Raw genomic sequence first — 56277 nt, 5'->3', positions numbered from 1 at the left:
CTCGGCGCGTCGGCACGAGCCCAGCATGTCCGCGCAGGCTCAGCATGTCCGCGCGCGGACCCAGCGCCTCCGGACGGGCCCAGCGTGCCTGGAGGTGTCGAGGGCGGAGATCAGCTCGACGGCCCGGAGCGCATCTGCTCGACCTCGTCCTGGAACACGGCCTGCGTCTTGTTCATGAAGTCGGTGATCACCTCAAGCTGCTCATCGCTGTAATCACTCAACGAAGCCCGCCACGCCTTGATCAGCGGCGTGAACACCGGTGCCACGTCCACCGCCGCCCGCTCCAGCACGAGCGTCACCACGACCTTCCGCCGATCGGCGTCGTCCCGCTCCCGCCGCACATACCCCACCGATTCGAGCCGATCGATGACCCCGGTGACGGACGCGGTGGTGATCCCGGCCCGCCGCGCCAATTCGCTGGCCGTCAGGGCCCCTTCACTCAACAGGTTGAGGCAGTGGAGATCGGTGGTGTTGATGCCGATGCGCCCCGCGGCCGCCTGACTCATCGAGACCGAAAGCACGTTGGTCTTGCGCAGCGCTTCGAGCAACGCGGTCACCAAGGTCGCACGTCTTGACATCGCCCACCAAATTCTCTAGCTTTTCAAATATCTAGGAAAACTAGAGATAAGCATCTCTAGTAACTAGCCAATCGGAAGGATATCCCGATGAAGGACGTCGTCATGCGCCTGTACGACGAGGTGCTCAACCAGGGCCGGTTGGACGTAGCCGACGAGATCATCGCCAGCACCCTCTCCACCGACCCCGACGACCCACCCGGCCCGGAGCGCGTCAAGCAGATCTCCACCCACATCCGCTCAGCCCTCCCAGACATGCACTTCGACGTCCAGGACATGATCGCAGAAGACAACAAAGTCGCCACCAGATGGACCCTGAGGGGCACCCACACCGGCACCTTCTTCGGCGTACCACCAACAAACCAGCCCCTGGAGATCAGGGCCTGCGTCATCTTCGAACTCAAGGACAACCAGATCACCAACCTGTGGCCAGTCCTGGACACCAGCACCTTGCGACCCATTTGAAGGCTCCCCGCTGAGGTCGGCACCATGACAGCGGTGGGCGCAAGCGATGGCCCGCGCGCGGTGTGTGGGCCATCCTCGTGGTGAGGGCAGGACGCTTGTCTCACGCGGTGACGGGTTCGATGAGCTCGATCTCGATGGCCAGCACGCCGAGCGCTTCCTTTTCCGGGCCGTAGATCCGGCGGATGTTGGCCAGTTGCTGCTCACGGGGGCTGTCGGGGTTCACGTTGGCGGCGCCTTCGGAGTCGAGCATCTCTTCGAAGCTGGTGTAGCGGGCGACGCGTTTGACGCGGGTGAGGGCGTCGTCGCGGCCGCAGACGAAGCGGATGCGGTCTCCAGCGGCGAGGTTGCGCAAGTTGGGGTATTGCACACGGACTTCGATGGTCTTGCGCCCGGTGGCGACCAGGTCGAAGTAGCGGCGGTAGAGGTTCATCTCGCGGGCGCGCACGCCCGTGGAGCTCGCGGGGCGGGCGGTCATGATGCGATCCAGTTCCTGGGTGGTGTAGCTGCGGTAGAAGTGTTTGGGGTCGGTGAGCATCTTGCCGACCAGCCAGACCATGGCGTCGACGAAGGAATCGGTGTCGCCGGGCCAGGTGGTGATGTCCAGCATCCAGTCGCGGGCGCCGGGCGGCGGCGGTATCTTGCCGTCGCGGATCAGCGATTTGGACAGTTTGGCGCCGGTGTCGGTGAGCACCATCGGGGTGAAGATGCGCGGCGGTGGGGCCAGGCCGGGCAGCAGGGCGAAGGCTTCGTCGACAAGCTGGCAGCCATACGCCCAGTCGCCGCCCTTGACCATGACCGGCAGGGTGACCGGGTCACGCATGGCCATGCGTTCCTTGACCAGGTTCCGGTACAGGGTGGCCAGATCCAGGTAGCAGCCGCCGTCAGCGGTCACGCTGGTGGAGTAGGGGCCGTGGTCGGTGCAGACGGCGAAAGTCCAGGGCCTGGGCGCGGCTGGCCCGGTTCTCGGCGCGGGCGCGGGCTCGCACGCCGGGCAGGGCTAGCAGGGCAGGCCCGCACTGCGGGGCGCGGATCGGCATCCCAGCACGCAGCAACGCCCGCACCTCGGCGGACAAAGCGTCGTCGGTGACGAGGCCCCGAGTCGCGCTCGTAACTGTCATGGCTTCAGCATCCCGCGATGCCCATAGAAAGCCCAGCATTATGCCCAGAAAATGCCCAGCGTGCGGCCCAGACTAGTGAGAGGAGGCGAACAGAGCCGCCGAGCAGAGCGCTGAGGGCATGGGCGAGCTCGGGCGCGCTGAGTTGAGCGGCCTGAGTAAGGCCCTGAGGGCTGAACCGGCCTGGGCAGCCTCGAAGCTACGACTCTGAGGAACGGGAGCTGGCTGAACGGGCCTGGGCGGCTCTGAGGCGTGCTGGGCAGGTCCTGGGTGCGCTGAATGGCTCGGCGGGCCATGCTGCGGTCTGTTGAGCATCAGGGACTCAACCACACGGAAGCCACGGTCAACCATGCGCACGTCACGGCGCCCGACCCGCTCCACCGGAGGAGCGTGCCCCTGGACAGACCCCAGCCCGCTACGGCGTCTGGGGCTTACCGTGCCTGCCGTAAAAGAAAGCCCAAAAAAGATGATTCAGGCGTCAATATGGTCGCGGTCGACTTCGGCGGCGCTGTTGACGATGAACTCGCGGCGCGGAGCCACGTCGCTCCCCATCAGCAGGCTGAAGATCCCCTCCGCCGTCTCCGCGTCCTCGATGCGGACGCGGCGCAGGATGCGGTGGCGGGGGTCCATCGTGGTCTCCGCGAGCTGGTCGGCGTCCATCTCGCCCAGACCCTTGTAGCGCTGCACCGGGTCCTTCCAGCGCCGGCCGCGTCGCTCCAGGTCGCGCAGCACCTTCTGCAGCTCGGCGTCGGAGTAGCAGTAGATGTACTTCTCCTTGCCCCGGCCGGGGTTGGTGAGCTCGATGCGGTGCAGCGGCGGGACCGCGGCGAACACCCGGCCCGCTTCGACCATGGGCCGCATGTAGCGGTGGAAGAGGGTCAGCAGCAGGCAGCGGATGTGGGCGCCGTCGACGTCGGCGTCGGCCATCAGGATGACCTTGCCGTAGCGGGCCGCCTCGATGTCGAAGGAGCGGCCGGAGCCCGCGCCGACCACCTGGATGATCGCGGCGCACTCGGCGTTCTTGAGCATGTCGCTCACGGACGCCTTCTGCACGTTGAGGATCTTGCCGCGGATCGGCAGGAGGGCCTGGAACTCCGAGTCGCGGGCCAGCTTGGCGGTGCCCAGCGCGGAGTCGCCCTCGACGATGAACAGCTCGCTGCGGTCGATGTCGTCGCTGCGGCAGTCGACGAGCTTGGCGGGGAGCGCGGAGTTTTCCAGGGCGCTCTTGCGGCGCTGGTTGTCGCGGTGCTCGCGGGCCGCGATGCGGGCCTTGGCCGCGGCGACGATCTTCTCCAGCACGGCGCGCAGGGGCTGCTTGTAGCCGCGCGGCGGATTGGCGAACAGCTCCTTGAGCTCGCGGGAGACCACGTGGGAGACGATGCGGGTGGCCGCCGAGGTGCCCAGCACCTCCTTGGTCTGGCCCTCGAACTGCGGCTCCGGCACCCGAACCGTGACGACTCCGGTCAGGCCCTCGGAGATGTCCTCTCCCCTGACCGGGTCGTCGCCGTTCTTCAGCAGACGGGTCTCGCGCAGCAGTTCGTTGATCGTGCGGGCCAGGCCGCGTTCGAAGCCGGTGAGGTGGGTGCCGCCTTTGGGGGTGGCGATGACGTTGACGAACGAGCGGACGGTCGAGTCGTAGCCCTTGCCCCAGCGCACGGCCACGTCGACGGTGAGCTCGCGCTGCACCTCGGTGGGCGTCATGTGGCCCTGGTCGTCGAGCACCGGGACGGTCTCGTGGAAGTGGCCGACTCCCTGCAGGCGCAGCACGTCGCAGACGGCCTCGTCGCGGGCCAGGAACTCGGTGAACTCGGAGATGCCGCCGTCGAAGTGGAACTCTTCTTCGGCCCGCTCCTCGTGCCTGCTGTCGATCACGGCCAGGCTCAGGCCGGGGACCAGGAAGGCGGTCTGGCGCAGGCGGACGTGGATCTCGTCGAGCGAGACCTCGGCATCGGGCAGGAAGATCTGCTTGTCGGCCCAGAACCGCACTCTGGTGCCGGTGACCTGCTTGGGCAGCTTGCCGCCGTCGCGCATGCCGGACTTCTTCTTGAACTTGGCCTTCGGGCCGTCGCCGTCGAAGATGCCGGGAACGCCGCGGCGAAAGCTGATCTCGTGGATCTGGCCGTGCAGGTCGACCTCGACGTCGAGGCGCTCGGACAGGGCGTTGACCACGGAGGCGCCCACGCCGTGCAGGCCGCCGGACGCGCCATAGGCGCCGCCGCCGAACTTACCGCCGGCGTGGAGCTTGGTGTAGACGAGCTCGACACCGGCCAGGCCGCTCTTGGGCTCGATGTCGACGGGGATGCCGCGGCCGTTGTCACGCACCTCGATGGAGCCGTCGGGGTAGAGCTCCACCTCGATGCGGCTGCAGTGCCCGGCGAGCGCCTCGTCGACGCCGTTGTCGACGATCTCCCAGAGGCAGTGCATGAGCCCGCGGCTGTCGGTTGACCCGATATACATGCCAGGGCGCTTGCGGACCGCTTCCAGCCCCTCAAGCACCGACAGGTGGCGAGCCGTGTAACCCGCCTCCACTAGCGTCACTCCGGCTCCCTGCGTCTAAGCGTCGAACGTCTAAGTCTCGAACGTCCAAGTGTCGAACTAGGCATCGAACATGTGTGCGTAGCCTATCGTTCTTCCCCTACGCACGCGTACAAGCTTGCCATGACGGCAGGTTTGGTGTTACCAGGCGGCGGCTCTCCATCACTTCCGGCCACATTCTGCTCTCGGCGTAGCCGGGCAGTGATTGGGAACGTCCACGTCCGGTTAGATGTTGTCCAAGTGACTGACGCCAGATCCTCGCTTCGGCGAGGGTGACCCGAAAGGCGATACGTGACTGGAGCTCTCGCCCCCGTTAAGCCGCTGACGGCCCTCGACCGTTGCGACCGTTGCGGCGCCCAGGCCTACATTCGCGCGACCCTGCCTGTGGGTGGGGAGCTGCTGTTCTGCGCTCATCACGGGCGTCAGCACATAGCAGCGCTCCGCGATAAGGGCGCCGACATCCTGGACGAGTCTGCTCGGCTCAGCGAACCCGCAACAGTGGCCCCCAACGACGAGCGCTAACCGGCGCTGGTCGTGATGAGATAACAACATATTGCACGAAGCGGAACGGCGATCCCGGCAGGCCCGGGACCGCCGTTTCGTCACGCCTCAGGCCGTCTCACCTCACGCGGCCCTACTTCACTCTGTAGTGGTAGCGGGCCCGCGCCTCGAAGCCCTCGCTTCGGTACAGGGCCTGGGCCGCCTCGTTGGGCGCGGTGGTCACCAGATAGGCCGTACGCGCCCCACTACGCCGTACGAGAGCACGCAACACGCTCCTGGCCAGCCCACGGCGGCGAGCCCGGGGCAATGTGGCCATGCAGTAGATCCCGATCGTCTCCCCCTGCGGCACACCTCGGCCGACGGCGACGGCCCGACCGTCCTCCTCGACCGCGGCGTACAGGGCGGGCACCCCTCGGCAGATCCGCTCAGCCGCCTCGACGCCCTCGGCGTAGCGCCCGTCCACGGCCCACCAGGTCTCCAGCCATCCCGGCCAGGGCCGCTCCTCCACCCGAACCTGACGAACAGGATCCGGCACGCCGTCCCCCACCATGATCACGGTTGGATCGACGACCCCATATCCCCGGGCGGCCAGCTCGTCGTCGAGTCCCGGCATCGCCCCCACTCCAACGGAGAACACGCTCCGCTGCCCCTTCTCGGCGTAGAAGGCCTCGGCCGCCTCGATCGCGCCGGCGAGATCGGCGGGCCGCCCCAGGGCGAGCACGGAGTTCGCGCGTTTGGTCACGCCACCGGCGTAGCGAAGGATCCAGCCGTCGTACGTCCGCTGCTCATAGGCAGGCCAGGCTTCATGAACAAGCAGGTCAAAGTCCATTCGCGCACCTTACCCAACCAGCTGGACCTGATATGGAGGCGGCCAAGGACGCCTGCGGTCACCTCCGATGGCGTGGTGCTGCCCGGCCCCGCCTTGGCCGGCCCGATCGGCGGCAACGGCCACGTCCGCACCCTGCGGGAGCGACGCCACCGCCAACGCCGCCGGCTCCAAAAGAAGGGCACTCCGGCGGCACGGCGGGTGCTGCGCCGCCTGTCCGGGCGTGTGGATGATGACCGACCTCAACCACCAAATCTCGACGTTTGTGGTGCGTGAAGCCGAACGCACCGGCCGTGGCGTCGCCCTGGAGGATCTGCAGGGCATCCGCGGCCGGGTAAGGGCTCATCGGCTCCAGCGGCGCACCCTGCACAACTGGGCGTACGCCCAGCAGATCACCTTCACTCGCTACAAAGCCGCCCGCGCCGAAGTCGCCTTCGTGCTGGTCGACCCCGCCTACACCTCGCAGGCGTGTCCGGAGTGCGGGTGCGTGGCCAGGGCGAACAGGCCGGCGCGGGGCCGGTTCGTCTGCAAAAGGTGTGGCCTCGCTGGGCACGCCGACCACATCGCGGCCCGCAACATCGCCACAGGCGGCGCCGCAGGCTGGGCTGCCATCAACCAGCCACAGCTACGGGCCTCCCTTCAGCCAGACGGGACCGCGAGAGCAAACCACCGACAACTGGCGGTAGTTGATTATGCTGTGGCGTGCTGATTTTGTTGCCACCCTCGGAGGGGAAGGCCGGGGAGGGCAGCGGTCCTCCCTTGGGAGAGCTTTCGTTCCCCGCCCTGGACAGACCGCGCAAACGCGTACTGACCGCGCTCATGAGAGCGTCCAAACGGCGTGACGCCCTCGACGTCCTCGGCCTGTCGCCCGGCCTGGCAGGCGAACTGGCCAAAAACCTGGAGCTCCAAACCGCTCCGGCCCTCCCGGCGGCCGATCTCTACACCGGCGTCCTCTACGAGAAGCTCGGTCTCGGCACCCTGACGGACGAAGCCAGGAAGCGGGCCGAGGAGTCGGTGCTCATCTTCTCCGGCCTTTGGGGCGTGTTGCGGATCATCGACCGCATCCCCCCGTACCGGCTGTCGATGGGGGTGAGCCTGCCGGTGCTGGGCGGGCTGGCCGCCTTCTGGCGACCCACAGTGTCCAAAGAGCTGGAGCGCCTGGACGGGCTGGTGGTCGACCTGCGTTCGGCCACCTACGCGGGAGCCTGGCAGCCCGGGGAGCGGTCTGTGGCGGTACGGGTGTTCCGCGATGGCAAGGTGGTCAGCCACATGGCGAAGGCGACCCGGGGTGAGATCGCCCGCACCCTGCTGGAGACCGGGGCGGATTCCGCCACACCCGGCGAACTGGCCGCGCTCCTCACCGGCCACGGCCACGCGGTCCAGCTGATCGAGCCCACCCGCCCCAGCCGCCCCTGGACCCTCGACGTCAGCCTGTGAAGTCAGCCAGATGGTCCGCCGCCCAAGCCGCGAACGTACGGCCGGGGCGGCCGATCAAACGCTCGACGTCTGTGGTGATCTCGACCGGCACGCCGTCGTTGGACTGCCACCAGTCCAGCAACGGCTCGGCGAAGTGCTCCGGGATGTAGTCCGCCATCTCCGCCTTCCACTCCTCCCGCGTGACGTTCCTGATGGTGATGTCCCTGCCGGTCGCGTGGCCGAGGATGCCGATCTGCTCGGCGAAGGTGATCGATTCAGGCCCGGTCAGCAGGTACGGTCGGCCGCCCAGAGCCGGGTCGGTGAGCACGGCGGCGGCCACCTCGGCGATGTCGGCCTCGTGGATGGGGTCGTTGTGCGAGTTGGGGTACGGCAGGCTCACCGGCTCGCCGGCCTTGACGGGCCAGGACCAGGCCAGGGCGTTGCCGGCGAACGAACCAGGACGCAGCAGCGTGCTGCGGAAGGGCGCGGCGGTCAGGGCGCGCTCCACGTCCAGGTGGGACTTGGCCAGGGGGCTGGCCTCGGGGTCAGGGCCGAGTACGGAGGAGGACGACAGGAGCACGATGTGCTCGACTCCGGCCGTGGTCGCCTCCTTGACGAAGGCGTCGATGTGCGACGCTTCGGCGTACAGGAAGACCGAGGTGATGCCGGCCAGGGCGGCGGGGAACGTCGCGGGGTCGCTGAGGTCGCACGTGGTGATCGACGGGTCGCCGGGCTGGCGGGAGGCCGGGCGGACGGGCAGACCGCGTCGGCGCAGGATGGCGATGAGCTCACTCGCGACGGCGCCACGAGCGCCGGTAACAAGGGTAGTCATATCGGGATATGCCTTTCTGATGATGGATCTGAGCTTGCTGATGATGGATCTGAGTTTGATGAGCTTCGTGCGGGCTATTCAATGGCGGCGCGGCTGGGCCTTGCGCGGTAGGAGCCACACCAGGCCGCAGCAGGTGATCACGGCGGCGACCACGACGAGCAGGCTGCCGGTCGCGGCCTCCGCCTGGTTGCCGGTACGGAAGTAGACGGTGGTCACGGCCGCGGCGCCGATGGCGTTGGCCAGCTGCTGGACCGCGGAGAGCGATCCGCTGGCGCTGCCGGCCTCACGCGGGTCGATGTCGCCCAAGGTGACGTCATAGATGGTGCCGAAACAGGTGCCCATGCCCAGCCCGATGACCAGCGCCGCGAGGACGAGCGCCCAGGTGCCGTCCACGACCCCGGAGACGACGGCCAGCAGCCAGCTGGTGCCGATCAGCGCGACGGTCAGGCCGATCGTGATCAGCGTGCGGCCGAACCGGTCGATGAGCCGGTGGCAGGCCACCGAGGCGATGACGATGCCCACTGCCACCGGGGCCAGGCCGAGCGCCGCCTGTACGGGCGTGAAGCGCAGGCCGTACTGCATGAACAGCACGAGCACGTACAGGAGGCCAGACACCGCGGCGAAGAAGACCATGCCCAGGACCAGGCCGGCGGTGAAGCCGCGGTTGCGCAGGAGCGACGGCTCGATCAGCGGGCTTGCGGCGGTGCGCTGGCGTAGGCAGAACAGGCCGAAGAACACCAGCCCAGCGGCCAGGCACAGGATCGGGAGGAGCGTCCACCCGTGGGCCGAGCCGTCGATCAGGCCGTACAGGAGGCCCACCATGGTCACCGCCAGCAGCCCGGCACCAACACCGTCCACCCCAGATCCTCTGGAGCGATCATGATTGGCGTCGGCAGGCAGGAGCCGGGTGGCGGCGACGAGCGCGGCGCCCCCGAGCACGATGTTGATCAGGAACATCGTGCGCCACCCCAGCCCGAACAGATCGGCCTCGATCAGAAAGCCCGCCACCACCGGCCCCCCGACCGAAGAGACGCCAAGTGCGGGAGCGAACACGCTGAAGGCCTTGCCAAGCTGATCACGGGGAAAGACGACCCCCAGGATGCCGAACCCCTGGGGGATCATCAGCGCCCCGAACCCGCCCTGCACCAGCCGGGCACCGATGAGCACACCGGGGCTTGCCGCCAGCCCGCAGGCGACGGACGCGAGCGTGAAGCCGGTGATGCCGAGAAGGAAGAGGCGGCGACGGCCATACCGGTCGCCGAGCCGCCCGCCGACCACCAGCAGGACCCCGAGCGCCAGCGCGTACGCGGCGCCGAGCCACTGGATCAGGGCCGCTCCCCCGCCGAGGTCGGCCGCGATGGTGGGGGCGGCGACGTTGGTGATCGTCGCGTCGAGCAGGTCCAGGACGGCGGCGGCGATGATGACGCCCAGGACGGCCCACCGCCGGTCCGCCTGGACGGGTGAGGCGCGGATGAGTGCGGACATGCGGGTCCCCTCGATAGAATGCGTACGTGACACAAAGAGTGCGCCATGCAAAGATTGCGCGGCGCACATAAATATGAGGTACGGAGCAGCCTGGTGTCAACCCGAGCGGAAACGCTGAAGCAGATCATCGACGAGAGCCAGCGGCACTATGCGGCATATGTGCTTTTCAATCAGGCGCTGGCCGACCATCTGGGCATTCACTCGACAGACCTGCAGTGCGTGGCGCTGCTGGATCTGGAGGCCGGACCGGTGAGCACCGGGGAGATCGCCCGTCTGACGGGCCTGACGCCCGGCTCCGCCACCCGCCTGGTGGACCGGCTGGAGAAGGCCGGTCTCGTCGTACGGCACACCGATCCGGCGGACCGCAGGCGGGCGCTGGTCGCCCTCGCCCCCTCGGCCCAGGCCAGGATCGGTGCCGCCTGGGAGACGCCGGGCAAGGCGTTCGCCGAGGTGATGGAGACGTACTCGGACGCGGAGCTGGCCGTGATCGCGGATTACCTGCACCGGGCCAGCGCTGTCGGCCGCGCCCAGGCGAAACGCCTCAACAAAGAGGCATGAAAAGCACCTGGCCCCGCACAGCCGGAGCTGTGCGGGGCCAGGGGTGAAACGATCTACCGTTAGTCCAGGTAGTCGCGCAGCACCTGGGACCGGGACGGATGACGCAGCTTGGACATCGTCTTCGACTCGATCTGCCGGATGCGCTCACGCGTCACCCCGTAGACCTTGCCGATCTCGTCGAGTGTCTTCGGCTGCCCGTCCGTGAGGCCGAACCGCATCGACACGACGCCCGCTTCCCGCTCCGACAATGTGTCGAGAACGGAGTGCAGCTGCTCCTGGAGCAGCGTGAAGCTGACGGCGTCGGCCGGCACGATGGCCTCGGAGTCCTCGATGAGGTCACCGAACTCGCTGTCGCCCTCCTCACCGAGGGGGGTGTGCAGCGAGATGGGCTCGCGACCGTATTTCTGGACCTCGACCACCTTCTCGGGGGTCATGTCCAGCTCGCGGGCCAGCTCTTCCGGCGTGGGTTCCCGGCCGAGGTCCTGCAGCATCTGCCGCTGAACCCGGGCCAGCTTGTTGATCACTTCGACCATGTGGACCGGGATGCGGATGGTCCGCGCCTGGTCGGCCATGGCCCGGGTGATCGCCTGCCGGATCCACCACGTGGCGTAGGTGGAGAACTTGTAGCCCTTGGTGTAGTCGAACTTCTCGACCGCGCGGATCAGGCCGAGGTTGCCCTCCTGGATCAGGTCCAGGAACAGCATGCCGCGCCCGGTGTAGCGCTTGGCCAGCGAGACCACCAGACGGAGGTTGGCCTCCAGCAGGTGGTTCTTGGCCCGGCGGCCGTCCTCGGCGATCCACTCGAGCTCGGCCCGGACGTCGACCGGCAGACCCTCGGTCTCGCCGCCGCCCAGTTGCTCCTCGGCGAACAGTCCCGCCTCGATGCGCTTGGCCAGCTCGACCTCCTGCTCGGCGTTGAGCAGGGGGACCTTGCCGATCTGCTTGAGGTAGTCCTTGACCGGGTCGGCGGTGGCGCCGGCGGCGGCCACCTGCGCGACCGGCGCGTCATCGTCGTCGTCGGAGAGGATGAGGACTTCGTCCTCGGTCTTCTCCTTGGCGGCGACGACTGCCACGTCGGCGGTCTTGGGCTCGTCCTCGGTGTCGTCGTCGGTGTCGCCCTCGGTCTCGGAGTCGTCCGCGGCGACGATCTCCTCGTCCTCGACCTCGATGTCTTCGAGGTCCTCGAGGTCGACATCCGCCTCGAGCTCGACGTCCTCGTCGTCGTCGACGCCCTCGGGGCTCTTCGGCTTGGTCTCGGCAGGCCCAGCGCTGTCTGGCTTGGCCTTCTTGGCGGGCACGGCCGCCTTCTTCGCCGCCGGAGCGGCCTTCTTGGCAGGAGCCGCCTTCTTGGGGGCGGGCTCGGCTTCGGCGGCGCCCACGACCGCGGTCACGGTCTCAGGCTGCTGCTCTTTGGCGGCCGCTGCGGCCTTGGTCTTGACGGGGGCAGCGGTACGGCGCTTTGCTGGACCACGAGACTTTTTCGGCGCAGCCGAATCCGCGGCGGTCACCACCACGGTCACGCCCTCTTTACTGAGGTTCCGCAAAAATGCGGCGGCGTGCGACATGGGGATGTCCGCCTCCTCGAAGGCCTGACGGACATCCTCAGACTCGAGGAAACCCTGCGAGCGCCCACGCTCGAGCAGTCGCTGAATGACGGGCTCGTTCAGCTCTTGTGGCTTCGAGCGAGTCGAACTTGCAGGCGACACGAACACCTCTCGAACGAACGCGTGGCGACTATGGACCCAGATACCCGCTGGGGGGCTGTTGCCTCTCTCGGAGAACGATGCGGCCGTGCGGATCGCGACGGACCTGTCCAGCATTCTGGCACGACCACGCACTCCATACGGCCACCTCCCGGCGGTTGACCTCCACCCTAGGCCGAGCCAGACAGTAGTGCGTACGTAAGCGCGGCACTGATACCCGAAAGCAACCCTTATGACTGATTCATTCAGTCACTCTTCGTGGCGGGCGGCACATGGATAGCCAGGGCGGTAACGTCATCATCCTGTTCATATCCAGACAACATCCGGTCAACCAGGAAGTCCAGCAACATGTGCGGACTACTGACCACCTCAGGCGGCGCTTCGGTCACAACACTGCAAAGCTCTGCGAGTCCTGCGTCCAAACCGCGTTTCCGGTTCTCCACCAAGCCGTCTGAATAGAGCACGGCGGTGTGTCCCGGCGGCACCACGAACCGGAACTGCCGGCGGCTGGTCGGCCAGCCCAGCGGCGTGCCCGGCTCGACGTCGCCCAGGACCGCGGTGCCCTGCGGGGAGACCAGGACGGGCGGCGGATGGCCCGCCAGGGCCAGCGTGCCCTCGCCGGTGACGGGCTCGACCACCATGTAGGCGAGGGTCGTGACCTGCTCTTCCTCTTCGGTGGCGTCGAAGACCCGGTCGAGGCCGGTGAGCACGGCTGCGGGCGGCGGGTTGGTCAGCGCCAGGGCGCGCATGGCGTTGCGGATGCGGCCCATCCCCGCCGCGGCCTTGACGCCCTTGCCCATGACGTCGCCCACGACCGCAGCGACCCGGCCGTCCTGCAGCACGAAGGCGTCATACCAGTCGCCGCCGACCTGGACGTGGCGGCTGCCCGAACGGAACCGCTGGGCCAGCACCAGGCCCTTGATCACCGGCAGGCGGTCGGGCAACAGGCTGCGCTGGAGCGTCTCGGCGGTTTTGTGCTCGCGTTCGAACAGCGTGGCCCGCTCCACGGCGAGCGCGCACTGCCCGGCGAGCGCCTCCAGGAAGACGCCGTCCTCCTGGGAGATCTTCTGCGGCCTGGTGAAGGAGAAACGCAGCGCGCCCAGCGCCCGCCCGGCCGCCAGCAGCGGCAGCCCGACCCAGGCTCGCTCGTCACTGTGCGTGAGATAATTGGTCAGCACCTGCTCGTCGCCGCCGGCTTCGAGAAGCTGGGATTTCAGCCTGTCGGGCGACTCGGCGAAGACCGGCCGACGGCTGTTGACCGCCATGGTCATCACGCTGGAGGAGGAGAGCGGAATCTCCTCGCCGAGCGTGTCGGACGCCTCGGGGACGCCCTCGCCGTTGATCAGCTTGAGCGCGGCACGGTCGGGGTCGAGCAGCGCGACCGCGGAGCGGTCCGCGGCCAGGGCGGTGCGGCCGACGTCGATGATGACCTGCACCACCTGCTCGACGGTGAGCGCCTCGGCCAGCTGGGCGGTGGCGCCCTGCAGCCGCGCGGTGCGCAGGGCCGCGGCGCCGAGCTGGTCGGTCAGCCTGCCGCGCATCTCCTCGGCCTCGCGCTGCGGCGTCACATCGGTGTTGGCGCCGACCCACTCGACGACCCTGCCGTGCCTGATGATGGGTACGGCCCGCACCTCGAAGTGGCGGTAACCGCTGGCCCGGGTGCGCACGCGGTAGTTCCACTCGAACATGGTGCGGCCGCGCAGCGCCTCCTTCCAGGCTTCCTCGGTCTGCTGGCGCTCCTCCGGATGCACGGCCTCCAGCCAGCCCAGGGCGAGGTATTCCTCCAGCCCCTGGCCGGTGATGGCACGCCACTGCGGCGCGTCCTCCACCACCGTGCCGGTCGGCGAGGTGATCCAGACGAGCTGCGACTGCGCCTCGACCAGCGAGCGGTAGCGCTCCTCGCTGCGCCGCAGGTCCTCTTCGACCTGGCGGCTCTCGGTCACGTCGAGACCGATGAGCGCGATCGCCCGCAACTCACCCGCGTCGTCGTGCACCGGCGAGAACGACAGCGACCAGTGCCTGGTCTCCCCCTCGGACGAACGCACGCGTACGCGGCTCTCGGTGACCGGAGAGTCGCTCTCGGTGACGGCCTGGACCGCATGGGTGATGAGCTGGCTGAGGTCGGCCGTGAGCGTCTCGGCGGGCGCGCGGCCGACGAGCCGCTCGGCGGGTACGCCGACGACCTCGGTGAACACGTCGTTGACCAGTTGTACGTGGCCCGCGGCGTCGAAGAACGCGAAGGCGAACTCCGCCTCCGACAGCATGCCCTTGAAGAGGGCGGAGTCTGAGATGTCCACATCCGACTCCCGGGGACGGGGAACGGAGGTCTCGGCGCTCATGGTCGGCACCTCCGTCGCGTGCCAGGGTCTCCCACGCGGCACATCTCCATAACTGTGTATCGGCGTAGCGCAGCTCCGGGCGACCGGATTCTGCAGTACATCATCGGCGATGGGCAGGCGCGGACGGAAGCCCCGGCCGCCATACGGTCAACGCATCCTGTCAAAATCGCTCCACGTTGCGCAGCAAGATCAGGCTACTTGGCCTTGGCCGCGCGCTTGGCCTCCTGCTTGGCGGCCCGAACGCGACCCAGTGTGTCGGCGTCGACCACATCCGCTACCGAACGCAACGACCCCTCCTCGCCATAGGGTCCGGCCGCCTCGCGCCATCCTGGCGGTTGAACCCCCATTTGCTTGCCGAGCAATGCCAAAAATATCTGAGCCTTCTGCTTGCCGAAGCCGGGAAGTCCCTGGAGCCGGTTGAGCAACTCTTTGCCGTCGGCCGCGTCACTCCAGACCCGCTCGGGATTGCCGTCATAGTGCTCCACGAGGTAGGCGGCCAGCTGCTGGACCCGGTCCGCCATCGCTTTGGGGTAGCGGTGCACAGCCGGTTTGACGGCCAGCAGCGCGGCGAACTCCTCGGGGTCGCGAGCCGCGATCTCGTCCGCGGTGAGGTCGTGCCCGAGGCGTTCGGAGATGGTGTGAGGCCCCGTGAACGCCCATTCCATCGGGATCTGCTGATCGAGCAGCATGCCGACGAGCAGGGCGAGCGGACTTCGGCGGAGGAGATCGTCGGCCTCCGTCCGCTGGGCGAGCTGGATGCGCATGGGAACAGCTTCGCACGAATGCGGTTCCGAAGAAGCGAACACAAGCGTTGTGGAGGCTTGACACTCAGCCGAGAAAAGATGAAATGGGAGCGCAAGTCGCCCTGCATCCATTCCCTGGGGGTTTGCCCCGGGGCTCCAGAGGAATCTCACATCTATGCTCGCTCTGGCCACACGCTTCCTCAGGGAGCCGGTCAGTCTCAGGCTGGCCGAAGAGTTCCTGACCATACCCGTGGACACCATCGACCGCTGCGTGTCCGACGTCTGCGCCTGCGCGCAGCACCTCGGCATCTCCCCGACACCCGATGTCATCGAACGCATCGCCCGCGAACATCTGCTGGCGATCGTGAACTCCGCACCGCCGCCCCGAACTCCCCGATAACATCGGGGTCACCAGGCCGCGTTCTACGCACCGTTTCGGCCTGGAATGCGAGAGAGTGAGGGCGTGCGCCGACACCGACGAGATCCCCGGGAGAGCACCCCGCCAGACGATGTGTTCAAGGAGATGGTGCAGGCGGCTCGCGAGCTGCTGGCCGTGCGCAGCCCCCTTGACGCGGAGCTGATGGTCTCCGACATGATCGGAGCCTGGTGGGGCAGGCGCGTCAGGGGTGGTGACGTCGAGCAGGTGCTCGGCGAAGGTCTGGTCGACTACGCCGCCAAGGCCGGCACCCCGGCGTCGCTGACACTGCTCATCTGCCTGGCCTATCTCGGCACGGCCCGCCAGGGCGCCAAGGCGGAGGGCGCGGCGCTGGCGATGATGGAGTCGGGCGTGGCCCGGCCCGGCTGGGCCGAGCGGGTCGGCGCGGTCAAGCCGACCGGTTGCTACGTCTCCCGCGACGCCTATGGCGACCAGGACACCGTGATCTGCACGTTCGGCTACCGCTGGAGTGAGAGTCCCCGCGACGAGCGGGCGGGCGGCGAGGCGCGGGTGACCGTCGAGCGCGAGCAGGACCGGCACGCGCTGGTCATGGTCGTCGACCACAACATGTTCGGCATGGCGCGCGACGCCTGGGTCTCCTCCCAGGTCGACACGCTGCTGGACAAGGCACGCGTCGAGGCGGCCGGCAACCCGATGCTGCTGTTCGAGGAGATCGAGCCCCAGCAGGCCAGGGCGCTGCTGGAGTCGGCCATGAAGGCCACCAGGGAGCCGAAGACCCCGCCGCCGGTCAGCGACAGCTACAGCGCCTACCACGCCTTCGCCCGCGCCCGGCTCAAGGCCCTCCCGCCGGGCCGCAAGCGCCCCGCTCCCCTGCACATCGAGGCTCCCTACAGCCGCGAGCGGCGGGCGATGCTGGCCGCGGAGTTCCTCGCCTCCGACGCGGCCGAGCACCTGTCCGACCCGTCGGCGGCCTCGCGGTGCGCCGACCACATCATCGACTACGGCTGCGAGCAGGACTTCAACCGGCCGCTGCGGGTGAGCCCGACCAAGTGCGAGACGTTCCTGCTCGACTGGCTGCCGCGCAAGGTGATGTTAAGCGTGGCCGAGCAGGAGGCCATGCCGCACGTACTGTCGGCGTGGATCCGCTTCGCCGCCCGCCGCACCGGCCTGCCCGACACGGGGCTCAAGGACACGCTGGACGCCGTGTGGGAGGCGACCGGCAAGTTCCCGGAGGCGTACCGGGATCCGACCTCGTTCGGCCTGGACCGGCCGCTGCTGGAGCGGCTGCTGCCCGATGGCGACCTGTCGGCGCTGGCCAGGCGGGCCTTCGCGTTCCCGTTCTTGCAGGGCGTGCACGGCGGCATCGACCTGGACGCGCTCAACCCGGCCGACGAGGCCGACCGGCGCATCCTCCTGGAGATCGACCACGTCGGCGCCATCGACGAGGAGCACCTGGCCTGGCACGAGGAGATCGCCGCGCGGCTGTGGGACGGGGACCCGCCGCAGCTGTGGGAGGCGGCCCAGCGGCTGCTCGACCTCGGCCATGACCGCCACGACGTGCTGCACGTGCTCATCGAGATCGCCGAGCGCATCGGCGGCGACCCGGACGAGCTCGCCTCCGCCCTCGACGACATCGCCGACATTCCCGACGAGATCTAGCGCGATGTCGGCCTACCCCGCCATTTAGCGCTCCAGGACCGCCCGCCGCGCCATTTAGCGCCCCATGTCCGCCCGCCGCGCCATTTAGCGCCCCATGTCCGCCCGCCGCGCCATTTAGCGCCCCATGTCCGCCCGCCCCGCCATTAGCCCGACGTACGCCCCGCATAGCCAGTTAAGAGCGATGTACGCCCGCCTCAGCGTGGGCAGGCGTCCGTGACCCCGTCGTCGCGCTGTGGTGGCCGCTACCGCCATGATGGGAGCATGGTGATCGACCTCAACGCGGATCTGGGCGAGGGCTTCGGCGTCTGGCGGCTGGGCGACGACCTGGCGCTGCTCGACATCGTCACGAGCGCGAACGTCGCCTGCGGATTCCACGCCGGCGACCCGGTGACGATCAGGCGCACCTGCGCGGCGGCCGTGGACCGGGGCGTGGCGATCGGGGCGCAGGTGTCCTATCGCGACCTGGCCCACTTCGGGCGCAGGGAGATGGACGTCGAGCCGGAGGAGCTCTGCGCCGAGGTGCTCTACCAGCTCGCGGCCGTCGACGGCATCGCGCGGGCCATGGGCGGCCGGGTCTCCTATGTCAAGCCGCACGGCGCGCTCTACAACCGCATCTGCCGCGACGAGGAGCAGGCTGCCGCGGTGATCGAGGCCGTGGCCGACTACGACACCTCGCTGCCGGTGCTCACGCTGCCCGGCTCGGTCGTGCACGGGGTGGCAGCCGCCGAGGGCGTGCCGACGATCATCGAGGCGTTCGCCGACCGCGCCTACACCGCCGCCGGAACGCTGGTCTCGCGGCGCGAGCCCGAGGCGGTGATCCACGACGTCGCCGCGGTCTCCGCCCGCGCCGTGCGGATGGCCGTCGAGGGCCGGGTGACCGCCGTGGACGGCAGCCCGGTGGCGGTCTCCGCCCGGTCCATCTGCGTGCACGGCGACACACCTGACGCGGTACGACTGGCGCAGGCCGTACGCGATGGGCTGCTGGAGGCGGGAGTGGTCCTGCAGGCCTTCGCATGATCCGGCTGGCCGGGGAGCACGGGCTGCTCGTGGAGACCGGGTCGCTGGCCGTGTCGCACCGGCTCGACGCGGTGCTGCGCGCCGCGCGGCCCCCGGGAGTGGTGGAGGTCGTGCCGGGGCCCGAGACGGTGCTGGTGGTGGCGCCGGGGACGGACCAGGGCCGGTTGCGGTCGCGGCTCGACGAACTGCTCGGCGAGGCGCTCGAGCCCGGAGAGCCTGGCGAAGCGCTCCAGTCCCAGGGAGCTGGTAAGGCGGTCGCGTCTCGGGAACCCGAGGTGCTCGACCCCCCGGAGCCTGGCGAGGCTTTGTCCGGGGCCGGGGCGGAGGTCGTGGTCATTCCCGTCGTCTATGACGGAGAGGATCTCGATTCCGTGGCCGAACTGGCCGGGATGTCGGTGGACGACGTGATCGCCCGGCACACCGGGCGGGAACTGGTGGTGGGCTGGCTGGGGTTCGCGCCGGGGTTCGCGTATCTGATCGGGCTGGATCCGACGCTCCACCTGCCACGGCTGGCCACGCCGCGCACGTCGGTGCCCGCCGGTTCGGTGGCGATCGCCGGTCCGTACTCCGCGATCTACCCCACCGCCTCGCCGGGTGGATGGCGGCTGCTGGGCCGTACGGCGACGCGGATCTGGGACGTCGACGCCGAGCCGCCGTCACTGTTCCGGCCAGGGACCCGCGTACGGTTCGAGCCGGCATGATCGAAGTACTCGCGCCGGGCCCCTACGCGACCGTCCAGGACCTGGGCCGCCACGGCTACGCGCACCTGGGCGTACCCCGCTCCGGCGCGGCCGACGAGGCGAGCCTGCGGCTGGGCAACCGGCTCGTCGGCAACCCTGAGGAGGCGGCGGGGATCGAGCTGACGTACGGAGGGGCCCGGCTGGCGTTCCACGCGGGCGCCTGGGTCGCGGTCACGGGCGCACCCTGCCCACTGACCGGGCCTTCGTCCACCACCGTGGGGCCCGGCCCTTCGCCCACCACCGTGGGGCCCGGCCCTTCGCCCACCGACGCGGGATCCGGGCATTCGCCCGTTCCCGTCGAGGCTGGGCGAAGGCCCACTTTGGGGGCTGGGATGAATGTGCCGTTCTGGGTTCCGGCCGGGGGTGAGCTGCGGTTCGGGGCGCCTGTATGGGGGTTGCGGACGTATCTGGCCGTGCGGGGCGGGATCGCCGTCGAGCCGGTGCTCGGCAGCCGTTCCACGGATTCGCTGTCCGGGCTCGGCCCGGCGCCGCTGCGCCAGGGGACCGTGCTCCCGGTGGGCGGCTCGGGGGGGCTGGTGGAGATCTCGGTGGATCTGGCACCCGCCGGGGAGCCGCCGCCCGCCGTGCTGCGGATCGTGCCGGGGCCGCGCGACGACTGGTTCGCGCCGGAGGCGCTCGCCGAGCTCTGCGCCGAACCGTACGAAGTGAGCCAGGACAGCAACCGCGTGGGCGTACGCCTGCACGGCCGCGAGCCGACGCGGGCACGCGAGGGCGAGCTGCCCAGCGAGGGCATGGTGACGGGGGCGGTCCAGGTGCCGCCGAGCGGGCAGCCGATCATCTTCCTCGCCGACCATCCGCCGACCGGTGGCTACCCGGTGATCGGCGTGGTGCGGGCGGCGGACCTGCCGATCGCCGCACAGCTCCGGCCGGGTGACAGCGTACGGTTCACAGCTCGACCTGGCCGACGACACACGTGACGCTGGAGCCGCCCACCCAGACCACCGACCCCTGACCGCCCTCGGGGCTCCGGCCGGTGGTGATGTGGACGCGTCCGGCGCGGCCCAGCACGGTGCCCTGGCCGGCTACGTAGGGGGCGGTGACGCGGCCGGTGCGCAGCAGCCACTGGGCGACCGAGGCGTTCAGGCTGCCCGTCACCGGATCCTCGACCGTACTGCCGTTGACCGGGAAGAACGCCCGCAGCTCGATCGCGAGCGGCGAGCCCTGCGGGTAGGGGCCCACCACGCCCAGGTCGATGTCGATCGGCCCGGGGCGCAGCGCGAGCACCTCGTCCGCGCTTCGCAGCAGCACCGCCACCCAGCCGGGCCCGTTGTCGGCCCACTCGGCGTCGACGATCTCGTCGCGGCCGATGCCCAGCATGCCCGCGATGCGCTCGACGAGCGGCTCGTCCACCGGCCCCGACCGCAGCAGCGCGGGCGCGGCGAACGCCAGCCCGCCGTCCGTTCTGCGCAACGTCACCAGCCCGGCGCCGCACTCCTGCACGACCGTCTCCGGCTCCTTCGGCGCGCCTCCATTCTCCAGCCAGGCGTGGCAGGTGCCCAGCGTGGGGTGCCCAGCGAAGGGCAGCTCGCTCGTCGGGGTGAAGATCCGCACCCGGTAGTCGGCGCCGGGAGCGGTGGGGGGCAGGACGAAGGTGGTTTCGGACAGGTTCGTCCAGTGGGCGAACCGCTGCATCTCCTCGGTGCTCAGGCCATCGCCGTCGAGGACCACCGCGAGCGGGTTGCCCTGGTATGGCGTGGCGGTGAAGACGTCGACTTGGCGAAAGGTGCGCAACATCCCTCCAGTATCCCCAGCCTCCTTAGGGCGGCCATTCATGGCCACAGGTGCGGCGGAAACGGTCCGGGCATAATCTGATTGATGACGGCTCAGTCCTGACGGCACGGTGATCACGAAAGCCTGAGCCGCTGGAGCAGTCATGACTGAGGTGGCATCGCACGTCGGCGTGCGTCAGCACGCCTCGGACGACCAGAACACATCATGATCCAGGCAGAGCGCGGTCGTACGGTCCGGGCCCGTCCTCGCGTGGAAGGGTCCAGCTTCGTCGGGCGCCGGCACGAGCTGGCCGCGGCCAGGAGAGGGCTGTCCCAGGCCCGGTTGCTGACCTTGACCGGCACGGGCGGTGTCGGCAAGACCCGGCTGGCGCAGCGGGTCGCGGAAACCCTTCAGGGCACCTACAAGGACGGCGTCGAGGTCGTCGAGCTGGCCACCCTGGAGGCCGGCCACCTGCTGGAGCCGGTCGTCGCCGGGGCGCTGGGCCTGCGCGAGGCGGGACCCGACCCCATGACCGCGCTGGTGGACCACCTGTCGAACAAGCGGATGCTGCTGGTCCTGGACAACTGCGAGCATCTGCTCGACGACTGCGCCCGCTTCGTGACCCGGCTGCTGCGCAGCGCTCCCAGGGTGCGGATCCTGGCGACCAGCAGGCAGACGCTGAGCGTGTACGGGGAGCAGGTGCTGCAGATCTCGTCACTGTCCGTGCCGGGCTCCGGCCACCCTCTCAGCCACATCGCCCGGCACGATTCGGTGCGCCTCTTCGTGGAGCGGGCGGCGAGCGTGGCGCCTGGTTTCTCACTGGACGCGAGCAATGCGGCGACCGTGGCACGGCTGGCCCAGCGTCTGGAGGGGATCCCGCTGGCGATCGAGCTGGCCGCGGTGCAACTACGCGCTCTTCCCCTGGAACAGCTGGCGCGCGAGTTGGACGAGCGCTTCGAGGTGCTGGCGACGGGGAGCCCCGCCGCGCTGCCCCGCCATCAGACGCTGCGCGCGACCATGGACTGGAGCTTCCGCCTGTGCTCACCGGCGGAGCGGCGGCTGTGGACCCGGCTGTCGATGTTTCCCGGCGGGGTCGACCTGGACGGCGCCGAGGCGGTGTGCTCGGGGGACGGGATCTCCCCCGCCGAGGTGATCGATCTGATGACCGGGCTGGTGGACAAGTCGATCCTGGTCTGCGAGCGGTGGGCGGCCGGGCTCAGGTATCGCATGCTGGAGAGCATCCGCGCGTACGGGTGCGAGCGGTTGTCGCCCGCCGAGAAGCGCGTACTGTGCCGACGCTACATCGACCACTACCGGGATCTGGTCGATCGGCACCGGATCGACGAGATCGTCCCGGATCAGGCCGAGCGATACCTGCTCCTGCGGCAGGAACTTCCCAACGTGCGCGTCGCACTCGAGCTGTGCCTCAGTGAGCCACGCCTGGCTCGCGTGGGGCTCGAGACGGCGTCGGGGCTGGGGTCCTTCTGGCTCCTGGCCGGCGCCCTCACCGAGGGCCGCTACTGGCTGGAGCGCGCCCTGGAGCTGACGCGTACGCCGGACAGCGCGCGGGCGACGGCGCTCTGGCTGGACAGCATGCTCGCCCTGCGCCAGGGCGACCTGGCGGCGGCGGTGCCGCGACTGCGGGAATGCCATTTCCTGGCCCGGCAGCCGGGGAACGAGGATGTCCTGCCGTTCGCCATCCGGACCTCCGGTGTCGCCGCGTTCTCCACGGGTGACACCCAACGTGGCCTCGCGCTCCTGGAGGAGTCGCTCGCCCTCTTCAGGGCCGCCGGAGACGTTCACGGCGTCGTGCTCAACCTGTACTACGCGACCGCGTACGGCTCGACCGAGAACCCGGAGCGAGCCGTTCGGCTGGGCGAGGAGCTCTTGGCGCTGAGCGAGGCTCATCACATGATGGTGTCCCGCGGGTACGCCCAGCTGGCGCTCGGTATCGCCGTGTGGAACCTGGGTGACTACCCACGAGCCGACGCGCTGGTGAGGGCGGCCGCCGAGTTGACCGACGAGATCAACGACCGCTGGTGCCTCATGCAGTGCCTGGAGGTGCTGGCGTGGATCGCCGGTGCGCGTGGGGAGCATGAACGGGCCGCCCGGATGCTGGGGGCGGCGCACTCGCTGTGGCAGGCGGCGGACGCCTCACCCACTCGGCTGTGGTACCACGCGAAATGGCACGAGCGCTGCGTGGCGCAGGCCCGCGACACACTGGGGAATCGGGCGTTCGCGGCGATCTTCCGGACCGGGGCCAGACTCGGCGTGGAAGGCGTGTTCACCTGTGATGTGCCGACTTGTGCGGCGAAGGACTGAACCCGTCAGATTTCGCGGAGCAGTCCACGGAGAGTTCGAACCAGACGCTCTTGCCCCTGAGCGTGGATTCGCTGCCCCAGCAGCAGGCCAGCAGGTCGATCATGTCCAGTCCGCGGCCGTGCTCGTCTCCCGGTGTGGCCGGTTGGAGATGGAGCGGCGCGCTGCCCGCGTCCTCGACTTCGCCGCGCAGCAGGCCGTCACTGGCGTAGAGGGTGAGCCGGTGCGGTCCTGGCGCATGGCGCAACGCGTTGGTGACGAGCTCGCTGACCAGGAGCTCGGCGACCTCGGCCAGTTCATCGAGTCGCCATGCGGCGAGCCGGGCGCGGGTGAGACGTCGCGCCTCGGGCACCGAGGGCATGCCCGGGGGAAGCGACCAGGAGGCGACCTCCATACCGGGCAGGTGGCCGGAGCCGGTGACGATCTCTCCGAGGCGCCGGATGCCGGCCTTGAGGCGGTCCCGGAGCGGCGTGTGGTTGTTCCAGGACACGGCCGTTTCCCCCGGGTCGTTCTGCCGGAGTGTGCTCTCGTTCATGAGCGCGGATCCGGAGTGCTGGTTCATGCTGCTCTTCCGTAGTGGCAATAGTGGGCGGGAACGCTGCGCCCGTCGGGCAGGATCTCACCGTTGTCCTCGAAGACCACCACGCCGTTGCACAGCAGGCCCCATCCCTGCTCGGGGTGGAAGGCCACCAGGCGCGCGGCCTCGCGGTCGCAGGCGTATGCGGATGGGCACCGAGGCTGGTGCTGACACATGATCATTTCCTTGTTCGGTCGCCACTGTCACGACGTTCTTTGCTGACCGAACCAGCATGCGCATGCGGACCGTGGATGTAGGACGGGATAAATGCCCGGATAATTACCCGTTCCTACCTACGTAGGTACGGAGCCCGAAGGTGTGGAGCGACTATCATCGCAGGTCAGGACGTCATCAGCTGAGTGGCCGCTCACACCGGGCTCGCCGAACTCGGGTGGCCGAGATGAGTTAGCCTGAAGTTGTCATGGGGACGATGACACGGCGGCAAGCGGGGAACCTGCCAGCCGAGTTGACGAGTTTCGTTGGTCGTCGGCATGAGCTAACCGAGACCAAACGTCTGCTTTCCGCTGGCCGGATGGTGACGTTGACCGGCGTCGGCGGGGTGGGCAAGACGCGGCTGGCGTTGAGGGTCGCCGCGGAGATGTCACGGGCGTTCCCTGACGGGGCGTGGCTCATCGACCTGGCTCCGCTGACGACCGAAGAACTGCTCGCGGAGACCATCGCCGACACGATCGGCTGCCGCCAGCCGAATGTGGCCGCTCTGTCCGAGCACCTGCTCAACAAGCGATTGCTCCTGGTGCTGGACAACTGCGAGCACGTGCTGAACGAGTGCGCCATCCTGTCCGGCAAGCTGCTCTCCGCGACGACCGAGCTGCGCATTCTCGCGACCAGCCGGCAGTCGCTCCAGGTGCCGAGTGAGCACCTCCTGGAGGTGCCGCCGTTGACCGTACACGGGACGAGCGAGGCGATGGTCGCGACCGCCGACGCGCGCTACGAGGCGGTGAGACTGTTCGAACACCGTGCGGCGGCCGTCGTGCCGGGTTTCACCGTCGATGCCGCCAACAGCGCGGCGGTGACGCGGCTGTGCCAGCGGCTCGACGGGATTCCGCTGGCCATCGAGCTGGCGGCAGTGCGCATGCGGGCGTTGTCCGTCGACCAGATCCTCGAGCGGCTGAACAACCGGTTCCGGTTGCTGGCGACAGAACGCTCGGTCGTGGCACCCCGCCAGAAGACGCTGCGGGCGCTGGTGGACTGGAGTCATGACCTGTGCTCTCCCGAGGAGCAGATGCTGTGGCAACGGTTGTCGGTGTTCTCCGGCGGCTGCGATCTGGAAGCGGTCGAAGAGGTGTGCTCGGGCGACGGTATCGCCCGGGAAGACATCCCCAGCCTGCTGATCGAGCTGGTCGACAAGTCGATCCTGCTGCGCAGGGCGCAGGACTCCGGCGTGCGTTTCGAGATGCTGGAGACACTCCGCCAGTACGGATGGGAACGGCTCACCGATTCCCGGCAGGAAACGGCGCTGCGGCTGCGGCATCGCGACTGGTGTCGCGAGCTGGGCGCGCGGGCGGAGGCCGAGTGGTTCGGCGAGAATCAGATGGAATGGCTCGTCCGGATCCGTCAGGAGCAGGCCAACGTACGGGCGGCGCTGGAATTCTGCCTGACAGAGCCGGGTCAGTCCTGGGCCGCCCTCGAGATCGCCGCCGCGATGTGGAGTCACCGGCTTTCGTGGAGCTCCCCCAGCGAAGGACACCACTGGCTGGAGCGGGCGCTGGCCCAGGAGCCCGGCCCCACCGTCGCGCGGGCCAAGGCCCTGTGGGTCGATGCGTGGCTCCTGCTGTTGCAGGGCGACCTCTTGGCCGCACAACCCCTGTTGCGGGAGTGCCGTGCGCTGGCCGAGCGACTGGGCGATGAGGCTCAGCTCGCCGGCGCGCTCCACATCACCGGCTTCGCCGCGCTGCTGGCCGGAGACTTCGCCCGCTCGTTCACCCTCCTGGAAGAGGCCCTGGTCCGCCGCCGCGCCCTCGGCCACCGGGGTCATTCATGGGTCGCCCTCTTCCAGCTGAGCATGGTCGCCGTGGTCATGAACGATCCCCGCTCGACGACGCTCTGCCAGGAGGTCCTGGAGACGTCCCAGAAGGCGAACGCGGACTGGTCCGTCTCCTACGCGTTGTGGATCACGGCCCTGGACCGCTGGCGGCGCGACGATCCAGGCACCGCCGTCACCATGATGCGCGACGCGCTGAGGCTCAAGCTGCGGTGCAACGACCATTTCGGCATCGCCGAAGGCCTGGAAGGACTCGCCTGGATCATCGCCGATCAGCATCAGGACAGCCGCGCCGCCCACCTGCTGGGCGCCGCGCACACGGTCTGGCGATCGATCGGGACGTCGCTCTCCGGACTCGGACATCTTGCGGGTCTCCACCGCCGATGCGAGGCTCAGCTACGACAGAGCCTCAGGAACGAAGCGTTCACCACGGCCTTCACGCGCGGCTCGGAGCTCACGCTCGACCAGGCCGTCGCCTACGCGCTGGAGGAGAAGCCGGCGAGAGACACCGCGAGCCCTCCGCCCGAATCCGATGTCGCCTCCGCCCTGACCCGCAGAGAGCGGGAGATCGCCGAACTGGTCGCACAAGGGCTGAGCAACAAGGAGATCGCGGAGACCCTGGTGATCGCCCAGCGCACCGCCGAAGGCCATGTCGAGAACATCCTGCGCAAGCTGAGTTTCACCTCCAGGGCACAGGTCGCCAAGGCCTGGAGTTCGCGACAGCGGGCCGGTAGACCGTGACATTTCTCGCGGGTTCGGCGTCGCGGACCGCCTCCGAGCCGCTCATCCGCATCCGTGGAGTGAGCAAGCGGTTCGGCGGCATCTCCGCGCTGGAAGGGGTGGATCTCGAACTCCGCCCCGGCGGCATCCTCGCCCTGCTCGGACAGAACGGCGCCGGCAAGTCGACGCTGATCAAGATCCTGGCCGGCGTCTATCGCGCCGACGAAGGGGAGATTGTGGTGGCCGGCCATCCGCTGGGCAGCCAGGCCGCCTCCCGCGGCATGTCGTTCGTCCACCAGGACCTTGGCCTCGTCGAGTGGATGTCCGTCGCCGAGAACATCGCCCTGGGCACCGGCTATCGGCGGCGCGGCGGCCTCATCTCCTGGCGTGGGGTGCGCGAGCGCTGTGTGGCGGCCCTCCGGTCCGTCGCGATCCACCTCGACCCCGATGAGCAGATCGCCGGCCTCACCCGCGCCGAGCGGTCGCTCGTCGCCATCGCCCGCGCGCTGGCCGCCGAAACCGAGGTCATCGTCCTCGACGAGCCGACCGCGAGCCTGCCCGCGCCCGACCGCGCCCGCCTGTTCGACGCGCTCCGCGCGCTACGTGCGCGGGGTCACGGGATCGTGTACGTGAGCCACCGGCTCGACGAGGTGCGTGAGATCGCCGACAGAGTCGCGGTCCTGCGCAACGGGCGCCTCGTCAGCCAGGGCTCCCTCACCGGCGGCCAGTCCACCACCCTCGTACGTGACATCGTCGGGCGCGAACCGACGGCCCATCGGCGCCCGAATCGCGACCTGGGACGGGTGGTGCTGAGCCTCGCCGGCGTGCGCACCGGGCAGGCCGGTCCGATCAGCCTCGACCTGCGGGCCGGCGAGGCCATCGGTCTCGTCGGCCTCACCGGCGCCGGGCACGTGGATCTCGGCCGCGCTCTGGCCGGCGCGCACCCCATCCTCGCCGGCCGCGTGCTGCTCGACGGGCGGCCCTACGGTCCGCAGTCGGTGTCGGCGGCCGTCGACGCGGGTGTCGGCCTGGTGACGAGCGACCGGCAGGAGGAAGGCGCCGCCCCGGGCCTCAGCGTCCGGGAGAACTTCCTGGCGAACCCCAGGGCACACGGCCGATCACCACTGAGCTGGATCCGGCCCCGCGTGGAGCGCGCCGAGGCGGCGGCGCTCGTCGCGTGCTTCGGCGTCCACCCCGTGGATGCCGAGGCGCCGCTTGCCACCCTGTCAGGCGGAAACCAGCAGAAGGTCATGATCGGCCGTTGGCTCGGCACGAACCGCCATGTCCTGATCCTCGAGGAGCCGACGGCCAGTGTCGATGTCGGCGCCAAACCCGAGATCTACCGGCTCCTCGACGAAGCCCTTGCCGCCGGGCTGGCGGCCATCCTCGTCTCCGCCGACTTCGAAGAGGTCGTGAACGTGTGTGATCGCGCCCTCATGTTCGTCCGGGGGACGGTGACCACCGAGGTGGCCGGTGCGGCCCTCACGGTCACCGCGCTCACCAACGCCGCGTCGGCCGCACCCGGCGCCACTGGTGCGACTCCCCGATGACCACGGGATCCCCGCGCCGGCGGCGCACCGCCGGCCACTTCATCGGCCGCTATGGACTGCTCGCTTTGACGGTCGTCCTGTTCGTCGTGTTCACGCTCACCCTGCCGGACACCTTCCCCACGATGGCCAACCTGACGTCGATCCTCTCGACTCAATCGATCACCGCGATCCTGGCACTGGGCGCGATGATCCCCATCATCACGGGGAAGTTCGACCTGTCCATCGGCTATGGCATCGGGCTCGGACACGTCGTGACCTTGCAACTCATCATCGCCAACGGCTGGCCGTGGCCCCTGGCCTGTCTCGGCGTGGTCATCGGCGGCGCGCTCGTCGGCGTGATCAACGGCCTCATCGTGGAGTTCGCCCGGATCGACTCGTTCATCGCCACCCTGGGCACCGGCAGCGTGCTGTACGCCATCACGGGCTGGACGACCAAGGGCGCCAGGATCGTTCCCGGCCCGCAAGGTCTTCCGCCCGCCTTCACCGGCATATCCGACTCCAGGTTCCTGGGCCTGCCCGCCCCCGCGTTCTACGTGCTCGTCCTCGCCGTGGCGCTCTGGCTCGTGCTCGAACGCCTTCCCGTCGGCCGTTACCTCTACGTCATCGGCTCGAACCCGCGGGCCGCCGACCTGATCGGCATCCCGACCCGCCGCTACGTCGTCTACGCCTTCGTGGGCTCCGGGCTGGTCACCGGCTTCGCGGGCGTCCTGCTCGCCGCTCAGCAGCAGATCGGCAATCCGAGCGTCGGGCTGGAGTATCTGCTGCCGGCGTTCGTCGCCGCCCTGCTCGGCTCCACCGCGATCAGACCCGGACGGGCCAACCCCCTCGGTACCGTCGTCGCCGTCGCCGTCCTCGCGATCGGCCTGTCGGGCATCGGTCAGCTGGGGGCGGACTTCTGGGTGACGCCGCTGTTCAACGGGGTCACCCTGCTCATCGCGGTCGGACTCGTCGGCTACGCGGCCCGGCGCCGGCTGCACGCGGGACCGGCCGCGTCCCGCCGCCCGCCGCCGCCTCCGCCTCCGTCGGGGGCGCCATCGGTAGAGTCCGCCGCCACACAGCCCCGCGACCCATCGCCACCACGAACCGTCCCACCCCCGGGGTAAGGATACGAGCGTGAACCGCTTCTCACGCACCGCGACGGCGCTGGCGGTGGCCTGCGCGCTCGCCGGCGGCTGCTCCCGGGGCTCGTCCGGCTCGGCTCCCGACCCCGCACCGGGCCCGTCGGCGAACACGTGTCCCGGCGTCCTGTCCACGGCCGGGCAAGCCGTCGCCCGAGCCCAGGAGGTCCTCCCGTGGAACGGTCCCACGAACGGTCCGCGAGCGGTCCGCGGCAAGAACATCGTGTTCGTCGCGGCGACCATGACCAACCCCGGCGTCGCGGGCACGGCCGAGGCGGTGCGGGAAGCCGGCGGGTCCATCGGCTGGAACGTCCGGGTGATCGACGGCCAGGGCACTCCGGCCGGGGTACGGGAGGCCCTCGGCCAGGCCGTCGCCCTGCGCCCGTCGGGGATCGTCATCGGCGGGTTCGACCCGAACTCCGCCGCCGAGCAGGTCGAGCAGGCCAGTGACATGCGCATCCCGCTCGTCGGGTGGCACGCGGCGAGCCGGCCAGGACCCGGCGCGAACCGGAGCCTCTTCACCAACATCACCACCCGGGTGGAGGACGTCGCGAGAATCAGCGCGTTCTGGATCATCGCCAGGTCGAAGGGGCACGCGGGAGTCGTCATCTTCACCGACTCGTCGATCCCCTTCGCGGAGAACAAGGCACAGCTGATCAAGAAAACGCTGCTGAGCTGCTCCGGCGTCAAGCTGCTGTCGTACCAGAACATCCCGCTTCCCGATACGGGCAGCCGCACGCCTCAGGCGGTCTCCTCACTCGTGTCGCGCTTCGGCGACGGATGGACCTACTCGGTCGCCATCAACGACCTCTACTTCGCCGACGCGGCGGCGGCGCTGCGCGCCGCGGGCAAGGCCGGCGAGGGGCCCCCCTACGCGATCGGCGCGGGTGACGGCGACCCGTCGGCGTTCCAGCGCGTCCGAGACCGGCAGTTCCAGCAGGCCACCGTTCCCGAGCCGCTGAACGCGCAGGGCAGCCAGATCGTCGACGAGTTCAACCGCGCGTTCGCCGGGCGGCCCCCGAGCGGATACGTCGCGCCGGTGCATCTGATCACGCGACGCAACGTCGACGACGCCACCTCGTGGGACCCCCCGGGCTATCGCGCCGCCTACGAGCGGATCTGGAAGGGCTGACCAAGTCGAGTTCCGTGGACCGCTTTGGGTAAGGGACCCGCATGGCAACCCTCATGGATCGGGTGCGCGCGTATCTGCGCAGCCCCCAAGGCAAGCAGACGATGGAGAAGGCCAAGCGCATGGCCAACGACCCGGAGAACCAGCGCAAGGCCCGGCGGTTCCTGGACCGGCTGCGCTCGCGGCGGCACTGACCTCAGCGGGTGAAGCCGATGTCCTGGTAGCGGAGGTCGTAGAAGCCGCGGGCCCCCACGTTGGCCAGCGTCTCGCTGACCGCCACGTTCTGCGGCCTCTGGTACAACGGCAACACGTTGACCTCCTGCCAGATCAGCTTGTCCGCCGCGTTGGTGTCGGCGTGCGCCTGCCTCAGGTCGAGGTTCTGGCCGGCTTTGTTCATCGCCGCGTCGATCTCGGGCGAGCCCACGCGACCGAAGTTGGCGTTCCACGCCTGTCCGTTCGGCGAATTGGCGTAGATCCCAAAACTGCTCGAAACCGGAAAAGGCGTGCCAATGTACGCAAACGGCGTCATATCAAAGTTGCCGGGAATGACGTACTTGGTGAAGAAGTCATCGCTGGGCACGGCCTGGATGGTGAGCTTGACCCCGATCTGGGCGAGCATGCTCTGCGCGAGCTCACCCTCCGACTTGCCGGTCTGGACGCCCGATGGGACCACGAAGCGCAGGTTGAGCGGCTTGCCGTCCTTCTGGCGGACGCCACCGGCTCCCAGCGGCCAGCCCGCCGCGTCGAGCAGGCGCCTGGCCTGGGCCGGGTCGTAGACGCCCAGGGCGCCGGCGTTGTCCTGGTAGCCCTCCTGGGTGTTCATGAAGAAGTGGTTGTTCAGCAGCGCGATCGGCCAGTCGAGGCCCTGCAGGTCGGACTGGGCGATCGCCTGGCGGTTGATGCCGAGCTGGATGGCCTGCCGGACCCGCTGGTCCGTCAGCAGCTCACTGGAGCCGTTGAAGGTGATGTGGCGGAAGTCGGGGCCCGCCGCCTGACGTACGGTCGCGCCGGGGGTGGTCTTGGCGCGCGCGTAGTCGGGCGCCGACGGACCGACGTCGGTGATGTCGAGTTCGCCGTTGCTGAACGCGCCGATCAGGGAGTCCTGCTCGGAGGCGCGGTAGATGATCTGGTCGAGCTTGGCCCGGTCGCCCCACCAGGTGTCGTCGCGGACGAGTGTGATCGTCTTCGCCGTCTGGTCGAAGCCCTTGAACTTGAACGGCCCGGCCGTCACCGGGATCTTGTTCAGCCAGGCGGTGTTGTAGGCCTCGGGGCTGCTGTTGGTGGAGGCCGGCAGCAACGGGCTGAACAGCGACTTCCAGTCGCCGAAGGTCCGGGCGAACGTCACCACGACCGAGTAGTCGTCGCGCCCCCGCCGTACGTCGGAGATGTCCTGGTAACCGGTGGACGAGACGATGTGGAAGGCGGGATTGGTGCCGTTGAGCGCCTTCCACTGGGCCTGGTAGTCGGCCCAGTCGATGGGCTTGCCGTCGGACCACTTGGCCTTGGGGTTGAGCGTGTAGGTGACGACCTGGTGCGGGTCGCGGGAGGTGACCTCGGCGCTGATCAGGTAGTCGGGGTTCGCGGTGATGTCCGCCTTCTCGTCGGATCTGAACGGCGCGGGCAGCAGCGCGTTGCTGACCACGGCGGCCACCGCGAGGTTGCCGTCGACGTGGTTCCTGTTCCACTGGGTGGGGAACTCGTTGATGCCCCAGCGCAGCGTGCCGCCGTCCTTGACCTTCTCACGCGGCTGCGGGTTGATGTCGTACGCCTTGACGTTCCGCTCGTCTCCCCGCGGGCCGCCCGCGAGGCCATCGCTGCCGTAGCCGCCGGGACCCCGGCCGCAACCCACCAGGCACAGCGAGCCGGCCAGGGCGGCCACGATCAGACGTGATGCGTTCATCGAGCGAATCCTCCCGCTTAGGTGACTTCGAGCTTCTCGGCGTAGTGACAGGCCGCGCCCTGGTCCTTGTCGAGCAGGTGCACCGAAGGCTCGACGGCCACACACACCGTGCGTTCGTCATCGGTCAGCGCGGCCCTGAACTTCGGGCACCGGGTGCGGAAGCGGCAGCCCGACGGAGGGTCGGCCGGACTGGGGAGATCGCCTTCGAGCAGGATCCGCCGGCGCGAGCGCTCGCGGACCGGGTCGGGCAGCGGGATCGCGGACAGCAACGCCTGTGTGTACGGGTGCGCGGGAGCGTCATAGACGGCGTCCACCTGCCCGATCTCGGCGATCCTGCCCAGGTACATGACGGCCACCCGGTCGGCGATGTAGCGCACCACGGCCAGGTCGTGCGCGACGAACAGGTAGGACAGCCCGAGCTCGGCCTTCAGCGCGTCGAGCAGGTTGATCACACCGGCCTGGATCGACACGTCGAGCGCGGAGACCGGCTCGTCGAGCGCCAGGAACCTGGGTTCGAGCGCCAGCGCGCGGGCGATGCCGATGCGCTGCCGCTGCCCGCCGGAGAAGTCCTGCGGGTAGCGGGCCGCGTGGGAGGGGTCGAGCCCGACCAGGTCGAGCAGCTCGGCCACCCGCCCGCCCGGATCGCCCTTGCCATGGGTGCGCAGCGGCTCGGCCAGGATGTCGTAGACGGTCATGCGGGGGTCGAGGGAGGCGAGCGGGTCCTGGAAGACGACCTGCATGTCGCGCCTGATCGCCATCCGCTCGGCGCCGCCGAGCCTGGCGGTGTCGTGCCCGAGCACGACGATGCGGCCCTCCTGCGGCTCGGTCAGCTCGAGGATCTCCATCAGCGTCGTGGTCTTGCCGCAGCCCGACTCGCCGACGAGCCCGAGCGTCTCGCCCTCGCGTACGTCGAAGCTGACCCCCGCCACCGCGTGCACGGTGCCGACCCTGCGCTTGAACACCGATCCGCGCAGCAGCGGGTAGCGCTTGACCAGCCCGTCGACCTTCAGCACCGGCTGACGGTCCTGGCGCGGCCGTCCGTCGCGCAGGTCGACGGGGACCGCGTGCTTGGCCGCCACGCGGGGGCGTACGTCCTGCCAGCGGATGCACGCGGCCTGGTGTGCCGGGCCGACGTCGACCAGCGGCGGCTCGGCGGCCTCGCACGCGTCGAGCCGCATCGGGCAGCGCGGCGCGAACGGGCAGCCCGGCGGCAGCGCCGCGGGCGACGGCGGCGCGCCCTCGATGGGCACGAGCGGGTGGCGCCCGTCGGTGTCGACGCGCGGGATGGAGCTGAGCAGTCCGACGGTGTAGGGCATGCGCGGCCCGTAGTAGATGTCGTCCACGCCGCCCACCTCGACCGGCCGGCCCGCGTACATCACCAGCACCCGGTCGGCGAACCCGGCCACCACCCCGAGATCATGCGTGATCATGACGATGGCGGCGCCCGTCTCCCGCTGGGCCTTCTTCAGCACTTCGAGCACCTGCGCCTGGATGGTGACGTCGAGCGCGGTGGTCGGCTCGTCGCAGATGATCACATCGGGGTCGTTGGCGATGGCCATCGCGATCACCGCGCGCTGCCGCATCCCGCCGGAGAACTCGTGGGGGAAGGCCAGGGCCCGCTCGGCCGGGTTGGGGATGCCGACCAGGTCGAGCAGCTCGACGGCCCGGGCCGCGGCCTGTTTCCCGGTCACCTTCTGGTGGACGCGCACGGCCTCGGCGATCTGGTCGCCGACGCGGTAGACGGGGGTCAGCGCGGACAGCGGGTCCTGGAAGACCATCGACATGGTCTTGCCGCGCAAGGCGGTCAGCTCACGCTGCCGGGCGCCGATCAGCTCCTTGCCGTGCAGCCGCACCGAGCCGGTGACCGTGGCCCCCGGCGGCAGCAGGCCCATGACCGCGGCGCAGGTGACGGACTTGCCGGAGCCCGACTCGCCGACGATGCCGAGCACCTCGCCCTGGCGTACGGCGTAGCTGACGCCGCGTACGGCCGCCACCTCGCCGAAGGAGACATTGAGGTCGGTGACCTCCAGGACGGGAGTCACCGTGGCCTCCGGGAGGCGGGGTCGAACGCGTCGCGCAGCGCGTCTCCGATGAGGTTGACCGCGAGCACGGTGATCACCAGCAGCCCGGCGACGAACCAGAAGGTCCACGGCGCGTAGAGGGCGGTCCGGGAGCCGTCGGCGATGAGCGTGCCGAACGAGACGTCGGGCGGCTGGATGCCGAAGCCGAAGTAGGACAGCGAGGTCTCGGTGAGGATGGCCGCGCTGACGTTGAGGGTGGCGTCGACGATCAGCAGCGACGACAGGTTGGGGATGATGTGCCGGAAGATGATGCGCACCGGCGAGACGCCCATGAACCGGGCGGCCTGGATGAACTCCCGCTGCTTCAGCGAGATCGTCATCCCTCTGACGATCTTCGAGGTGACCATCCAGAGGAACAGCGCCAGCATGATCACGAACAGCACCCACTGCCCCGCCCCGAACAGCGGCGACATGACGGCCAGGATCAGGAACGCGGGCAGCACCAGGAGCAGGTCGGCGCCCCAGGTGAGCGTCCGGTCGGTCCAGCCGGGGAAGTAGCCGGCGAACGCCCCGACGACGGCGGCCAGCGCGGTGGACACCAGCGCCGCCAGCAGCCCGACGATCAGCGACTTGCGCATGCCGCGCAGCGTCACCGCGTAGACGTCGGCGCCGGTCTGCAGCGTGCCGAACCAGTGCTCGGCCGACGGCGGGCTGAGGAAGGCGGTGAAGTCCTTGTCGGTGTAGGACCACGGGCTGAGGCCCGGCCCGGCGAAGGCCAGCAGGAACAGCAGCACGAGTACGGCGAAGCCGATCCGCCCCTGCGTGGACTGGAAGAACCGCCAGGCGACCACCCGCAGCCGCGAAGGAGCCCTGCGAGCGACGAGCACGGTCATCCGGCCCTCACCCGCGGGTCGAGTGCGGCGTGCAGCAGATCGGCCGCCAGCGACGCGCACAGGACCGCGATCGCGGCGATGAAGGCGATGGCCGCCACGGTGTTGACGTCGTTGGTGAAGATGGAGTTGATCAGTTGTTCGCCCAGCCCGTGCCAGCCGAAGATCTTCTCGGTGAACGTCGCGCCGGTCAGCAGCGCGCCGAAGGTGAACGCGAAGTAGGTCGCGACGGGGATCAGGGCGGTGCGCAGGGCGTGGTGGATGAGCGCCTGGCTTCTGCTCAGCCCCTTGGCCATGGCGGTGCGGACGAAGTCGGCGCCGAGCACGTCGAGCATGGTGTTGCGCTGGTAGCGGCTGAAGACCGCGGCCAGCCCCAGCGACAGCGAGACCGTCGGCAGGATCAGGTGCCGCAGCCGGTCGCTCACGGTCCCCCAGAAGCCGGTGTCGAGCCCGTCGCTGTATTCGCCGCTGACCAGGAAGAGCCGGTGCCCGAAGAGCCGCTCGTTGGCCAGGGTGCCGAGCAGGATCAGCATGTTGGCCAGCACGACCACCGGCATCGCCAGCACCAGGAAGGACACCCCGGTCGACAATCGGTCGAACCACCCGTACTGCTTGACCGCGGCGGCGGCCCCGACGAGCACCCCCAGCAGGCTGCCGAAGATCAGCCCGAGCATGACCAGCCGGAAGGTGACGCCCATGCGCCGTTTGAGGTCCTCGTTGACCGGCGAACCGGTCACCGTACGGCCGAAGTCGCCCTGCACCACGCCGCCCGCCCAGGTCGCGTAGCGCTGGAGCAGGGGCGTGTGGTCGTTGAGGTTGAGCGCGGTGAGCTGGGCGTCCACGACGGCCGCGGGCGGCTTGGGGGTCCGGTCGGCGTAGTTGGAGCGCGGATCGAGGGCGCTGGCCGCGAGCATGTACGCGAGGCTGGCTGCGACGGCCACGAGCACCAGATAGTTGAGCAGCCTGCGGGCCAGGAACCCCGCCATCGCCCTCCCCTTCGGCGCGCACGATGTGTAGTCATATTGCTACACCATGCGAGCATCGGGGCGCACGGAACTACCAAACTGCAGTCTGCTTAACGTCCGGAAAGTTCGTCCACGGCCATGCGGACATCGTCGCTGGTGATAGTCGTCAGCTCCGCCGAGCTGGCCGACCCGCCACCCCCGGCCAGAGCGGCGAGCCGCACATCGCGACGCATGGCCGCGCGCTCGAACAGCGACCTGGCGAAGCGCCCGTTGCCGAGCCCGTCGATCAACCGCTCGTCACAGACCCAGGCGAAGACCTCGTCGAGGTCGCGCAGCGCCGCCTCGTCGAAGCGATCGCCCGATCTGTCGGCGAGCAGCACGGCGATCTCGGACAGCTCCCGCGCGGAGTAGCTGGGGAAGGCGACCCGCTGGTTGAACCGGCTGGCCAAACCGGGGTTGGTGGCCAGGAAGGTGTCCATCTCGCGCTGGTAGCCGGCCAGCACGATGACGAGCCGGTCGCGGTCGTCCTCGGCCCGCTTGAGCAGCGTCTGCACGGCCTCGGCGCCGAACGCGTCGCCGCCGGAGTAGCCGGGGTTGACCAGACTGTAGGCCTCGTCGACGAACAGCACGCCGCCCAGCGCCCGGTCGACCAGCTCGTTGGTCTTGATCGCGGTCGCGCCGAGATGCTGGCCGACCAGGTCGGCCCGCTGCGCCTCGATCACGTCGGGCCTGGCCAGCAGGCCGAGCGCGGCGAAGATGCGGCCGATGACCCTGGCCACCGTGGTCTTGCCGGTGCCCGGCGGGCCCGCGAACACGAAGTGGCGCGTCTGCGGCGGTGTGGGCAGCCCGCGCTCCTGCCGCATCCGGGCGACCTGGAGCTGGGCGGCGATGGCGTGCACCTGCCGCTTGACCGGCTCGAGCCCGGCCATCCGGTCGAGGTCGGCCAGCGCCTCCTCGATGGTGGGGGTGTCCTCGTAGCCGCGGAAGCGGGCGGTCAGCTCATCGAACGCCTTGGTCACGTCGGCGGTCGTGGTGGTCACCAGGTCCTCGGTGGTCGGCGTCCCGCCCGCGCCCACGACGCGTACGTCACGGGCCGTCGCCGCGGCCTCGACGAGGCTGCGGACGAACCTGGCGTTGCCCAGATCGTCGACCAGCCCGCGCCGCTGGACGTCCTCGAACAGGCCCAGCAGCGCGGCGCGCGCGTCGGGCGCCATCGTGTCGCCCCGCTGCCGCTGGAGCAGCTCGGTGATCTCCGACAGCTCACCGGGCGAGTAGCTGGGGAAGCGCACCCGGGTGGCGAACCTGCTGGCCAGGCCGGGGTTGCTGGACAGGAACGAGGTCATCTCCTGCTCGTAGCCGGCCAGGATGATGATCACCCGGTCGCGGTCGTCCTCGGCGCGTTTGAGCAGGGTCTGCACGGCCTCGGCGCCGAACCTGTCGGGCTGGCCGTCGGAGGAGTTGATCAGCCCGTAGGCCTCGTCGATGAACAGCACGCCGCCCAGCGCCCGGTCGACCAGCTCGTTGGTCTTGATCGCGGTCGCGCCGAGGAACTCCCCCACCAGGTCGGCCCGCTGCGCCTCGACCACGAAGGGCGTGTCGAGCAGGCCGAACGCGTAGAAGATCTTCGCCACCGTGCGGGCCACGCTGGTCTTGCCCGTGCCCGGCGGGCCGAGGAAGACCAGGTGCCTGGTCGGCCGGCCGGCCTTGTAGCCGGCCTCGGCCCGCAGCCGGGACGCCTCGATGGAGGCGGCGATCGAGCGGACCTGCTCCTTGACCGGGGCGAGTCCGATCATGCTCTCCAGCTCGGCCAGCGCCTCCTCGACCGAGATGTCGGGCAGCCCGCCGGCCTTCTCGGGCGGCGCCTCCGGCCTGCCGTCGCGGGCCCTGACCCGGACCTGCTCCTCGGCGCTCAGCGCGCCCCTGGCCCGGCGGGCGGCGATGAAGCGCTGGACGAGGACCGCGGTGGCGGCGCCGTAGGCGATCCAGACCGCCGCGGCGTCGGAGACGAAGGAGACGGCCGCGGCGAGCGCCCCGGCGGGGACGAGCGCCATCAGCACGGTCAGCCACGGCGTCACCCAGCGGATCAGGTGCGCGCCGGCGGCGACGGGCACGGCCAGCACCATCAACAGCGTGGGGGCCAGTGAGGGCGGCGGGAAGAGCGCGTAGAACACCGGCAGCAGCGCGCACCAGCCGGCGAGCACCAGCACGGTCGCGGCGGCGCGCGGGAAGCGCAGCGTCAGCGCGAGGAACGCGAGCACCAGCAGGGTGATGAGGAAGGTCTTGAACAGGTCCCAGCCGAGCGCGGCGGCCACACCGACGGTGGCGATGAGCACGACCACGTGCATCACCCGGCGCATGGCCGGGGGAAGATGGAAATAGCGCAGCCGCACCTGTTCAAACAGATCCCGCGCCGCGGTCCGCCCTGCGGCCTGGGCCCTGCCGGACTCACGCATCACGCCTCCCCGGTCCGCCCCTGGTTATACCGCACCAGACCGACGATTGGGCGGACCTGACACGCTAGGTGCCGGTGACGAATCGCGCGATGTGGCGGCCGAGTTCGCCGCCCGCGTCCTCCTGGAGGAAGTGGCCGGCGCCCGTGATCACCGGATGGGCGCGTCCCGCGGCGCCCGCCATCGACTTCATGAGGATCGGCGCCATACCCCCTGTTATCGGATCTCCGTCGGAGAAGGCCACCAAAAAGGGGCGATCGAGCGTGGTGAGGACCTGCCAGGCGGCGCGGTTGGCGGGTGCGGCGGGGTCGTCGGGGGTGATCGGGACGAGCCCCGGCATGGCCTTCGCGGCGGCTTTGTACGACTCGTCGGGGAAGGGGGCGTCGTAGGCGGCGCGCACGGCCGCGGGGAGTTCGGTCTTGCAGCCCGACTGGACGAATCTGGCGATGTCCAGCGCGGGAGCGTTCAGCACCGCGTCTCTGAAGCGGTGCCACAATTCGGGCATGGGACTGTCACCCGTCGGCAAGCCCGTGTTGGCCGCGACGATCCTGGCGATGCGCTCCGGATGCTCACCAGCGATCCGCAGCCCGATCAGGCCGCCCCAGTCCTGGCCGACCATGGTGACGCCGCTCAGCCCGAGCACGTCGAACAGCAGCGCGCGGGTCCACTCGACGTGCCTGGCGTAGGTGTGCTCGGCCCGTTCGGCCGGCTTGTCGGAGCGGCCGAAGCCCACCAGGTCGACGGCGATGGCCCGCAGCCCGGCCGCCGCCAGCTCGCGCATGACGTGCCGGTAGAGGAAGGACCAGGTCGGCTCGCCGTGCAGCAGCACCACCGGTGGCCCGTCGGCGCGACCCGCCTCGACGTAGGCCATGCGCAGGCCGTCGGCCACCTCGGCGTAGCGCGGCTCGTAGGGGAAGTCGGGCAGGTCGGCGAAACGCTCTTCGGGAGTACGGAGAGTCCGCATAGAACGATATTCTAGCTAGCGCCGCTGGTGCCGCCCGGGGAACTCCCCCATGAGCACCTGCTTGGGAGTGATCCGCAGCAGGTCCGAATCAGCCACGGCGATGCCGCGCACCTCCACCCAATATCTGCGCTGCAGCGGATCGGCGGCGAACACCGCCACGCGCGGATCCGCCTCGACGGCCGCGCGTGTCTGCGTCCCGGCGACCAGTCTGAGCTCTCCCGACGGGGTGACGGTCGCCGCCGTGCCCACGACGCGCGGGCCGAGGGAGTCGCCGAAGGACAGGACGACGCTCCTGGCGTACGCGAACGCCTGGCGTACCTCCGGAGTGAGCGCGACGGACGGGGCGTCGCCGGTGGGCAGGTCGCACATGATCAGTGACGCGCGCCAGGGCCCCGGCCCGCCACGCCACCAGGCCCGCGCGGCGCGCAGCGCGAACACCGCCACCGCGGCGCAGAGCGCGCCGAGTCCGGCCCGCCAGGCCCAGACCAGCCCCAGCAGGCCGCCCGCCGCGCAGGCCACGGACGCCAGCACGACCAGCCCGGTCGCGACCGGCAGCCATCTGTCCTCGTGATGGCGAATCCGCCGGTAGGAGGCCAGCAGCGGGTACGGCACCACCACCGCGAGTACGGCGGCCCGCGGCTCCACGGCCAGCGCCCCGCAGACCAGGGGCACCAGCACCGACCACGTCCTGCCGAGCATGATCCAGAGCGTGACCCCCGTGTTCCGCCTGGCCGTGCGCTCGGCGGGCACCCGGGCGAACTGGGCCAGGGCCCGCATCGGTCTGCCCCGCCATAGCTCGGCCAGCGCGCGCATGCCCGCCGTCACCGGCCAGCCGAGCACCACCACGCCCGCCAGAGCGGCCCACACCGGGTCGAAGGCGGACGGCAGGTCCGGCAGCGCGCCCATCGTCAGCCAGCCCGCGAACGCGACCACCGACGCGACGGCCGACACCAGGGCGGCGCCCAGCCAGGGGTCACGGCCGAGCATGGCGGGGACGTAGGACCACACCCCCACCCTGCGCACCTGCCTGAGCGTGATCGGGACGAGCAGGACCAGCACCAGGAGGCCGCCGAGCCGGCCCTCGCGGCCCCGGTCGAAGGCCGGGGCGGCCACGACGATGGCGATCGTCGCGAGCGCGAGCAGCAGGCGGGACTGGCGCGACCAGACCTCCAGCGCCCGCCTGGCCCGGCCGCTCTCACGCGGGTCGATCGGCCAGGCGGGGTCGCGGTGAGCCGGCAGGCGGTCCCAGCGCAGCAGCGTCAGCCCGAGATTGACGCGAGCCTGCGGATGCGCGGGATCCCGGTCGAGCGCGGTCAGATAGGCGCGCCGGGCCGGCGCGTGCTCGGCGCGGAGCAGCGCCTGGTCGCCCCGGAGCACGTGGGGGCCGGCCTCCTCGGGGGCGTACGCGCGGGCCAGCGCCGCCTGCTCGACGGCCTCGTCCCAGTGGCCGGGGACGCGGCGCAGCGCGGTGCCCAGCCGCAGCCGGGCCGGCCAGGAGCCCAGAGCGAGGCGCACCGCGTGCTCCGCGGGCGCGACCGCGTCGGCGTCACGGCCCTGGCGTTCCAGAGCGAGGCTGATCAGGCGGTAGGCCCACTCGCTGGCCGGGTCCATGTCGGCGGCCGTGCGAGCGGCCTCCAGCGCGGCTTCCGGGCGTCCCGCCTGGAGTCTGGTGACCGCCTCTGCACACCATTCGCGGGGGGATCTGTCGGTCCTGTCGGCACTTTCGGCGGTCCCCACGGACCCCATGATCGGCTGACCGGACAGAGATGGATAGGCCGGGACATATGGCTGTGTCTCTCTAGAGAGGTGCCTCAGGCCGCGGATAGACCGATACCGCTGTCCCGAGTGGATGGCATGGCCTAAGCTGCCACGCAAGTTCATGTGGGCCTTGCGTGAGATCGGATCGGCCTGCAAGGAGGCCCCATGACCGTCTCTCAGGCCGCCCCGGTCCTCCGGCGCGCGGTTCAGGAACATCGGGACAACCGCTGGTCCATCCTGGTGCTGCTCTGCCTGAGCCTGCTCCTGATCACCGTAGACGCGACCGTCCTGCACATCGCCGTGCCCGCGCTCACCGCGGCGCTGGAGCCGACGGCGGTGCAACTGCTCTGGATCATCGACGTCTACTCGCTGGTCGTGGCGCCCCTGTTGCTCCTGTTCGGCACGCTCGGCGACCGCTACGGGCGCAAACGGCTGGTGCTGGCGGGTTTCCTGCTGTTCGGCGTGGCTTCGGCCGCCGCCGCCTTCTCTCCCACACCACTGGTCCTGATCCTGGCCAGGGCACTGCTCGGAGTGGGCGGCGCGATGATCATGCCGGCCACACTCTCGCTGATCCGCCAGGTCTTCCCCGACCGGCGTGAGCGGGCCATCGCGCTGGGCGTCTGGAGCGCGGTCGCCGCGGCGGGCGCCGCCGTGGGGCCGTTGATCGGCGGGCTGCTCGTCGGCATCTGGTGGGGCGCGGTCTTCCTCATCAACGTGCCCATCCTGCTCGTGCTGCTGCCCGCCGCCGCCCGGCTGCTGCCGGAGTCGCGGCAGCGTGGCGGGCAGCCGTGGGACGGTCTCAGCGCCGCGCTGTCCGTGTTCGGCATCCTGGCGGTGGCGTTCGGGCTGAAGGAGGCGGGAGCGGGCAGCCTGCTCCCGTTCGGGGCCTCCGTCCTGGTCTTCCTCACCGGGGCAGGGCTGCTCGCCTGGTTCGTTCGGCGGCAGCTCCGGCTGTCCGCGCCGCTGCTGGAGGTCGGGCTGTTTCGGCGGCGTGAGTTCGGCACCGGTGTCGCCGGGGTGCTGCTGGGCGTGTTCGCGCTGGTGGGGCTGCAGCTGATGCTGGCGCAATACCTGCAGCTCGTGCTCGGCTACAGCCCGCTGCTCGCGGCCGTACGGATGCTGCCGCTGGTGATCTCGGCGATCTGCGGTGGGCTGGCCGCGGCGCACCTGCTGCCCCGGATCGGCCTGCGCGCCACCATGAGCGGCGGGCTCGGCCTCGTCGCGCTCGCGCTCACCCCCACGCTCACCTGGGGCGTCGAGGCGCATCCGGTGATGCTCTCGGTCTGCTTCGCGGGCGTCGGGTTCGGCGTGCAGGTGGCGCTGCTCGCCGCGTCCGACACGATCATGTCCTCGGCCCCCGAGGCCCAGGCGGGCGGGGCGGCGGCCATCGAGGAGACCGCCTACGAGCTCGGCGCCGGGCTCGGGGTCGCCGTGCTCGGCACGATCACCACGATCGCCTACGCGCCCGCGTTGCCCGCCGTTCCCGGAGTGTCCGGCGGTGGCATGGACGAGGCCAGGCAGTCTCTCGCCAGCGCCGCGCACGTCGCCGACCAGGTCGGCGGTGGCGCCGGCGGTGCGCTGCTCGACGCCGCCCGGTGGGCCTTCGTCAATGCCCTGCACACGACCGTCGTCGTGAGCGTCGTCCTGCTCAGCCTGACCGCCGTCGCCGTGGCCACGCTGCTGCGCCGTGATTGAGGTGTGTGATGTCCCGCTCAGGGCAGACAACAACCGTGAGACAGACCCTCCATGATCTCGCTTCCCTGGTCGCCCGCATCGGTGTGGGCGGCATCTGCTTCTCCAACGGCTGGACCAAGCTCGAAGACGGCCTGAACACCACGGGGGCGAAATTCCTCGCGCAGGGCGCGCCCGCGCCGCGCGCCTGGGCCACGGTCACCATGCTCACCGAGCTGATCGGCGGAGCGCTGCTGATCGCCGGGCTGATCGTGTCGGTGATGGGGCTGATCCTCTTCGCCGAGTCCCTGGCCGTCTTCCTGATCGCGCCGCCGCTCAACCCGATCACCACGAACGAGCTGATCCTGCTGGGCGTGGCCGCGCTGCTGCTGGCCGTGGTGGGGGCCGGGCGGATCTCCGTGGACCACCTGGTGGTGATCCGGCGCAGGGAATCGGCGGCGGCCAACGAGTTCGCCGCCGAGACGGAGGCCGACGAGGTCATCGCGGCGCTGCGCGACCCCGACTCTCCCGGGTTCCGCCAGCCCGCCCGCCCCAAGTCCTCAGGGTCTTCAGGGTCCTCGGCGTCCTCGGGGTCCAGTGGCTCCTCGGGTTCTGGTGGCTCCGCAAGCTCTGGTGGCTCGTCGAGCGGCAAGTCAGGAGGGCGGTCGTCGAGTTCGCGCTCCGAGAGCGAGCCGGACAGCTCCACGCCGGAGGACACGGCACCGCACTCCCGGCCGCGCCGGCCGTCGGCCGAGCCCGGAGACGAGCCCACCCCCTCGCCCGCCTCGGGCGACACGCTTGTGGCCGGGCGCAAGAAGCCCACGGCCCGCGGCCGCCGCACGACCGCCGACGAGTGATCCCCGCCGGCAGCCGGTCACCGGGTCACAGCTCAGCGGTCAGCCGGGCGATCACCCGCATCTTGTTCATCGCGTCCAGGGCGGCGACCTTGTAGGACTCGGCCAGCGTCGGATAGTTGAACACGGCGTTGACCAGGTAGTCGACCGTACCGCCGCACCCCATGACGGTCTGCCCGATGTGGACGAGCTCGGTGGCGCCCGTGCCGAACACGTGGACGCCCAGCAGCCGCCGGTCCTCGGAGGAGACCAGCAGCTTGAGCATGCCGTAGGAGTCGCCGATGATCTGCCCGCGAGCCAGCTCCCGGTAGCGCGAGATGCCGACCTCGAAGGGGATCTTGTCCCGGGTCAGGTCGTCCTCGGACTTCCCGACGAAGCTGATCTCCGGGATGGTGTAGATGCCGATCGGCGGCAGGTCGTTCATCTCCGCGACCGGCTCGCCGCAGGCGTGCTGGGCGGCCAGCCGGCCCTGCTCCATCGAGGTGGCGGCCAGCGCGGGGAAGCCGATGACGTCGCCGACGGCGTAGATGTGCGGGACGGGCGTGGCGTAGTTCTCGTCCACCTTGATCCGGCCCCGGTCGTCGGCGGTGAGCCCGGCCGCCTCCAGGCACAGCTCCTCCGTCTTTCCTTGACGGCCGGCCGAGTACATGACGCAGTCGGCGGGGATCTTCTTCCCGCTCTCCAGTACGGTCAGCGCCCCACGGGGCCGCCGCTCGACCGCGGCGACGTTCTCCCCGAACCTGAAGGTGACGGCGAGATCCCGCAGGTGGTACTTCAGCGCCTCCACGATCTCCAGATCGCAGAACTCCAGCATCCGGTCGCGCCGCTCGACCACGGTCACCTTGGTGCCCAGCGCCGCGAACATCGAGGCGTACTCGATGCCGATGACCCCCGCCCCGACGACCACAAGGGTCTCGGGCACCCGGTCGAGGTGCAGGATCGCGTCGGAGTCGATGACCGTCTTGTCGTCGAACTCCACAGTGGACGGACGGGCCGGCGAGGTGCCCGTCGCGATCACGATCTTGTCGGCCGTGACCTTCTTCTCCTCAACGTCGCCGGTGATCCCGATGGTGTGAGGGTCGAGGAACCGGCCGGTTCCCTGCAGCATCGTCACGTGGTTGCGGCCGAGCTGGCTGCGGATCACCTGGATCTCGCGACCGATCACATGCTGGGTGCGCATGCCGAGGTCGGCGACCGTGATCTCTTCCTTCACCCGGTAACTCGCCCCGTACAGCTCCCGCTGGTTGAGGCCCGTGAGATAGAGGACCGCCTCACGCAGGGTCTTGGAGGGGATCGTCCCGGTGTTGATGCACACGCCGCCGAGCATGTGCGTCTTCTCTACGACCGCGACCCGCTTGCCGAGCTTCGCCGCGGCGATCGCAGCCTTCTGCCCGCCGGGACCGGTTCCGAGTACGAGGACATCGAAGTCAAAAAGCGCCACACATCAAGTGTCCACCTATCAGGACAACCCCGCCATGACACGATCGACGATTCCCTGGTTGCCCTCCTGGCGGGCGCAGTGGGCACAGCAGTACCAGTGCTCACCCGACTGGACTCCGTGCCCGATCACCCGGGTGCCGCAGTGCTCGCAGATGGGCGCCATGGACTGGATGGCGCACTGGAAGGAGTCGAACGTGTGCACCGCCCCCTGGGCGTGCACCTCGAAGGACATGTCGTAATCGTTGCCACACGCTTCGCAGACGGCCATGGCCCGGGGATACCCGGTTCCTCCTCCTCATCGCCTCAACGGACGGCAATTTTCCGTCCTCAGGCCGAGATAGCCGGCCACCAGGGGCACGGCCAGCAGTCCCAGCGCGGCGAGCGCGCCCGGCAGGCCGAACCGGGCCGTAAGGGCGGCCACGAGCAGCGGGCTGATGACGAACCCGGTGTAAGAGATCGCGGAGACCGTGGACACCAGCACCCCGCTCGCGTCGTCGGCCGCCGCGCGGCTGAGCACGGCGGGCACCAGCGGCCCGAGCGCGAGCCCGGTCAGCGCGAACCCCGCCATCGACGCCAGGACAGAGCCGCCGAGCCCCGCCAGCGCCATGCCCGCGACGCCGCCCACCCCGCCCACCAGGTAGAACGTCCGTAGCGTGAGCCGGGGCAGCGCGTGCGCGATGATCCGTCCCAGGGTGAGCGCCGCCATGTAGACGGCTGGGGCCGCGCTCGCCACCAGGGTCGAGGCTCCCCGGTGGTCTTCGAGGAGCAGCACCGACCATTGTTCGACCGAGTTCTCGATGATCAGCACGCACGCGGCCAGCGCGCCGAGCACGATGGCTGCCCGCCATCGCCGCCTGCCGCCCGCTCCCCCGGCGGGCGGCAGTCCCCGGCCCATGCTCAGGGCGGACAGGGACAGCGACGAGGCGAGGACGATGAGCGCCGCCGTCACCAGCACCGCGCCGGTGCCCATGCCCAGCGACCGGGCCAGCCCGGTCGCGGGAGCCGCGACGATCACGGCGACCGGGAAGGCGGCGTGCACCGCCTGGAACAGCCGGCGCCCGCCCTCCCGCTCGGCCCGGCCGGTGGCCAGGTTCAGCGCGATGTCGAGCGCCCCGCTGGCCATGCCGACCAGGAGCAGCGTCAGCCCGAGCGCCACGGGCGAGCCGACGGGCGCGATGGCCGCCACGCTCAGCGCGAAGGCCACGGTGACCGCGATCAGCGCCGTACGCTCCCTGCCGCCGGCCAGCCGCCCGGCCAGCGCCATGGCCGGAATCGCCCCCACCGGCACCGCGCTCAGGGCCAGTCCGAGGTCGGCCGTGGACGCGCCGAGTTGGTCTTTGATCGCCGGTAGCAGCGCCGACCAGGAGCCCCAGAACCCGCCCCAGGCCGCGCTGACCGCGATGAGCGGTATGCCGCGTTCCCCCACCAACCCCCCTCACCGTGCATTACGGTTATGTGCCAGCAAAGATCGTCAATGTCCTAAATAACCCCAATCGAAGGAATTATCGTGCTCACGCGAACGGTCATCGCGGCCAGTCTGGCCGCCGCCGGGATCGCCGCGACCCCCGCTGCCGCCACTGCCACCCCCACCGCGCCGGTCAGCGCCGCCGCCTCCGCGAGCGCCGCCCCGTACTCGCCGGAGCGGGTGTGCGGCTCGGGTTTCCGCCGGGTCAGGGACGGTCACCGCGCGATGAAGACGCGAGAGGGGGCGGTGTTCGGACATGTGTACCTGATGTACAACAAGCGCTCCGGGAAGAACTGCGTGGCCGCTATCAAGACGGCCTACCTCGGCACCAAGACCACCACGGGCGCCAGCCTCGTGGTGCGGGGCGGCGGCCGGTCCGAGGACGTGCAGAAGTACCGCTTCTACGCCGAGACCGGTCATGTCAACGGCAGCTGGAAGTGCGTGAAGTTCTGGGGCTGGACCCGCGACCCCAGCGGCCGCGTCGAGGCGGGCGGCGGCCGCAACTCCTGGGGCAACTGCGCCGGCTGACCTCCACCGGCCCGTCCGCGACAGCCACGCGGACGGGCCCGTCGGCGGGCGTCCCGGCCCGCTGCCCAGTGAACACCTCGGGTGCCATGTAGCCGGGCGTCCCCGCCACCTCCCCGGTCTTGGTCCGCGACATGCGGTGCGTACGAGCGATGCCGAAGTTGTCACACATCGGCGCTCTGTCCTGTCTTCCCCATGTCACGACTTACCCGATGGAGGTCCCCATGTCTCAGCGGCTCAACGTCATGAAGCTCGCCCCCGAGGCCTACCAGGCGTTCTTCGCCGTGGAGAAGTATCTGCACGCGTGCGGGCTGCCGCTCGGCACGATTGAGCTGGTCAAGCTGCGGGCCAGCCAGATCAACGGCTGCGGCTACTGCGTCGACATGCACAGCCGTTCCATGAAGGAGGCCGGCGAGAGCGACGAGCGGCTCTGGTCCGTGGCCACCTGGCGTGAGGCGACCGTCTACACCCCGGCGGAGAAGGCCGCGCTCGCGCTGACCGAGGAGGCGACCAGGCTGGCCGACCGGGCGGCCGTCCCTGACGAGGTCTGGCAGGAGGCGGCCGAACACTACGACGAGCAGCAGCTCGCCTCGCTGATCGTGGCGATCGCGATGATCAATTCCTGGAACCGGATCGGCGTCACGGCCCGGCTCACGCCCGGCGCCTGAGTATTTCCGCCGGGGGGAGGCACCTCCCCCCGGTAGAAATGCATGGAACGACCGGACGTCCCCGGTTAGGTTGTGGCACATGGCGGCTGCAACTCGCTGCCAAGCCACCGTCAAGCGGTGGCGCGCACAGTGCGTGTAGAGGCTGTCGAAGGCGAGTGCGAGCGGGGGCAGATCATGAGACGCGTGCGAATCATCAAGTCGGCGAAGCGGCGACAGGACCGGAACACGGGCCTGGACCTGCGGTCCCCATCCGGCCGCCGACTACCTTACTGAATCGCTACTTACACCTATCTTACCGAGGCAGCTGTAGATAACATAGGTAACAAGAACGTCACGGGGGGCTCACGATGAAGAGACTAGTGGTGGTGCCGCCACACGTCGCCCGGCACAAGATCCGCGACATCCGGTCGGGAGAGCGCCGCAGGCCTGTCGCGCGCGATCACGATCCCAAGGTCGTCGATCTCCAAGCCTACAGCGGCCGCAACGTCATCCGGCTCCCCGACGGCCCCACCCCCGCCGCCTGATTCCCGAGGGTCAGCCGTAGAGCTTCTTGGCGTAGGTCTCGCCGTAGTAGCTCTCCAGCTGCTCGATGGTCTCCTCGACCTTCTGCACGTCCTTGACCAGGGTCGCGTGCGAGGGCAGGGCGTCGGCCTCCCAGCTGTCGGGCTTCCACAGCGCCGAGCGCAGGAACGCCTTGGCGCAGTGGAAGAAGATCTGCTCGATCTCCACCACGAGCGCCAGGTGCGGGCGGTGGCCCTTGACGATCATGTCGTCGAAGAACGGCGCCTCGCTGATCAGCCGGGCGCGACCGTTGATCCGCAGCGTCTCGTTGCGCCCGGGGATCAGGTAGATCAACCCCACGTGCGGATTTTTCAGGAGATTGCGGAAGCCGTCCGCCCGGCGGTTGCCCGGCCGGTCGGGGATGGCGATCGTGGTGTCGTCGATGACATACGTGAACCCGGCCGGGTCACCTTTGGGCGAGACGTCGCAGGTACCGTCGACGTCGGAGGTGGCGATCAGGCAGAACGGCGAGCTCGCCAGCCACTGCCTGTCACGCTCGTGCAGCTTCGGCCGGTCCTTGGTGGCCGCGCGGGGCATCACCTCGCCCAGTAGTTCGCGCAGCTCCGCTTCCGACTCGATCTCCACCCAGCTCATACCGTCTCCCTTCGGGGGTTTCGCCGATTGTCTCAGGGAATCGGGTGGAGCATCCGATGCGGGGTACGCAGGGCAACGCTGACCGGATCGTTCCTGATGCCCTTCAGGCCCGGGCCGGGGCGTACCTCCGTTTCCCCGATCGGCACCTGCACGCCGCAGGCGGCGCAGCGGGCGGCGCCGTCGATACGGGAGCCGCAGGTCAGATGGTGGAAGACGCGGCGCGGGCCGGTTCCGGACAAGTGGCGCTCGCCCCACTCGGCCAGGGCCAGGACCGGTAGCCAGAGCTCGTGGCCCACGGGAGTCAGGACGTACTCCTCGCGCGGCGGCGCGTCCTGGTAGCGGCGTTTGTCGAGGACGCCCGCCTCGACGAGCGTGGCCAGCCGCTGCGAGAGCACCGCCCGGGGGATGTCCAGGTGGGCGAGGAAGTCGCCGAAGCGCCGTACGCCGTACATCGCGTCACGCACCACCAGCAGCGTCCAGCGCTCGCCGATCACCTCCAGCGCCCTGGCCAGCGAGCAGTCCTGAGCGTCGTAGTTCTTGCCCAGTGCCATGACACCTCCCTCAGTTCGTTCATTGAACTATGGTAGCTTGCGCGGCATGAGTTCAATCACTGAACCGGTGCCGGTGATCGCTCCCGGCCGGCGAACGCTCGCCGTGGCCTCGTCGGCGCCTCTGCTTGTGCTGACGAACTTCACGGTGCCGACGGTCACGCTGCCGCTGACCGCGCGGGAGCTCGGCGCGGGCCCTACCGGACCGGTGTGGATCCTGGGCGCGATCTCGCTCGGCCTGTCGGCGCTGCTGCTGGTCTCCGGTGGTCTGGCCGACGACTACGGCCGCAAGCGGGTGCTGGTGGCGGGCACGGTCGTGCTCGCGGTCGCCAGTGTGGTGGCCGCGTTGAGCACGACCGTGGTGGTGTTCGTGGCGGCCCGGCTGGTGCAGGGCGGCGCGAGCGCGGCGATGCTGGCGGCGAGCCTCGGCATCGTGGGCCACGCCTTTCCCTCGGGGACGGAGCGGGTGCGGGCCACCGGTCGCTATGGCGCGATGATCGGGCTGGGCACCATGGTGGGGCCGCTGCTGTCCGGGGTGCTGGCCGAGGTGACCGGCTGGCGGGCGGCGTACTGGCTGATGGCGGCGTGCGCCCTGGCCCTGGCCGTGGTGTCGGCGCGCACGCTGGAGGAGTCGCGCTCCCCCACGCCCCGGCGGTTCGACGTGCCCGGTGTGGTGCTGCTCAGCCTGGGCGTCGCCGCGCTGCTCGCGGGCGTGACCGAGGGTCGCCTCGGCTGGTCGCGGCCGGTGGTGCTGGTGGCGTTCGCGGTGGCGGCCGGGCTGGTGACGGCCTTCGTGCTGGCCGAGCGGCGGCGGGCGGAGCCGCTGATCGACTTGGAACTGTTCCGGCGGCCGGTGTTCCTGGTGGCGACGGGTGGGGGGCTGGTGGTCGGCGCGGCGGTGGTCGGGCTGCTCACCTACCTGCCGACCGTGCTGCAGACGGCGCACGGCATGACGCCGCTCGGGACCGCGCTGCTGTTCGTCGTGTGGTCCGGGCTGTCGTTCGTGGCCGCCCTGCTGGCGCGGTACCTGCGGCTGCCCACCGCCGCGCGGCTGGCGCTCGGGCTGGCGCTGACGGCGCTGGGCTTCGCGGGGCTGCTGGGGCTGGGCGGGGAGTTCGTGCCCGTGCTCGTGGTCGGCGGGCTGGCGGTGAGCGGGGTCGGGGCCGGGGTGATCAACTCCTCGATCACCCACCTGGCGATCGAGAGCGTGCCTGCGCATCGGGTCGGCATGGGGTCGGGCGCCAACAACACCGCCCGGTACGTGGGCAGCTCACTGGGGGCGGCCGGGGTGGCGGGGGTCATCGGCGGGTTCGGTGCGCAGCAGGGGGTGGTGGTCGCGGTGGCGGCGTGCATCGCGCTGACGGCGGCCACGGCCGTGGGCGCACTCCTCACCCGCCACTGAGCCACCTCTCCAGGTGGACAACAGTGGCTACCAGCGCCGGGCCTGGCTCAGGGCGTCGAGCAGCACGTCGCGCTCGGCGGCGAACCCGGCCGGGTCCGCGCCTTCGCGTTCGGCGCGCAGGTGCAGCATGGTCAGCTCGGTCGCCGCCTGCTGGAAGTCGCCCATCGCCTGACCGAGCCCCACGCCCTTGGCCCACTTGCGCGCGGCCCGGCGGGCGGACAGCGTGCTCAGCATCTTGATGTCCGGCGGAGTGAGGAGCCCGGTGGGCTGGTACGCGGGCAGGTAGGTGCTCATCTTGCCGACCAGTTGCCTGCGCTCGCGTACGGTCACCAGGACGAGCCCGATGAGCGCTCCCATGATCACCAGGTAGGCCACGCCCAGCCAGCCGAGCGACTGGAGCGTGGCGGTGCCGTTCCAGAGCCCGTGCAGGAAGACCGCGCCGAAGTAGCCGAGCGGGATGGCCGCGAACCGCGCGGGGCCGCGGCGGGTGAGCGCGTACGCGACGCCGAGCCCGGTCATCGCGGTGTAGACAGGGTGGCCGAGCGGGTCGATCAGCCCCCTGATCACGAACAGCTGCATGGCCCCGCCCACACCGTTCTCGGTGAACGCGCCCAGGTAGTAGCCGACGTTCTCGACGACCGCGAAGCCCAGGCCGGCCATCGAGCCGTACACGATGCCGTCGGTGAGCCCGTCGATCTCCCGCCTTCTGACCAGGAGCAGCAGCAGCGCCGAGCCCTTGAGCGCCTCCTCGATCACCGGGGCCAGGAAGGCCGTCCCCAGCTGGTCGACGGTCTGCTCGCCGAAGCCGGCCCTGGCGAACATCGCCTGGCCGGCGAGGGTCAGCACGATGCCCAGCACGATCGCCACGCCCGCGCCCCACGCGAACGCGAAGCCCAGGTGCAGCCCTGGCTCGGGCTCCAGCCGGTCGAGCGAGAGCACCGCCGCGAGCAGCAGCGGCAGGGGCGCCAGCGCGAGCAGCATCGACAGGCCGAACCCGAGCGGGCCGCCCTTCAGCAGCATGCCGACCAGCACGATCACCGCCAGGGCGCTCGAGAGCACCAGGCAGATCAGGAGCGCCTTGCTGGGCCGCTGCGGGAGCGAGGAAGGTCGGGTCCGTAGTGTCATCGCCATACCTCTTTTCGGACGGGCTCCCACTATGGATCGGGCCCGTCGACAGACGCTTGACGATTACTTGCCGACCATGATCACCGCGTGGCTTCCCGGTAGTAGGGATCGGCGGCCCCGTCCGCGTACGAGTACACCTCGCGGCCGTCGACGAAGACCCGCAGCGCCCGGCTCATGATGTCCAGCGGGTCGCCGGACCAGATCACCACGTCGCCGTCGAGCCCGGGGCGCAGGGCGCCCACCCGGTCGTCGAGGCCCATGATGCGGGCCGGATTGACGGTGATGGACCGCAATGCCACGTCCCGGTCCAGCCCCTCCTTGACCGCCAGCGTCGCCTGGTGGACCAGGAAGTGGATCGGCACCACCGGATGGTCGGTGGTGATCGCCAGCTCGACCCCGGCGCGCGCGAGGATGCCCGGATTGCGCAGCGAGCGGTGCCGGAGCTCGACCTTGGAACGGCTGGTGAAGAGCGGCCCGATGATGACCGGAATGCCGCGCTCGGCCAGCACGTCGGCGATCAGGTGCCCCTCCGTGCCGTGGTTGATCACCACCCGGTAGCCGAACTCGTCCGCCAGCCGCAGCGCGGTCGCGATGTCGTCGGCCCGGTGCGTGTGCTGGCACCAGGGCAGCTCGCCGTCGAGCACGCGGACGAGGATCTCCTGCGTGGCGTCGCGCTCGAACGGCTTGCCCTCGTCGGCGGCCGCGGCCCGCCTGGCCCGGTAGTCCTGCGCCTTCATGAACGCGTCGCGGATCACCGCCGCCACGCCCTGGCGGGTGGCGGGCAGCCGCTTCTGGTCGCCGTAGACGCGCTTGGGGTTCTCGCCGAGAGCGCTCTTCACGCTCACCGGCTCCCGGACCAGCATCTCGTCGACGGTCCGCCCCCAGCACTTGACCGCCACCGTCTGGCCGCCGATGGGATTGGCCGACCCCGGCTTGATCACGGCGGTGGTGACGCCGCCGGAGAGCGCGTCGGCGAAGCCCAGGTCGGCCGGGTTGATGGCGTCCAGAGCGCGCAGACGGGCGCCGTTGGGGTCGGTCGTCTCGTTGGTGTCCTGGCCGGCCCAGCCCTCGGCCTCCTCGTGCACGCCCAGGTGGCCGTGGGCCTCGACGAAGCCCGGCAGCACCCAGCCACCGGCCGCGTCGACGACAGGGGTCCCCGGCGGTATCTCGACCTCGCGGCCGACCGCGGCGATCTTCCCGTCCTGGATCAGCACGGTGCCGCCCTCGATCGGATCGCCATCGACCGGCACGACATATCCGCTGGTGATCGCAAGATTCATAACAGCAACCTACATTGGCCGATATTTCGGCATTTAGCAGTCAGGGCGCTTCGCTCCTTGACCAGGGCTTCGGTAGGGTTTCGGCAACAGGGCAAAAGGAGAATGAATTGGCCGAGGACCAGGCCGCCTACGAGCCCGGCCCCAGCAGCCTGCCGGACGAGGACCTGTCCCACCTGCTCAGCCAGCAGCGCTTCGGCGCGCTGGCCACGCTGGGCGCCAACGGCCGCCCGCACCTGTCGACCGTCGTGTACGACTGGGACTCCGACCAGCGGGTGGTGCGCGTCGCGACGGTCGACGGCCGGCTCAAAGTGCGCCAGCTGCACAAGGACCCGCGCGCCGCCCTGTACGTGGCCAGCGACGACTTCTGGTCGTACGCCGTGGCCGAGGGCCTGGCCGAGCTGTCGCCGGTGAGCGTCGAGCCCGGCGACGAGGTGGGACGAGAACTGCTGGCCATGCGGTCGGGACGTCCGGCGGGCCTCGAAGACCCGGTGGGCGCGGCCGCGTTCCTGGGTCAGGCCGTCGCGGACCGGCGGCTGGTGATCAGACTCCGGGTGTCCCGGCTGTACGGGACGTCGCTGCCGGCGCCGCCCGCCGGATAGCCCGCCGCCTGTTGTAGGCCACCACCGCGACCACGGCGAGGATGAGCGCCAGATCTATGGCGGCCGACCAGCGCATCGCGCCGATGTGGTCCCCGCCGGCCGAGGCCGCGAAGAAGACCGCCCCGATCACCGCGACCCCGCCCGAGCCCCCGAACTGCTGGGCCGTGCTGAGGAAGCCCGAGCCGATGCCCGCCTGGTGCGGCGCGACCTCCACCAGTGCCGCCCCGATGAGCTGCGGGATCACCAGGCCGTTGCCGAGCCCCACGAGCACGAGCGCGGCCATGATCCACGGCAGCCCGGCCCCTGCCGTGCCCAGCAGCAGCGCCAGGCCCGACGCGGTCACGAGTCCGCCGATCATGACGACCGTCAGGCCGTACCTCCCGACCAGGCGGGTCCCCAGCAGCGAGCTGATCGTGAACAGCACGCCCATCGGCGCGAACGCCAGCCCGGCCTGGAACGCGGTGAGCCGCAGCCCGCCCTGGAGCAGCAGCGTCAGCGTGAACATGAACGAGGCGAAGTAGGCCATGAACGCGGTGATCGCGCCGACGCCCGCCAGGTAGGAGTGCACCTTGAGCAGCGCCAGGTCCAGCACCGGCTGACCACCGCGCCTGCCGAGGACGTACTGCCAGCGCAGTGTCAGGCCCAGGAGGGGCACACTCGCGCCTATGCAGACCCACGTCCACGCGGGCCAGCCCGCGCCGTTGCCGAGGCCGAGCGGCACCAGGACCAGCGCCAGCCCGGCGGCCAGCCCGGCCGCGCCGAGCAGGTCCAGCCGTGAGCGCCCGGCCGGCTCGACCCCGGGCAGCAGCCAGGCGGCCAGCGGGACCACGACCAGGCCGACGGGCAGGTTGATGAGGAAGATGACCCGCCAGCCGAGCCCGAACAGGTCGGCCGACAGCAGCAGCCCGCCCAGCACCTGGCCGGCGATCGAACCAAGACCGCCGGCCGCGCCGTACCAGCCCACGGCGCGACGCCGCTCGTGCGGCGGGAAGACCGCGGAGATCATGGCGAGCACCTGCGGCACCATCGCCGCACCGGCCAATCCCTGCAGCAGGCGGGCGGCAACGAGCTGGGCCGGGTTCAGCGCGATCCCGCACAGCAGCGACGCGATCGTGAACGCGACCACGCCGCCGATGAACATCCGCCGGTAGCCGTACCGGTCTCCTAGCCGCCCGCCGGTGATCATGCCCGCCGCGTAGGTGAAGGCGTAGCCGCCCACGATGAGCTCCAGGGCGGCGGGGCTCGCGTGCAGCTCGCGTTCGAACGACGGCGCGGCGACGTTGACCACGAAGAAGTCGAACTGGGCCATGAACCAGGCGGACAGAAGCACGGCCAGCGTCCCGCCGAATCTCATTCCCATCAGGCTAGGCCCTTGCCGCCGGCCGGGATCGGGCGGGGCGGGCAGAGTGGGAGCATGGATCATCTTTCCTACTTCGGCCGGGAGGTCCTCGCGTTCGAGGCGGCGTACCGGACCGCGGGCTCCGGTCTGATCCCTCGTCCCGCCCGTCTGAGCGATCCCCCGGCAGGCGGCCTACGCCGGTCAGTCCAGGGTGTCGCCCAGTGACTCCAGGAGCTCCTTGAGCTCGCCGGCCAGGGCGGCGCGCCGGGGCTCGGAGAGCGCGGCGAGCAGCCGGCGCTCGGTCTCGACGTGATCGGGCAGCGCCCGGTCGATCAGCTCCCGGCCCTCCTCGGTGAGGGCGACGTGCACGACTCGGCCGTCCTTCTCGCTGGGCGTACGTGACACCAGGCCCCGGGACTGTAGGCGGTCGAGGCGCTGGGTGATCGCCCCCGAGGTGACCATCGCCGACTTCATGAGCTCGGCCGGGGTCAACGACCGTCCATTGCGCCGCAGCGTGGCCAGCACGTCGAACGACGCCGAGTCGAGCTCGTGAGCGCTGAACGTACGGGTCAGCTCCGCGCCGATCAGCCGTGACAGCCGTGACAGCCGCCCGATGATCGCCATCGGCGACACATCCAGATCGGGGCGCTGCTCGGCCCACTGCTCCAGCACCCGGTCAACATGATCAGCCACACCACCACCCTATCGGATGTCTTAGCGATGAGATACATTGTCTTAGTGCTAAGAAATCGACTTGCCCTGATCATGGTGACCGCGCTGGCCCCCGCCATCTGGGGGACCACCTACCTCGTCACCACCGAACTGCTGCCGCCCGGCCGCCCGCTCCTGGCCGCGGTCGTCCGGGCCCTGCCCGCCGGGCTGCTGCTCCTCCTGCTCACCCGGCGCCTGCCACAAGGGGTGTGGTGGTGGCGCGCGCTCGTCCTCGGTGCGCTCAACATCGGGTTGTTCTTCGCGCTGCTGTTCATCGGCGCCTACCGGCTGCCCGGCGGGGTGGCCGCGACCATCGGCGCGGTGCAGCCCCTCCTGGTCGCCGGTCTGTCCTCCGGCCTGCTCGGCGAGCGCCTGTCCGCGCGTACGGCGATCGCCGCCGTGGCGGGTGTGGCCGGTGTCAGCCTCCTCGTCCTGCGGGCCGACGCCCGCTTGGACGCCGTCGGCATCGCCGCGGCCGCCGGGGGCGCGATCGTC

The 56277-nt window shown here is 70.1% G+C and carries 53 protein-coding genes (1 of these 53 only partly in view); 24 read left to right on the top strand and 29 right to left on the bottom strand.

What is annotated here, in order from left to right; all coding sequences use genetic code 11:
- Window positions 1-110: 110 nt before the first annotated feature.
- Window positions 111-557: a MarR family transcriptional regulator gene (locus AB0H88_RS25675; RefSeq protein ID WP_357648526.1), complete on the bottom strand. Its 447-nt coding sequence runs from the start codon at window positions 555-557 to the stop codon at window positions 111-113.
- Window positions 558-665: 108 nt separating this feature from the next.
- Here AB0H88_RS25675 and AB0H88_RS25670 point away from each other — a divergent pair, with 108 nt between their 5' ends.
- Window positions 666-1040, top strand: coding sequence for an ester cyclase (locus tag AB0H88_RS25670; RefSeq protein ID WP_357648524.1), 375 nt, complete (start codon window positions 666-668; stop codon window positions 1038-1040).
- 100 nt (window positions 1041-1140) lie between these two features.
- Here the strand turns inward: AB0H88_RS25670 and AB0H88_RS25665 are convergent, their stop codons facing one another.
- From AB0H88_RS25665 to AB0H88_RS25655, 3 genes are all read right to left on the bottom strand, one after another.
- Entirely contained in the window at window positions 1141-1932 is a 792-nt protein-coding gene (locus AB0H88_RS25665) for an ASCH domain-containing protein (RefSeq protein WP_357648522.1), read from the bottom strand.
- Window positions 1922-2158: a hypothetical protein gene (locus AB0H88_RS25660; protein ID WP_357648521.1), complete on the bottom strand. Its 237-nt coding sequence runs from the start codon at window positions 2156-2158 to the stop codon at window positions 1922-1924. Before AB0H88_RS25660 ends, AB0H88_RS25665 begins: the two co-directional genes overlap by 11 nt.
- A 468-nt stretch (window positions 2159-2626) precedes the next feature.
- On the bottom strand, window positions 2627-4693 hold the full coding sequence (locus tag AB0H88_RS25655; protein WP_357648519.1) for a DNA topoisomerase IV subunit B: 2067 nt from the start codon (window positions 4691-4693) through the stop codon (window positions 2627-2629).
- A gap of 288 nt (window positions 4694-4981) precedes the next feature.
- On the opposite strand from AB0H88_RS25655, the gene AB0H88_RS25650 reads away from it, so the two are divergent.
- The gene (locus AB0H88_RS25650) at window positions 4982-5212 is read left to right on the top strand and encodes a hypothetical protein (RefSeq protein ID WP_357648517.1); all 231 of its coding nucleotides are present in this window, start codon (window positions 4982-4984) and stop codon (window positions 5210-5212) included.
- 112 nt (window positions 5213-5324) lie between these two features.
- Here the strand turns inward: AB0H88_RS25650 and AB0H88_RS25645 are convergent, their stop codons facing one another.
- A complete protein-coding gene (locus AB0H88_RS25645; RefSeq protein ID WP_357648515.1) occupies window positions 5325-6020 on the bottom strand; it encodes a GNAT family N-acetyltransferase in 696 nt (231 codons plus the stop codon).
- Window positions 6021-6246: 226 nt separating this feature from the next.
- Between AB0H88_RS25645 and AB0H88_RS25640 the strand changes: the two genes are divergently transcribed.
- Window positions 6247-6726: a transposase gene (locus AB0H88_RS25640; protein ID WP_357648513.1), complete on the top strand. Its 480-nt coding sequence runs from the start codon at window positions 6247-6249 to the stop codon at window positions 6724-6726.
- Entirely contained in the window at window positions 6720-7454 is a 735-nt protein-coding gene (locus AB0H88_RS25635; protein ID WP_357648512.1) for a peroxide stress protein YaaA, read from the top strand. The genes AB0H88_RS25640 and AB0H88_RS25635 overlap by 7 nt, the downstream gene beginning before the upstream one ends.
- Here the strand turns inward: AB0H88_RS25635 and AB0H88_RS25630 are convergent.
- Both AB0H88_RS25630 and AB0H88_RS25625 read right to left on the bottom strand, forming a co-directional pair.
- Window positions 7444-8265: an NAD(P)H-binding protein gene (locus AB0H88_RS25630; protein WP_357648510.1), complete on the bottom strand. Its 822-nt coding sequence runs from the start codon at window positions 8263-8265 to the stop codon at window positions 7444-7446. The two genes, AB0H88_RS25635 and AB0H88_RS25630, sit on opposite strands and share 11 nt — an antisense overlap.
- A gap of 78 nt (window positions 8266-8343) precedes the next feature.
- On the bottom strand, window positions 8344-9750 hold the full coding sequence (locus tag AB0H88_RS25625) for an MFS transporter (RefSeq protein ID WP_357648508.1): 1407 nt from the start codon (window positions 9748-9750) through the stop codon (window positions 8344-8346).
- A 93-nt stretch (window positions 9751-9843) separates the two neighbouring features.
- On the opposite strand from AB0H88_RS25625, the gene AB0H88_RS25620 reads away from it, so the two are divergent.
- Window positions 9844-10308, top strand: coding sequence for a MarR family transcriptional regulator (locus tag AB0H88_RS25620; protein ID WP_357648506.1), 465 nt, complete (start codon window positions 9844-9846; stop codon window positions 10306-10308).
- A gap of 59 nt (window positions 10309-10367) precedes the next feature.
- Here AB0H88_RS25620 and AB0H88_RS25615 read toward each other — a convergent pair whose 3' ends face one another.
- The 3 genes from AB0H88_RS25615 to AB0H88_RS25605 all read right to left on the bottom strand — a co-directional run bounded on the left by AB0H88_RS25615 (window position 10368) and on the right by AB0H88_RS25605 (window position 15114).
- Entirely contained in the window at window positions 10368-12014 is a 1647-nt protein-coding gene (locus AB0H88_RS25615; protein ID WP_357648504.1) for an RNA polymerase sigma factor, read from the bottom strand.
- A gap of 242 nt (window positions 12015-12256) precedes the next feature.
- A complete protein-coding gene (locus tag AB0H88_RS25610) occupies window positions 12257-14350 on the bottom strand; it encodes a SpoIIE family protein phosphatase (RefSeq protein WP_357648502.1) in 2094 nt (697 codons plus the stop codon).
- 194 nt (window positions 14351-14544) lie between these two features.
- Window positions 14545-15114, bottom strand: coding sequence for an HhH-GPD-type base excision DNA repair protein (locus AB0H88_RS25605; protein ID WP_357648500.1), 570 nt, complete (start codon window positions 15112-15114; stop codon window positions 14545-14547).
- 154 nt (window positions 15115-15268) lie between these two features.
- On the opposite strand from AB0H88_RS25605, the gene AB0H88_RS25600 reads away from it, so the two are divergent.
- The 5 genes from AB0H88_RS25600 (at window position 15269) to AB0H88_RS25580 (ending at window position 19844) form a co-directional block, all read left to right on the top strand.
- Window positions 15269-15493 carry a hypothetical protein gene (locus AB0H88_RS25600; RefSeq protein ID WP_225288959.1) on the top strand — a complete coding sequence of 75 codons (225 nt, stop codon included), beginning with the start codon at window positions 15269-15271 and terminating at the stop codon, window positions 15491-15493.
- A 123-nt stretch (window positions 15494-15616) separates the two neighbouring features.
- Complete coding sequence (locus AB0H88_RS25595; protein WP_357648645.1) at window positions 15617-17149, top strand: hypothetical protein; 1533 nt, start codon at window positions 15617-15619, stop codon at window positions 17147-17149.
- A 261-nt stretch (window positions 17150-17410) separates the two neighbouring features.
- Window positions 17411-18166 carry a 5-oxoprolinase subunit PxpA gene (locus tag AB0H88_RS25590; RefSeq protein WP_357648498.1) on the top strand — a complete coding sequence of 252 codons (756 nt, stop codon included), beginning with the start codon at window positions 17411-17413 and terminating at the stop codon, window positions 18164-18166.
- Window positions 18163-18867 (top strand): allophanate hydrolase subunit 1, encoded by a 705-nt coding sequence (locus AB0H88_RS25585; RefSeq protein WP_357648496.1) that lies wholly within the window; start codon window positions 18163-18165, stop codon window positions 18865-18867. Before AB0H88_RS25590 ends, AB0H88_RS25585 begins: the two co-directional genes overlap by 4 nt.
- A complete protein-coding gene (locus AB0H88_RS25580) occupies window positions 18864-19844 on the top strand; it encodes a biotin-dependent carboxyltransferase family protein (RefSeq protein ID WP_357648494.1) in 981 nt (326 codons plus the stop codon). The genes AB0H88_RS25585 and AB0H88_RS25580 overlap by 4 nt, the downstream gene beginning before the upstream one ends.
- Here AB0H88_RS25580 and AB0H88_RS25575 read toward each other — a convergent pair.
- A complete protein-coding gene (locus tag AB0H88_RS25575; RefSeq protein WP_357648492.1) occupies window positions 19813-20661 on the bottom strand; it encodes a PhzF family phenazine biosynthesis protein in 849 nt (282 codons plus the stop codon). The genes AB0H88_RS25580 and AB0H88_RS25575 overlap by 32 nt on opposite strands.
- A gap of 201 nt (window positions 20662-20862) precedes the next feature.
- Here AB0H88_RS25575 and AB0H88_RS25570 point away from each other — a divergent pair, with 201 nt between their 5' ends.
- Complete coding sequence (locus AB0H88_RS25570; protein ID WP_357648490.1) at window positions 20863-22959, top strand: AAA family ATPase; 2097 nt, start codon at window positions 20863-20865, stop codon at window positions 22957-22959.
- Here AB0H88_RS25570 and AB0H88_RS25565 read toward each other — a convergent pair.
- Together AB0H88_RS25565 and AB0H88_RS25560 are read right to left on the bottom strand one after the other, a co-directional pair.
- Window positions 22922-23518: an ATP-binding protein gene (locus AB0H88_RS25565; RefSeq protein WP_357648488.1), complete on the bottom strand. Its 597-nt coding sequence runs from the start codon at window positions 23516-23518 to the stop codon at window positions 22922-22924. The two genes, AB0H88_RS25570 and AB0H88_RS25565, sit on opposite strands and share 38 nt — an antisense overlap.
- Window positions 23515-23709 (bottom strand): DUF5999 family protein, encoded by a 195-nt coding sequence (locus AB0H88_RS25560; RefSeq protein ID WP_357648486.1) that lies wholly within the window; start codon window positions 23707-23709, stop codon window positions 23515-23517. The genes AB0H88_RS25565 and AB0H88_RS25560 overlap by 4 nt, the downstream gene beginning before the upstream one ends.
- A gap of 356 nt (window positions 23710-24065) precedes the next feature.
- Here AB0H88_RS25560 and AB0H88_RS25555 point away from each other — a divergent pair, with 356 nt between their 5' ends.
- The 5 genes from AB0H88_RS25555 to AB0H88_RS25535 are packed head-to-tail and all read left to right on the top strand — an operon-like array spanning window position 24066 to window position 30246.
- Window positions 24066-26276, top strand: a complete 2211-nt coding sequence (locus tag AB0H88_RS25555; protein ID WP_357648484.1) for a LuxR C-terminal-related transcriptional regulator — start codon at window positions 24066-24068, stop codon at window positions 26274-26276.
- Between the two features lie 59 nt (window positions 26277-26335).
- A complete protein-coding gene (locus AB0H88_RS25550) occupies window positions 26336-27805 on the top strand; it encodes a sugar ABC transporter ATP-binding protein (protein WP_357648482.1) in 1470 nt (489 codons plus the stop codon).
- Window positions 27802-28908 (top strand): ABC transporter permease, encoded by a 1107-nt coding sequence (locus AB0H88_RS25545; RefSeq protein ID WP_357648480.1) that lies wholly within the window; start codon window positions 27802-27804, stop codon window positions 28906-28908. Before AB0H88_RS25550 ends, AB0H88_RS25545 begins: the two co-directional genes overlap by 4 nt.
- 10 nt (window positions 28909-28918) lie before the next feature.
- Complete coding sequence (locus AB0H88_RS25540; RefSeq protein ID WP_357648478.1) at window positions 28919-30055, top strand: substrate-binding domain-containing protein; 1137 nt, start codon at window positions 28919-28921, stop codon at window positions 30053-30055.
- A 41-nt stretch (window positions 30056-30096) separates the two neighbouring features.
- The gene (locus tag AB0H88_RS25535) at window positions 30097-30246 is read left to right on the top strand and encodes a hypothetical protein (protein WP_357648476.1); all 150 of its coding nucleotides are present in this window, start codon (window positions 30097-30099) and stop codon (window positions 30244-30246) included.
- A gap of 2 nt (window positions 30247-30248) precedes the next feature.
- Here the strand turns inward: AB0H88_RS25535 and AB0H88_RS25530 are convergent, their stop codons facing one another.
- The 7 genes from AB0H88_RS25530 to AB0H88_RS25500 form a co-directional block, all read right to left on the bottom strand.
- Window positions 30249-31952, bottom strand: a complete 1704-nt coding sequence (locus AB0H88_RS25530; protein ID WP_357648474.1) for an ABC transporter family substrate-binding protein — start codon at window positions 31950-31952, stop codon at window positions 30249-30251.
- A gap of 17 nt (window positions 31953-31969) precedes the next feature.
- Window positions 31970-33994, bottom strand: a complete 2025-nt coding sequence (locus AB0H88_RS25525) for an ABC transporter ATP-binding protein (protein ID WP_357648472.1) — start codon at window positions 33992-33994, stop codon at window positions 31970-31972.
- A complete protein-coding gene (locus AB0H88_RS25520) occupies window positions 33991-34866 on the bottom strand; it encodes an ABC transporter permease (RefSeq protein WP_357648470.1) in 876 nt (291 codons plus the stop codon). The genes AB0H88_RS25525 and AB0H88_RS25520 overlap by 4 nt, the downstream gene beginning before the upstream one ends.
- Window positions 34863-35849 (bottom strand): ABC transporter permease, encoded by a 987-nt coding sequence (locus AB0H88_RS25515; RefSeq protein WP_357648468.1) that lies wholly within the window; start codon window positions 35847-35849, stop codon window positions 34863-34865. Before AB0H88_RS25515 ends, AB0H88_RS25520 begins: the two co-directional genes overlap by 4 nt.
- Window positions 35850-35938: 89 nt before the next feature.
- Window positions 35939-38281: an AAA family ATPase gene (locus tag AB0H88_RS25510; RefSeq protein ID WP_357648466.1), complete on the bottom strand. Its 2343-nt coding sequence runs from the start codon at window positions 38279-38281 to the stop codon at window positions 35939-35941.
- Window positions 38282-38345: 64 nt separating this feature from the next.
- Window positions 38346-39242, bottom strand: coding sequence for a haloalkane dehalogenase (locus AB0H88_RS25505; RefSeq protein WP_357648464.1), 897 nt, complete (start codon window positions 39240-39242; stop codon window positions 38346-38348).
- A 15-nt stretch (window positions 39243-39257) separates the two neighbouring features.
- Complete coding sequence (locus AB0H88_RS25500; protein ID WP_357648462.1) at window positions 39258-40988, bottom strand: hypothetical protein; 1731 nt, start codon at window positions 40986-40988, stop codon at window positions 39258-39260.
- Window positions 40989-41165: 177 nt separating this feature from the next.
- Here AB0H88_RS25500 and AB0H88_RS25495 point away from each other — a divergent pair, with 177 nt between their 5' ends.
- Complete coding sequence (locus AB0H88_RS25495) at window positions 41166-42695, top strand: MFS transporter (protein ID WP_357648460.1); 1530 nt, start codon at window positions 41166-41168, stop codon at window positions 42693-42695.
- A 35-nt stretch (window positions 42696-42730) separates the two neighbouring features.
- A complete protein-coding gene (locus AB0H88_RS25490; RefSeq protein WP_357648458.1) occupies window positions 42731-43528 on the top strand; it encodes a DoxX family protein in 798 nt (265 codons plus the stop codon).
- 25 nt (window positions 43529-43553) lie between these two features.
- Here the strand turns inward: AB0H88_RS25490 and sthA are convergent, their stop codons facing one another.
- From sthA to AB0H88_RS25475, 3 genes are read right to left on the bottom strand one after another with little or no spacing between them, the layout of a single operon-like run.
- A complete protein-coding gene (gene sthA / locus AB0H88_RS25485) occupies window positions 43554-44966 on the bottom strand; it encodes a Si-specific NAD(P)(+) transhydrogenase (protein WP_357648456.1) in 1413 nt (470 codons plus the stop codon).
- A gap of 18 nt (window positions 44967-44984) precedes the next feature.
- The gene (locus AB0H88_RS25480) at window positions 44985-45233 is read right to left on the bottom strand and encodes a hypothetical protein (protein WP_357648454.1); all 249 of its coding nucleotides are present in this window, start codon (window positions 45231-45233) and stop codon (window positions 44985-44987) included.
- Between the two features lie 27 nt (window positions 45234-45260).
- Entirely contained in the window at window positions 45261-46391 is a 1131-nt protein-coding gene (locus AB0H88_RS25475) for a hypothetical protein (protein ID WP_357648453.1), read from the bottom strand.
- 81 nt (window positions 46392-46472) lie between these two features.
- Between AB0H88_RS25475 and AB0H88_RS25470 the strand changes: the two genes are divergently transcribed.
- The 3 genes from AB0H88_RS25470 to AB0H88_RS25460 all read left to right on the top strand — a co-directional run bounded on the left by AB0H88_RS25470 (window position 46473) and on the right by AB0H88_RS25460 (window position 48147).
- Window positions 46473-46958: a hypothetical protein gene (locus tag AB0H88_RS25470; RefSeq protein WP_357648451.1), complete on the top strand. Its 486-nt coding sequence runs from the start codon at window positions 46473-46475 to the stop codon at window positions 46956-46958.
- A 221-nt stretch (window positions 46959-47179) separates the two neighbouring features.
- On the top strand, window positions 47180-47623 hold the full coding sequence (locus AB0H88_RS25465) for a carboxymuconolactone decarboxylase family protein (RefSeq protein ID WP_357648449.1): 444 nt from the start codon (window positions 47180-47182) through the stop codon (window positions 47621-47623).
- Between the two features lie 347 nt (window positions 47624-47970).
- Entirely contained in the window at window positions 47971-48147 is a 177-nt protein-coding gene (locus AB0H88_RS25460) for a hypothetical protein (protein ID WP_225288930.1), read from the top strand.
- Window positions 48148-48157: 10 nt separating this feature from the next.
- On the opposite strand, the gene AB0H88_RS25455 is transcribed toward AB0H88_RS25460, so the two are convergent.
- Window positions 48158-48778, bottom strand: a complete 621-nt coding sequence (locus tag AB0H88_RS25455; RefSeq protein WP_357648447.1) for a pyridoxamine 5'-phosphate oxidase family protein — start codon at window positions 48776-48778, stop codon at window positions 48158-48160.
- Window positions 48779-48810: 32 nt separating this feature from the next.
- Complete coding sequence (locus tag AB0H88_RS25450) at window positions 48811-49329, bottom strand: helix-turn-helix domain-containing protein (RefSeq protein WP_357648445.1); 519 nt, start codon at window positions 49327-49329, stop codon at window positions 48811-48813.
- A gap of 46 nt (window positions 49330-49375) precedes the next feature.
- On the opposite strand from AB0H88_RS25450, the gene AB0H88_RS25445 reads away from it, so the two are divergent.
- Window positions 49376-50728 carry an MFS transporter gene (locus tag AB0H88_RS25445; RefSeq protein WP_357648443.1) on the top strand — a complete coding sequence of 451 codons (1353 nt, stop codon included), beginning with the start codon at window positions 49376-49378 and terminating at the stop codon, window positions 50726-50728.
- Window positions 50729-50755: 27 nt separating this feature from the next.
- On the opposite strand, the gene AB0H88_RS25440 is transcribed toward AB0H88_RS25445, so the two are convergent.
- Both AB0H88_RS25440 and AB0H88_RS25435 read right to left on the bottom strand, forming a co-directional pair.
- The gene (locus tag AB0H88_RS25440) at window positions 50756-51853 is read right to left on the bottom strand and encodes a PrsW family intramembrane metalloprotease (protein ID WP_357648441.1); all 1098 of its coding nucleotides are present in this window, start codon (window positions 51851-51853) and stop codon (window positions 50756-50758) included.
- An 80-nt stretch (window positions 51854-51933) separates the two neighbouring features.
- Window positions 51934-53133, bottom strand: a complete 1200-nt coding sequence (locus tag AB0H88_RS25435; protein ID WP_357648440.1) for an amidohydrolase — start codon at window positions 53131-53133, stop codon at window positions 51934-51936.
- A gap of 107 nt (window positions 53134-53240) precedes the next feature.
- Here AB0H88_RS25435 and AB0H88_RS25430 point away from each other — a divergent pair, with 107 nt between their 5' ends.
- Complete coding sequence (locus tag AB0H88_RS25430; RefSeq protein WP_357648438.1) at window positions 53241-53732, top strand: TIGR03618 family F420-dependent PPOX class oxidoreductase; 492 nt, start codon at window positions 53241-53243, stop codon at window positions 53730-53732.
- On the opposite strand, the gene AB0H88_RS25425 is transcribed toward AB0H88_RS25430, so the two are convergent.
- Together AB0H88_RS25425 and AB0H88_RS25420 are read right to left on the bottom strand one after the other, a co-directional pair.
- Entirely contained in the window at window positions 53674-55086 is a 1413-nt protein-coding gene (locus tag AB0H88_RS25425) for an MFS transporter (RefSeq protein WP_357648436.1), read from the bottom strand. The two genes, AB0H88_RS25430 and AB0H88_RS25425, sit on opposite strands and share 59 nt — an antisense overlap.
- Window positions 55087-55272: 186 nt before the next feature.
- Entirely contained in the window at window positions 55273-55764 is a 492-nt protein-coding gene (locus tag AB0H88_RS25420) for a MarR family transcriptional regulator (protein ID WP_357648434.1), read from the bottom strand.
- 45 nt (window positions 55765-55809) lie between these two features.
- Here AB0H88_RS25420 and AB0H88_RS25415 point away from each other — a divergent pair, with 45 nt between their 5' ends.
- Window positions 55810-56277, top strand: partial view of an EamA family transporter gene (locus AB0H88_RS25415; protein ID WP_357648432.1) — the 5' portion only. 477 nt of this gene lie beyond the right edge of the window; 468 of the gene's 945 nt are visible here — the first part of the coding sequence; its start codon is at window positions 55810-55812; its stop codon lies off the right edge, out of view.

The sequence above is a fragment of the Nonomuraea sp. NPDC050680 genome, assembly GCF_040654555.1.
Lineage (GTDB): Bacteria > Actinomycetota > Actinomycetes > Streptosporangiales > Streptosporangiaceae > Nonomuraea.
The sequence above is the reverse complement of the archived record's forward strand: the minus strand, read 5'-3'. Positions and strand labels throughout refer to the sequence as shown.

Coding starts and splice junctions, on each gene's coding strand:
- AB0H88_RS25670 (WP_357648524.1), top strand. CDS start 666: ATGAAGGACGTCGTCATGCGCCTGTACGACGAGGTGCTCAACCAGGGC.
- AB0H88_RS25660 (WP_357648521.1), bottom strand. CDS start 2,158: ATGACAGTTACGAGCGCGACTCGGGGCCTCGTCACCGACGACGCTTTG.
- AB0H88_RS25645 (WP_357648515.1), bottom strand. CDS start 6,020: ATGGACTTTGACCTGCTTGTTCATGAAGCCTGGCCTGCCTATGAGCAG.
- AB0H88_RS25640 (WP_357648513.1), top strand. CDS start 6,247: ATGATGACCGACCTCAACCACCAAATCTCGACGTTTGTGGTGCGTGAA.
- AB0H88_RS25630 (WP_357648510.1), bottom strand. CDS start 8,265: ATGACTACCCTTGTTACCGGCGCTCGTGGCGCCGTCGCGAGTGAGCTC.
- AB0H88_RS25625 (WP_357648508.1), bottom strand. CDS start 9,750: ATGTCCGCACTCATCCGCGCCTCACCCGTCCAGGCGGACCGGCGGTGG.
- AB0H88_RS25610 (WP_357648502.1), bottom strand. CDS start 14,350: ATGAGCGCCGAGACCTCCGTTCCCCGTCCCCGGGAGTCGGATGTGGAC.
- AB0H88_RS25605 (WP_357648500.1), bottom strand. CDS start 15,114: ATGCGCATCCAGCTCGCCCAGCGGACGGAGGCCGACGATCTCCTCCGC.
- AB0H88_RS25600 (WP_225288959.1), top strand. CDS start 15,269: ATGCTCGCTCTGGCCACACGCTTCCTCAGGGAGCCGGTCAGTCTCAGG.
- AB0H88_RS25595 (WP_357648645.1), top strand. CDS start 15,617: ATGGTGCAGGCGGCTCGCGAGCTGCTGGCCGTGCGCAGCCCCCTTGAC.
- AB0H88_RS25590 (WP_357648498.1), top strand. CDS start 17,411: ATGGTGATCGACCTCAACGCGGATCTGGGCGAGGGCTTCGGCGTCTGG.
- AB0H88_RS25585 (WP_357648496.1), top strand. CDS start 18,163: ATGATCCGGCTGGCCGGGGAGCACGGGCTGCTCGTGGAGACCGGGTCG.
- AB0H88_RS25580 (WP_357648494.1), top strand. CDS start 18,864: ATGATCGAAGTACTCGCGCCGGGCCCCTACGCGACCGTCCAGGACCTG.
- AB0H88_RS25575 (WP_357648492.1), bottom strand. CDS start 20,661: ATGTTGCGCACCTTTCGCCAAGTCGACGTCTTCACCGCCACGCCATAC.
- AB0H88_RS25570 (WP_357648490.1), top strand. CDS start 20,863: ATGATCCAGGCAGAGCGCGGTCGTACGGTCCGGGCCCGTCCTCGCGTG.
- AB0H88_RS25565 (WP_357648488.1), bottom strand. CDS start 23,518: ATGAACCAGCACTCCGGATCCGCGCTCATGAACGAGAGCACACTCCGG.
- AB0H88_RS25560 (WP_357648486.1), bottom strand. CDS start 23,709: ATGTGTCAGCACCAGCCTCGGTGCCCATCCGCATACGCCTGCGACCGC.
- AB0H88_RS25555 (WP_357648484.1), top strand. CDS start 24,066: ATGGTGACGTTGACCGGCGTCGGCGGGGTGGGCAAGACGCGGCTGGCG.
- AB0H88_RS25545 (WP_357648480.1), top strand. CDS start 27,802: ATGACCACGGGATCCCCGCGCCGGCGGCGCACCGCCGGCCACTTCATC.
- AB0H88_RS25535 (WP_357648476.1), top strand. CDS start 30,097: ATGGCAACCCTCATGGATCGGGTGCGCGCGTATCTGCGCAGCCCCCAA.
- AB0H88_RS25530 (WP_357648474.1), bottom strand. CDS start 31,952: ATGAACGCATCACGTCTGATCGTGGCCGCCCTGGCCGGCTCGCTGTGC.
- AB0H88_RS25520 (WP_357648470.1), bottom strand. CDS start 34,866: ATGACCGTGCTCGTCGCTCGCAGGGCTCCTTCGCGGCTGCGGGTGGTC.
- AB0H88_RS25515 (WP_357648468.1), bottom strand. CDS start 35,849: ATGGCGGGGTTCCTGGCCCGCAGGCTGCTCAACTATCTGGTGCTCGTG.
- AB0H88_RS25510 (WP_357648466.1), bottom strand. CDS start 38,281: ATGCGTGAGTCCGGCAGGGCCCAGGCCGCAGGGCGGACCGCGGCGCGG.
- AB0H88_RS25505 (WP_357648464.1), bottom strand. CDS start 39,242: ATGCGGACTCTCCGTACTCCCGAAGAGCGTTTCGCCGACCTGCCCGAC.
- AB0H88_RS25500 (WP_357648462.1), bottom strand. CDS start 40,988: ATGGGGTCCGTGGGGACCGCCGAAAGTGCCGACAGGACCGACAGATCC.
- AB0H88_RS25495 (WP_357648460.1), top strand. CDS start 41,166: ATGACCGTCTCTCAGGCCGCCCCGGTCCTCCGGCGCGCGGTTCAGGAA.
- AB0H88_RS25480 (WP_357648454.1), bottom strand. CDS start 45,233: ATGGCCGTCTGCGAAGCGTGTGGCAACGATTACGACATGTCCTTCGAG.
- AB0H88_RS25465 (WP_357648449.1), top strand. CDS start 47,180: ATGTCTCAGCGGCTCAACGTCATGAAGCTCGCCCCCGAGGCCTACCAG.
- AB0H88_RS25460 (WP_225288930.1), top strand. CDS start 47,971: ATGAAGAGACTAGTGGTGGTGCCGCCACACGTCGCCCGGCACAAGATC.
- AB0H88_RS25455 (WP_357648447.1), bottom strand. CDS start 48,778: ATGAGCTGGGTGGAGATCGAGTCGGAAGCGGAGCTGCGCGAACTACTG.
- AB0H88_RS25450 (WP_357648445.1), bottom strand. CDS start 49,329: ATGGCACTGGGCAAGAACTACGACGCTCAGGACTGCTCGCTGGCCAGG.
- AB0H88_RS25445 (WP_357648443.1), top strand. CDS start 49,376: ATGAGTTCAATCACTGAACCGGTGCCGGTGATCGCTCCCGGCCGGCGA.
- AB0H88_RS25440 (WP_357648441.1), bottom strand. CDS start 51,853: ATGACACTACGGACCCGACCTTCCTCGCTCCCGCAGCGGCCCAGCAAG.
- AB0H88_RS25435 (WP_357648440.1), bottom strand. CDS start 53,133: ATGAATCTTGCGATCACCAGCGGATATGTCGTGCCGGTCGATGGCGAT.
- AB0H88_RS25425 (WP_357648436.1), bottom strand. CDS start 55,086: ATGAGATTCGGCGGGACGCTGGCCGTGCTTCTGTCCGCCTGGTTCATG.